48 protein-coding genes and 2 tRNA genes (1 of these 50 running past the window's edge) are annotated in these 57,671 nt (G+C 39.8%); 19 read left to right on the forward strand and 31 right to left on the reverse strand.

The window, feature by feature from the left end:
- Nucleotides 1-86 precede the first annotated feature (86 nt).
- From I6E72_RS04905 to lrp, 8 genes are all read right to left on the reverse strand, one after another.
- The gene (locus I6E72_RS04905) at nucleotides 87-374 is read right to left on the reverse strand and encodes a hypothetical protein (protein ID WP_197111256.1); all 288 of its coding nucleotides are present in this window, start codon (nucleotides 372-374) and stop codon (nucleotides 87-89) included.
- Between the two features lie 107 nt (nucleotides 375-481).
- Complete coding sequence (locus I6E72_RS04910) at nucleotides 482-1,000, reverse strand: SUKH-4 family immunity protein (protein ID WP_197111258.1); 519 nt, start codon at nucleotides 998-1,000, stop codon at nucleotides 482-484.
- Between the two features lie 405 nt (nucleotides 1,001-1,405).
- The gene (gene serS / locus I6E72_RS04915; RefSeq protein WP_182769899.1) at nucleotides 1,406-2,710 is read right to left on the reverse strand and encodes a serine--tRNA ligase; all 1,305 of its coding nucleotides are present in this window, start codon (nucleotides 2,708-2,710) and stop codon (nucleotides 1,406-1,408) included.
- Between the two features lie 9 nt (nucleotides 2,711-2,719).
- Nucleotides 2,720-3,100 (reverse strand): fluoride efflux transporter CrcB, encoded by a 381-nt coding sequence (gene crcB, locus I6E72_RS04920; protein WP_021032117.1) that lies wholly within the window; start codon nucleotides 3,098-3,100, stop codon nucleotides 2,720-2,722.
- Entirely contained in the window at nucleotides 3,093-4,436 is a 1,344-nt protein-coding gene (locus I6E72_RS04925) for a replication-associated recombination protein A (protein ID WP_197111260.1), read from the reverse strand. Before I6E72_RS04925 ends, crcB begins: the two co-directional genes overlap by 8 nt.
- Entirely contained in the window at nucleotides 4,429-5,061 is a 633-nt protein-coding gene (gene lolA, locus I6E72_RS04930; RefSeq protein ID WP_197111262.1) for an outer membrane lipoprotein chaperone LolA, read from the reverse strand. Before lolA ends, I6E72_RS04925 begins: the two co-directional genes overlap by 8 nt.
- Nucleotides 5,061-7,556: a DNA translocase FtsK gene (locus I6E72_RS04935; protein WP_197111269.1), complete on the reverse strand. Its 2,496-nt coding sequence runs from the start codon at nucleotides 7,554-7,556 to the stop codon at nucleotides 5,061-5,063. Before I6E72_RS04935 ends, lolA begins: the two co-directional genes overlap by 1 nt.
- Nucleotides 7,557-7,729: 173 nt before the next feature.
- Nucleotides 7,730-8,209 (reverse strand): leucine-responsive transcriptional regulator Lrp, encoded by a 480-nt coding sequence (lrp, locus tag I6E72_RS04940; RefSeq protein WP_007582985.1) that lies wholly within the window; start codon nucleotides 8,207-8,209, stop codon nucleotides 7,730-7,732.
- 142 nt (nucleotides 8,210-8,351) lie between these two features.
- Between lrp and ald the strand changes: the two genes are divergently transcribed.
- Nucleotides 8,352-9,473: an alanine dehydrogenase gene (gene ald / locus I6E72_RS04945; protein ID WP_010552621.1), complete on the forward strand. Its 1,122-nt coding sequence runs from the start codon at nucleotides 8,352-8,354 to the stop codon at nucleotides 9,471-9,473.
- Between the two features lie 119 nt (nucleotides 9,474-9,592).
- Here the strand turns inward: ald and pssA are convergent, their stop codons facing one another.
- A complete protein-coding gene (pssA, locus tag I6E72_RS04950; RefSeq protein WP_007585102.1) occupies nucleotides 9,593-10,918 on the reverse strand; it encodes a CDP-diacylglycerol--serine O-phosphatidyltransferase in 1,326 nt (441 codons plus the stop codon).
- Nucleotides 10,919-11,205: 287 nt separating this feature from the next.
- Here pssA and trxB point away from each other — a divergent pair, with 287 nt between their 5' ends.
- From trxB to infA, 4 genes are all read left to right on the forward strand, one after another.
- Nucleotides 11,206-12,156: a thioredoxin-disulfide reductase gene (gene trxB / locus I6E72_RS04955; protein WP_197111270.1), complete on the forward strand. Its 951-nt coding sequence runs from the start codon at nucleotides 11,206-11,208 to the stop codon at nucleotides 12,154-12,156.
- Between the two features lie 97 nt (nucleotides 12,157-12,253).
- On the forward strand, nucleotides 12,254-12,970 hold the full coding sequence (gene aat, locus I6E72_RS04960; protein WP_010552619.1) for a leucyl/phenylalanyl-tRNA--protein transferase: 717 nt from the start codon (nucleotides 12,254-12,256) through the stop codon (nucleotides 12,968-12,970).
- A complete protein-coding gene (locus tag I6E72_RS04965) occupies nucleotides 12,963-13,667 on the forward strand; it encodes an arginyltransferase (protein ID WP_010552618.1) in 705 nt (234 codons plus the stop codon). The genes aat and I6E72_RS04965 overlap by 8 nt, the downstream gene beginning before the upstream one ends.
- Nucleotides 13,668-13,757: 90 nt before the next feature.
- A complete protein-coding gene (gene infA, locus I6E72_RS04970; protein ID WP_002962494.1) occupies nucleotides 13,758-13,976 on the forward strand; it encodes a translation initiation factor IF-1 in 219 nt (72 codons plus the stop codon).
- 213 nt (nucleotides 13,977-14,189) lie between these two features.
- Here infA and clpA read toward each other — a convergent pair whose 3' ends face one another.
- Both clpA and clpS read right to left on the reverse strand, forming a co-directional pair.
- Nucleotides 14,190-16,451, reverse strand: coding sequence for an ATP-dependent Clp protease ATP-binding subunit ClpA (gene clpA, locus I6E72_RS04975; RefSeq protein WP_007585108.1), 2,262 nt, complete (start codon nucleotides 16,449-16,451; stop codon nucleotides 14,190-14,192).
- 68 nt (nucleotides 16,452-16,519) lie between these two features.
- Nucleotides 16,520-16,828, reverse strand: a complete 309-nt coding sequence (gene clpS / locus I6E72_RS04980; protein WP_007585109.1) for an ATP-dependent Clp protease adapter ClpS — start codon at nucleotides 16,826-16,828, stop codon at nucleotides 16,520-16,522.
- A gap of 209 nt (nucleotides 16,829-17,037) precedes the next feature.
- Between clpS and cspD the strand changes: the two genes are divergently transcribed.
- Both cspD and I6E72_RS04990 read left to right on the forward strand, forming a co-directional pair.
- Nucleotides 17,038-17,256 carry a cold shock domain-containing protein CspD gene (gene cspD, locus I6E72_RS04985; RefSeq protein ID WP_002962500.1) on the forward strand — a complete coding sequence of 73 codons (219 nt, stop codon included), beginning with the start codon at nucleotides 17,038-17,040 and terminating at the stop codon, nucleotides 17,254-17,256.
- A 526-nt stretch (nucleotides 17,257-17,782) separates the two neighbouring features.
- Nucleotides 17,783-20,005 carry an NADP-dependent isocitrate dehydrogenase gene (locus I6E72_RS04990; protein ID WP_007585113.1) on the forward strand — a complete coding sequence of 741 codons (2,223 nt, stop codon included), beginning with the start codon at nucleotides 17,783-17,785 and terminating at the stop codon, nucleotides 20,003-20,005.
- 289 nt (nucleotides 20,006-20,294) lie between these two features.
- On the opposite strand, the gene I6E72_RS04995 is transcribed toward I6E72_RS04990, so the two are convergent.
- The 3 genes from I6E72_RS04995 to I6E72_RS05005 all read right to left on the reverse strand — a co-directional run bounded on the left by I6E72_RS04995 (nucleotide 20,295) and on the right by I6E72_RS05005 (nucleotide 23,823).
- Complete coding sequence (locus I6E72_RS04995; protein WP_197111272.1) at nucleotides 20,295-21,542, reverse strand: amidohydrolase family protein; 1,248 nt, start codon at nucleotides 21,540-21,542, stop codon at nucleotides 20,295-20,297.
- A 12-nt stretch (nucleotides 21,543-21,554) separates the two neighbouring features.
- Nucleotides 21,555-22,937: an amidohydrolase gene (locus I6E72_RS05000; protein WP_197111273.1), complete on the reverse strand. Its 1,383-nt coding sequence runs from the start codon at nucleotides 22,935-22,937 to the stop codon at nucleotides 21,555-21,557.
- A 100-nt stretch (nucleotides 22,938-23,037) separates the two neighbouring features.
- Entirely contained in the window at nucleotides 23,038-23,823 is a 786-nt protein-coding gene (locus I6E72_RS05005; protein WP_197111274.1) for a hypothetical protein, read from the reverse strand.
- A 267-nt stretch (nucleotides 23,824-24,090) separates the two neighbouring features.
- Here I6E72_RS05005 and I6E72_RS05010 point away from each other — a divergent pair, with 267 nt between their 5' ends.
- Nucleotides 24,091-25,089 carry a hypothetical protein gene (locus tag I6E72_RS05010; protein WP_197111275.1) on the forward strand — a complete coding sequence of 333 codons (999 nt, stop codon included), beginning with the start codon at nucleotides 24,091-24,093 and terminating at the stop codon, nucleotides 25,087-25,089.
- 64 nt (nucleotides 25,090-25,153) lie between these two features.
- Here I6E72_RS05010 and I6E72_RS05015 read toward each other — a convergent pair whose 3' ends face one another.
- Nucleotides 25,154-25,846: a DUF445 domain-containing protein gene (locus I6E72_RS05015; protein ID WP_197111276.1), complete on the reverse strand. Its 693-nt coding sequence runs from the start codon at nucleotides 25,844-25,846 to the stop codon at nucleotides 25,154-25,156.
- 125 nt (nucleotides 25,847-25,971) lie between these two features.
- Between I6E72_RS05015 and I6E72_RS05020 the strand changes: the two genes are divergently transcribed.
- Together I6E72_RS05020 and I6E72_RS05025 are read left to right on the forward strand one after the other, a co-directional pair.
- Entirely contained in the window at nucleotides 25,972-26,844 is an 873-nt protein-coding gene (locus I6E72_RS05020; RefSeq protein WP_101163040.1) for a fructosamine kinase family protein, read from the forward strand.
- A 103-nt stretch (nucleotides 26,845-26,947) separates the two neighbouring features.
- On the forward strand, nucleotides 26,948-27,151 hold the full coding sequence (locus I6E72_RS05025) for a CPXCG motif-containing cysteine-rich protein (RefSeq protein ID WP_008166246.1): 204 nt from the start codon (nucleotides 26,948-26,950) through the stop codon (nucleotides 27,149-27,151).
- Between the two features lies 1 nt (nucleotide 27,152).
- Here I6E72_RS05025 and I6E72_RS05030 read toward each other — a convergent pair whose 3' ends face one another.
- Complete coding sequence (locus I6E72_RS05030; protein WP_007585130.1) at nucleotides 27,153-27,779, reverse strand: riboflavin synthase; 627 nt, start codon at nucleotides 27,777-27,779, stop codon at nucleotides 27,153-27,155.
- Between the two features lie 128 nt (nucleotides 27,780-27,907).
- Here I6E72_RS05030 and I6E72_RS05035 point away from each other — a divergent pair, with 128 nt between their 5' ends.
- The 4 genes from I6E72_RS05035 to I6E72_RS05050 all read left to right on the forward strand — a co-directional run bounded on the left by I6E72_RS05035 (nucleotide 27,908) and on the right by I6E72_RS05050 (nucleotide 31,028).
- Nucleotides 27,908-29,278, forward strand: a complete 1,371-nt coding sequence (locus tag I6E72_RS05035) for an MATE family efflux transporter (RefSeq protein WP_007585131.1) — start codon at nucleotides 27,908-27,910, stop codon at nucleotides 29,276-29,278.
- Entirely contained in the window at nucleotides 29,259-30,305 is a 1,047-nt protein-coding gene (locus I6E72_RS05040; RefSeq protein ID WP_442960303.1) for a DUF3080 family protein, read from the forward strand. Before I6E72_RS05035 ends, I6E72_RS05040 begins: the two co-directional genes overlap by 20 nt.
- A gap of 113 nt (nucleotides 30,306-30,418) precedes the next feature.
- Nucleotides 30,419-30,495, forward strand: a tRNA-Val gene (locus I6E72_RS05045).
- A 456-nt stretch (nucleotides 30,496-30,951) separates the two neighbouring features.
- Nucleotides 30,952-31,028 (forward strand) — tRNA-Val (locus I6E72_RS05050).
- Nucleotides 31,029-31,485: 457 nt separating this feature from the next.
- Here the strand turns inward: I6E72_RS05050 and I6E72_RS05055 are convergent.
- The 12 genes from I6E72_RS05055 to corA form a co-directional block, all read right to left on the reverse strand.
- Nucleotides 31,486-32,373, reverse strand: coding sequence for a F0F1 ATP synthase subunit gamma (locus I6E72_RS05055; protein ID WP_121955318.1), 888 nt, complete (start codon nucleotides 32,371-32,373; stop codon nucleotides 31,486-31,488).
- Nucleotides 32,370-33,950 (reverse strand): alternate F1F0 ATPase, F1 subunit alpha, encoded by a 1,581-nt coding sequence (locus I6E72_RS05060; protein WP_024594208.1) that lies wholly within the window; start codon nucleotides 33,948-33,950, stop codon nucleotides 32,370-32,372. The genes I6E72_RS05055 and I6E72_RS05060 overlap by 4 nt, the downstream gene beginning before the upstream one ends.
- Nucleotides 33,950-34,750, reverse strand: coding sequence for a F0F1 ATP synthase subunit delta (locus tag I6E72_RS05065; RefSeq protein ID WP_024594209.1), 801 nt, complete (start codon nucleotides 34,748-34,750; stop codon nucleotides 33,950-33,952). The genes I6E72_RS05060 and I6E72_RS05065 overlap by 1 nt, the downstream gene beginning before the upstream one ends.
- Before the next feature lie 3 nt (nucleotides 34,751-34,753).
- Entirely contained in the window at nucleotides 34,754-35,035 is a 282-nt protein-coding gene (locus tag I6E72_RS05070; protein ID WP_010552606.1) for a F0F1 ATP synthase subunit C, read from the reverse strand.
- Between the two features lie 34 nt (nucleotides 35,036-35,069).
- On the reverse strand, nucleotides 35,070-35,759 hold the full coding sequence (locus I6E72_RS05075; RefSeq protein ID WP_024590339.1) for a F0F1 ATP synthase subunit A: 690 nt from the start codon (nucleotides 35,757-35,759) through the stop codon (nucleotides 35,070-35,072).
- Nucleotides 35,743-36,072, reverse strand: a complete 330-nt coding sequence (locus I6E72_RS05080; RefSeq protein ID WP_024594210.1) for an ATP synthase subunit I — start codon at nucleotides 36,070-36,072, stop codon at nucleotides 35,743-35,745. Before I6E72_RS05080 ends, I6E72_RS05075 begins: the two co-directional genes overlap by 17 nt.
- A complete protein-coding gene (locus I6E72_RS05085; protein WP_197111278.1) occupies nucleotides 36,065-36,418 on the reverse strand; it encodes an AtpZ/AtpI family protein in 354 nt (117 codons plus the stop codon). The genes I6E72_RS05080 and I6E72_RS05085 overlap by 8 nt, the downstream gene beginning before the upstream one ends.
- 20 nt (nucleotides 36,419-36,438) lie before the next feature.
- Nucleotides 36,439-36,765 carry a F0F1 ATP synthase subunit epsilon gene (locus tag I6E72_RS05090; RefSeq protein ID WP_290293871.1) on the reverse strand — a complete coding sequence of 109 codons (327 nt, stop codon included), beginning with the start codon at nucleotides 36,763-36,765 and terminating at the stop codon, nucleotides 36,439-36,441.
- A 40-nt stretch (nucleotides 36,766-36,805) separates the two neighbouring features.
- Nucleotides 36,806-38,263 carry a F0F1 ATP synthase subunit beta gene (gene atpD / locus I6E72_RS05095; RefSeq protein ID WP_197102249.1) on the reverse strand — a complete coding sequence of 486 codons (1,458 nt, stop codon included), beginning with the start codon at nucleotides 38,261-38,263 and terminating at the stop codon, nucleotides 36,806-36,808.
- Nucleotides 38,260-40,644, reverse strand: a complete 2,385-nt coding sequence (locus I6E72_RS05100; protein WP_197111280.1) for a phosphoketolase family protein — start codon at nucleotides 40,642-40,644, stop codon at nucleotides 38,260-38,262. The genes atpD and I6E72_RS05100 overlap by 4 nt, the downstream gene beginning before the upstream one ends.
- A 70-nt stretch (nucleotides 40,645-40,714) precedes the next feature.
- On the reverse strand, nucleotides 40,715-40,954 hold the full coding sequence (locus I6E72_RS05105; protein WP_008168384.1) for an SHOCT domain-containing protein: 240 nt from the start codon (nucleotides 40,952-40,954) through the stop codon (nucleotides 40,715-40,717).
- A 180-nt stretch (nucleotides 40,955-41,134) separates the two neighbouring features.
- Nucleotides 41,135-42,232, reverse strand: coding sequence for a magnesium/cobalt transporter CorA (gene corA / locus I6E72_RS05110; RefSeq protein WP_225305725.1), 1,098 nt, complete (start codon nucleotides 42,230-42,232; stop codon nucleotides 41,135-41,137).
- Between the two features lie 666 nt (nucleotides 42,233-42,898).
- On the opposite strand from corA, the gene I6E72_RS05115 reads away from it, so the two are divergent.
- On the forward strand, nucleotides 42,899-43,714 hold the full coding sequence (locus I6E72_RS05115; RefSeq protein ID WP_197111282.1) for a PRC-barrel domain-containing protein: 816 nt from the start codon (nucleotides 42,899-42,901) through the stop codon (nucleotides 43,712-43,714).
- 174 nt (nucleotides 43,715-43,888) lie between these two features.
- Here I6E72_RS05115 and I6E72_RS05120 read toward each other — a convergent pair whose 3' ends face one another.
- Nucleotides 43,889-44,614: an HAD family hydrolase gene (locus I6E72_RS05120; RefSeq protein ID WP_197111284.1), complete on the reverse strand. Its 726-nt coding sequence runs from the start codon at nucleotides 44,612-44,614 to the stop codon at nucleotides 43,889-43,891.
- A 511-nt stretch (nucleotides 44,615-45,125) separates the two neighbouring features.
- On the opposite strand from I6E72_RS05120, the gene I6E72_RS05125 reads away from it, so the two are divergent.
- The gene (locus tag I6E72_RS05125) at nucleotides 45,126-45,317 is read left to right on the forward strand and encodes a DUF2934 domain-containing protein (protein ID WP_010552595.1); all 192 of its coding nucleotides are present in this window, start codon (nucleotides 45,126-45,128) and stop codon (nucleotides 45,315-45,317) included.
- Nucleotides 45,318-45,477: 160 nt separating this feature from the next.
- Here I6E72_RS05125 and I6E72_RS05130 read toward each other — a convergent pair whose 3' ends face one another.
- Nucleotides 45,478-46,215: a Crp/Fnr family transcriptional regulator gene (locus I6E72_RS05130; RefSeq protein WP_024590349.1), complete on the reverse strand. Its 738-nt coding sequence runs from the start codon at nucleotides 46,213-46,215 to the stop codon at nucleotides 45,478-45,480.
- A gap of 649 nt (nucleotides 46,216-46,864) precedes the next feature.
- Here I6E72_RS05130 and I6E72_RS05135 point away from each other — a divergent pair.
- The 3 genes from I6E72_RS05135 to I6E72_RS05145 all read left to right on the forward strand — a co-directional run bounded on the left by I6E72_RS05135 (nucleotide 46,865) and on the right by I6E72_RS05145 (nucleotide 57,578).
- Nucleotides 46,865-55,693 carry a GH36-type glycosyl hydrolase domain-containing protein gene (locus I6E72_RS05135; protein WP_197111286.1) on the forward strand — a complete coding sequence of 2,943 codons (8,829 nt, stop codon included), beginning with the start codon at nucleotides 46,865-46,867 and terminating at the stop codon, nucleotides 55,691-55,693.
- A 22-nt stretch (nucleotides 55,694-55,715) separates the two neighbouring features.
- Nucleotides 55,716-57,203, forward strand: coding sequence for a bifunctional 2-methylcitrate dehydratase/aconitate hydratase (locus I6E72_RS05140; RefSeq protein WP_197111295.1), 1,488 nt, complete (start codon nucleotides 55,716-55,718; stop codon nucleotides 57,201-57,203).
- A gap of 171 nt (nucleotides 57,204-57,374) precedes the next feature.
- Nucleotides 57,375-57,578: a hypothetical protein gene (locus I6E72_RS05145; RefSeq protein WP_024590352.1), complete on the forward strand. Its 204-nt coding sequence runs from the start codon at nucleotides 57,375-57,377 to the stop codon at nucleotides 57,576-57,578.
- 76 nt (nucleotides 57,579-57,654) lie between these two features.
- Here I6E72_RS05145 and I6E72_RS05150 read toward each other — a convergent pair whose 3' ends face one another.
- A protein-coding gene (locus tag I6E72_RS05150; protein ID WP_197111297.1) for a putative bifunctional diguanylate cyclase/phosphodiesterase crosses the window boundary here: on the reverse strand, nucleotides 57,655-57,671 show its final stretch. It continues 2,542 nt past the right edge of the window; 17 of the gene's 2,559 nt are visible here — the last part of the coding sequence; its start codon lies beyond the right edge, outside the window; its stop codon occupies nucleotides 57,655-57,657.

The raw sequence follows: 57,671 nt of genomic DNA on the forward strand, positions 1-57,671 counted from the left end.
TTCTATGGTGAGGGATGGTGTCATGTGGGATCCTAAAATGGTTTGAAATTAGGAATTGACACCATAGTCACTTGTTATGTTTAAATTTACTCTAAACGAGTAACTATTTTTGCAACCCACTTATCAAGGTATTTACTTGGAATAAAAGCTAAAAACAAACCCAGAATAGGAAATAAACTACTGAATATTGCCGCTATAATTTTAGAACTCTCATCTTTGGTTGGAACGCCATTTATTTCAATTACAGCATTTGGATCTAATGCTGCTTGAAAGAAAACGTAGACTAATATACTTCCGACAATTATCAGTGTTCCACCGCCAAGACGACTTAAACCTACGATTACATCAACTTTTTTCTTTAATTCAGCGTCCATACTTTCCTTTAAACATAAACGCTTTGCTAAGCGGCAATAAAATAGTTGGCTAAAATTAGCGAGGAACGAGCAAAAGCCAACTGTTTTTTGTCCGTTTGAGCAACTTGTTATACGTTTTTGTGATGCAAACTACAATTGTCTGCAAGCTGTTCCCAAAGCGAATTTTTACCTAGTGCTAAAGGATCTATGTTTTTTAACTGCGTTTTAAATAATGTTACTAATAAAGGATTAACTCGCTGCTCTAGAAAAGCGTTGTTATCTTTTGAGTATACTTTATCTACCATATCTAAAAACGCATCAAGCGTTAAGAATAATTTATCCAAGTTTTCGTTAAGGAATTTTAATGACTTCCCGTCCATATTTACTTGATAAAGACTGCTTTCATTGGGCTTGATTATTATAGGCTCAGATTCTTGTCCAGCACCGATAACTAAACAATCAGGAAACTGTTGCATCGCAACATCTATATTTCCTTCCCACTCACTTGCCCATGACCAATTAGATAATAATGGGAGAAATTGTTCTTCTTCAAAATCGCCGAAGTATAAATGAGGTGAAACAAATCCCGGCAACCCTATTTTGGTAATTACATCAGCATTCTCATCAGTAATGCTTTTACCTTTCAATAAGTGCTTTGGATAAATGTGGAACTCAAAGTCAGGATGCACACTCTACCTCGAAACGTATAACAACTTTGTATCCGACATTTGTCGCTTTACAAACCGACAAATGTCCAAATATTGCGAAGCATCTAATTTAACCAGCTAATAAGGACTTGTAAACAACTAGTTAGCCGATATTTAAGTTTCCTTGATGTAGAAATACCCCAAAATGGTAGAGATCAGTAATATCGGACAAAAAAGTAATGAGCCATAAAAATAGGTGTAAGCGATATTATTAATAAGATAACTTGAATTTTTTCTTTAAGTTTTTACCTTTAACCTAAAACAAAAAAGCCGCTGTTTATTACAAACAGCGGCTTTCGTATTAAGATTTACAAGCTTAAAGCTTGCTTAACTTAAACTTGATTTTTATTGTTTACCAATTACTTCAAGTCCACCCATGTATGGGCGTAATACTTCTGGTACTACTACCGTACCATCGGCTTGTTGGTAGTTTTCTAGTATCGCTACTAGTGTACGGCCAACGGCTAAGCCTGAACCATTTAGTGTATGAAGTAACTCTGGCTTTTTAACACCTTCACGGCGAAAACGTGCTTGCATACGACGCGCCTGAAAGTCAGCCATGTTTGAACATGATGAAATTTCGCGGTATGTGTCTTGCGCAGGTAACCATACTTCTAAATCGTATGTTTTAGCTGAGCCAAAGCCCATGTCGCCCATACATAAAATTACTTTACGGTACGGAAGTTCTAATGCTTGTAGTATTTGCTCTGCGTGACCTGTTAACTCTTCAAGCGTTGCCATTGAGTCTTCAGGTTTTACAAGCTGTACAAGTTCAACTTTATCAAACTGATGCTGACGAATTAAGCCACGTGTATCGCGGCCATAGCTGCCTGCTTCACTTCTGAAACACGGAGTGTGGGCAACTAAGCGAATTGGTAAATCGCTTTCATCGTAAATTTCGTCGCGTGCGCTGTTTGTAAGCGGTACTTCAGCTGTAGGAATTAAGCTAAAGCCAGCTTGTTGTTCGCCGTCGTCGTTTACAAGGCCTAATGTGTGGAATAAATCGCCCGCAAATTTAGGTAGTTGGCTCGTGCCGTAAAGGCTTGCACTATTTACTAAGTACGGTACATACATTTCTGTATAGCCGTTTTTATCAGCATGTGTATCTAGCATAAATTGCGTTAGTGCACGGTGCATACGCGCTACTTGGCCGCGCATTACAGTAAAGCGTGCGCCACTAATTTTAACGCCCATTTCAAAGTCTAAGCCGTTTAGGTCTTGCCCTACATCTACGTGGTCTTTAACTTCAAAATCAAACTTTTTAGGTGTGCCCCACGTTAAAATTTCAACGTTGTCGTCTTCGTCTTTACCTTCAGGTACTGACTCGTCTGGCAAGTTTGGAATTGCTAAAGCAATGTCGTTAATTGCGGCTAATACTTCATCTTGCTCTGTTTTAGCGGCGTCTAGCTCACTGCCTAAGTTAGCCACTGCATCAAGTAATGGCTGTGCGTCTTCGCCTTTAGCTTTGGCTTGACCAATTGCTTTTGCGCTTGCATTACGTTGACTTTGAAGTTCTTGCGTTTTTACTTGTAATGTTTTGCGTTTTTCTTCAAGTGCCGTTACCGTCGCGACATCGAGTTCGTAACCGCGAGCTGCTAAACGTGCTGCAGTTTGTTCGATGTCTTGACGTAAAAATTTAGAATCTAACATGTTAGTTTTTTAACCTTTTTGCATTACTAGCTGAAGGCCCAGCCAAGCCATAAAAATACACACCATCACGTTTAAGATGATATTGAGGGCCATTTTAATAAAGTGACCTTGTTGTAATAACAACAACGAGTCCATTGAGAATGTTGAAAAGGTGGTTAATGCACCTAAAAAGCCAATACCGATAAGGGTTTTAGCGGGGCTTGCGGTGATAATTTCTTTATCTATCAAACCGTACAAAATGCCCATTAACAATGAACCCAGAATATTAACCGTCAACGTGCCAAAAGGGAATCCCCTACCGAGGAGTTTTAGCATGCTTTCGCTAATAAAAAACCGTAAACACGCACCTGAGGCTCCGCCAAGGGCGATCATCATATAAAGTTTAATCATTTTCGTATCGTTTAAGTGGGCTTTGCGCATCGCGCTCTTTTAGGTAATCGAGTTTTTGTTTGATTTTTTGTTCAAGTCCGCGCTCGCTCGGTAAGTAATATTCTTTACCGTCCATTTCTGGTGGTAAATATTTTTCACCTGCGGCAAATGCGCCTTCTTCATTATGCGCATAACGGTACTCAGCGCCATACCCTAAGTCTTTCATTAAATTAGTTGGGGCATTACGTAAATGCTCTGGCACTGGGTAACTTGGTTCGTTTTGAGCGTCTGCTTTGGCTTGATTAAACGCCATATACACCGCATTACTTTTGGGTGCGCTGGCTAAGTACAATGTGGCTTGTGCAATTGCACGTTCTCCTTCGCCAGGGCCTACTCGCTGAAATATATCCCACGCATTTAAGGCCACTTCCATCGCGCGCGGATCGGCGTTACCTATATCCTCTGTTGCAATGGCAAGTAAACGCCTTGCTACATACAAAGGGTCGCCACCACCGGCTAAAATTCGGCAATACCAATACAGTGCGCCGTCGGGGGAGCTACCTCGTACTGATTTATGAAAGGCTGATATTAAATCGTAAAATTCATCGCCGCCTTTATCGTATTTAGCTAAATGCGTTGGTAACACTTGGCTAAGTACGTGCTCGTCTACGTTATATTGACCGTCTTGCTCGGTTGTTAAATCAACCGCTTGTTCAAGTAAATTAAGTACTTTACGCGCATCGCCGCCACTTGCTTGGCATAGTGCCTTTTTAGCGTTGTCGGCAATTGTGATATGCTTTTGGCTTAACTGCTCGTCTTGTTTAAGTGCACGTTCTATTACGGTATATAAGTCGGCATCGGCAAGCGATTTTAAAACATACACGCGTGCACGCGACAATATAGCGTTATTAAGGGCAAACGATGGGTTTTCGGTGGTTGCACCTACAAATATAAAGGTGCCGTCTTCTATGTGCGGTAAAAACGCATCTTGCTGAGACTTATTAAAGCGATGAACCTCGTCAACAAACATAAGGGTGCGTTGGCCACGGCTTTCTAGATTATCGCGCGCTTGCGTTACGCTGTCACGTATATCTTTTACGCCTGCGGTTACCGCCGACATTTGAATAAGTGAGGCATCAGCATGGTTGGCAATTATTTGCGCAAGTGTTGTTTTACCTACACCCGGTGGGCCCCATAAAATTAAACTATGGCATCGCCCCGCGACAATGGCTTGATGCAGTGGTTTATCAGCACTTAATAAGTGTTGCTGACCAATGTACTCGTCAAGCGTTGTGGGGCGCATACGCGCGGCAAGTGGGCGTACATCTGGCCCAAAGTTAAAACCTAAATTACTCACCGTTGCTCTGATCGTCTATTTCAACACCTTCAGGAGGCGTAAATTCAAAAGTACTTTTATCAAGCGGCGTATTAACTTGGGCATTGTTAAACGTAAATGACGATAGCTGCCCTGAGTTGTCGGTAACGACTAGTTTAGCAAGGCCTTGCTCGTTACCCGCACCTGAAAACGCTATATCAAGTTGTTCTACTTGGCTTTCTACACCTTTATTTGGCGTTACACTAAAGCCTGTATTTGTTGCAAGTACGCTGTATTTTTCCCACTGTGCTGGGTCTTTTGATGTAAGTAGCACAAATGGTGTTGAGTCGATTAGGCTGCTGGTTTTCATAATCGTTACTTGCTCAGCAAAGCTATCGAAGTAATATGTTTTATCGCCGTTTGATACAAATAATGTATCGTCTGGGTTTGTTTGCTGCCAGCGAATCATCATAGGCTGTTGAAGCGCTATTGTGCCCTCGCCTTGCATAACCGCTTGGCCTTCTTTGTCTGTTACTTTTTGTGCAAACTGCGCTTTAAAGCTTTTTAAAGTAGCAAGTCTGTCTTGTAATGCTTGGCTGTCATCAGCAAAGCTTGGTGCGGCAAGTACGCTGCCTAACACTAATAATAAGGCGTTAAATTTTTTCATTAATTTGCTCCATTAGGTACTAATACATCGCGAGCGCCGTTATGACCTGGTGAACTCACGATACCCGATGTTTCCATTTGTTCTACTAAACGTGCCGCGCGGTTATAGCCAACACGTAATTTACGTTGCACTGACGATACCGATACCTTGCCGGTTTCAATTACAAACGATACGGCTTCGTCGTATAACGGATCGTTCTCTTCGTCTGCATTTTCGCTTGCTTCACCTGGCAATAAAATATCTTCACTGGCATCACCATTGAGTATTTCATCAACGTAATTTGGCTTAGCACGCGCTTTCCAATCGTTTACGACGGCATGTACTTCATGGTCGTCTACAAACGCGCCATGCACACGCTCTGGTACACTAGTGCCTGGTGGTAAATAAAGCATATCGCCCATACCCAGTAAGTTTTCTGCGCCTTGTTGGTCAAGTATCGTGCGCGAGTCTATTTTACTTGATACCTGAAACGCCATACGCGTTGGTATATTTGCTTTAATTAAACCGGTTATTACATCTACCGAAGGGCGCTGCGTTGCCAGTATTAAATGGATACCTGCCGCACGTGCTTTTTGGGCTATGCGGGCAATCAGCTCTTCTACTTTTTTACCAACAATCATCATCATGTCGGCAAACTCGTCAATTACTACAACAATACTTGGTAACTTACCAAGTTCTTCCGGGCCATCTTTCATGCCATCGGTGTCTTTAAATAATGGATCAAGAATCGGGTAACCCGCTTCATTGGCTTCAAGCACTTTTTGGTTGTAACCTTTTAAGTTACGCACACCCAATGCTGACATTAATTTATAACGACGTTCCATTTCGCCCACACACCAACGCAGTGCGTTAGCGGCTTCTTTCATGTCGGTGACTACTTCACACAATAAATGCGGAATGCCTTCGTATACTGATAGCTCAAGCATTTTAGGGTCAATCATAATCATACGTACATCGTCAGGGCCCGATTTGTAAAGCAAGCTTACTATCATGACATTAACGCCCACTGATTTACCTGAACCGGTTGTACCGGCCACCAGTAAGTGTGGCATTTTACCTAAATCAGCACATACAGGCTGACCGGCGATATCTTTACCTAGAACCATGGTAAGTGGCGATGGGTTTTGCTCGAATTTAGGTGCGTTTATTACTTCCGACAAACGTACTATTTCGCGGTGTTTATTAGGAAGCTCAATACCAACATATGTTTTACCCGGTATAACTTCTACAACACGCACACTAATTGCCGAAAGCGAACGGGCTAAATCTTTTGCTAAACCTGTAATTTTAGACACTTTAATACCTGGCGCTAAATCTAGCTCAAAGCGTGTAACAACAGGGCCTGGGTATACCGCTACAACTTTAGCTTGTACGTTAAAGTCCAGTAGTTTTGTCTCTACTAGGCGCGATACTGTATCGAGCTCTTCTTGCGAAATTGGGTTTTTGGCTTTGTCCGGTCTGTCGAGTAAATCGAGCGACGGTAATGGCCCCGGTGGTGGTTCTTGCGTTAATAATTGCTCAAACTTCTCTTTAGCCGTTGGCGGTGGTTGATATTGCGCTTTTGATTTAGGCATTGGTCTTGCTGGCGATACCACTGTTGTAACTGGTTTTTCTGGCTCTACAACTGGGCTTTGATCAAGCGCGTTTAATGCAGCGGCCGTGTCCATTGGTTCGTCGTCTATGGCGCTAAAGCCAATTTCTTGATCGAGTATGTCGTCAAGCTCGTCAAACGGCATAAAATCGTCACTAATTTGTGGCTCGCTAAATGGCGTTTGCGGTTTATTAATTGCTTTTTGTTTATCTGCTTTTTTAGTTGATGTAGGCAGCTCTATTTGCTCTTTTATATCGTCTTCAAAATGGGCGTCTACTTCATCGTGATTATTTGCTTTGCCCGCAGCGTGTTCTCGGTGCATCCAACCTTTTGCGTACGATACAATAAAGCGGTAAAACCTAACCATTAAATCGCCAAGGTAATCTACAAAATCAACCCACGATACACCCGTTAATAAGGTAAGCCCGGCAAAAAAGAAACACAGCAATAATATAGATGTACCGGTAAAGTTAAACGCAGGCATCATGGCTGATGCAATAACATCGCCCACTACCCCACCAGAGGAAAAGTTATAAATATCGTCAAAATTGATACTACTAATAGCGGTAGCTGAGGTAATAAATAAAGCAAAACCAATAACACGCAGCGCTAAGGTGGTGTAATCAAGCTGTAAAATGCGGTGAGGTTGTTTAAATAGCAAGTAGCCAAATAGCTGAATGGCCGCTGGCACTAAGTAAGCCAACCAACCAAAGGTGAGTAATAAAATGTCGGCTATCCATGCACCGGCTGCTCCTGTGATGTTGCTTACTTCGCTAAAACTAGTTTGCGACCATGCAGCATCTGCTGGATCAAAGCTGATCAAGGCACATAAAATAAATATTGCCGTAAAGGTGCTGATAATCAGCCCTGTTTCTAATAGTCTTTGCACACCGTTTAGGCGCATAGTTCCCTATTCCTCTTTATTATTCTATTTTTATTCACACTTACTTAGCAGTGAAATACCTTAGCAGGAAATGCAATTTGTTGCACTTTATCTTAACCTTGATGGCCTGATTATGAACAAGTTTTTATAATTTGAGCTTATATAAGCAAATGACGCAGCTAATATAAATAACCTTAAGTAATATAAGGACGAATAATTACGCCTTCTTCACCTTTTACTTCTTCCATTACTACATAAGTTCGGCTTTCACTAACGTTAGGCAATTTTAATAATATGTCACCTAATACACCACGGTATTCTGACATATCATTTACGCGCGTTTTAAGTAAAAAATCAAAATTACCCGATACTAAATGACATTCGATAATTTCTTCGTGCTTTTTAACGGCCGCACTAAACTCATCAAATACGTCGGGAGATGTTTTAGTAATTGTTACTTCTACATACACCGATAAACCTTGCCCAAGCTTAGCTGGATCGACCACTGCTTTATAGCCAAGTATGTAGCCTTCTCGTTCTAGCTTTTTCACTCGCTCCAGACAGGGCGTGGCGCTTAGGCCAACTCGTCTGGCCAGTTCAACGTTTGAAAGGCGTCCATCGTGCTGTAATTCCATTAAAATTTTACGGTCAATTCTATCTAATAACTGATGCATAGTGCCAACTAGTTTTTTATGCTGTTTATTTTTGTTATATAGATGATAACACTAGATTTGACTTTAAAAAAGGTGAGACACACGGGCTTATGATGAATATAATAGTGAAAAATGTTAATCCGTTCTTAATAAGGCAAATGATATGATTATTGGTGTTCCTAAAGAAATTAAAAACCATGAATACCGTGTAGGTATGGTTCCTGCGAGTGTTCGTGAATTAGTAAACCACGGTCATCAAGTGATTGTAGAAACTGATGCAGGCATGGGTATTGGTTTTACTAACGAAGATTACACGCTAGCGGGTGCTGAGATTTTAGCAACTGCTGCTGACGTTTTCGCTAAAGCAGACATGATTGTAAAAGTAAAAGAGCCACAAGCTGTTGAACGTGCAATGTTACGTGAAGACCAAATTCTTTTCACTTACTTACACCTTGCACCTGATCTTCCACAAACTGAAGACCTTGTAAAAAGCAAAGCTATTTGTATTGCATACGAAACTGTAACTGACTCTCGCGGTGGTTTACCACTTCTTGCTCCTATGAGCGAAGTTGCTGGTCGTATGTCTATTCAAGCTGGTGCACAAGCGCTAGAAAAATCTAACCACGGTCGTGGCATGCTACTAGGTGGCGTACCAGGCGTTGAAGCAGCTAAAGTTGTTATCATTGGCGGCGGCATGGTTGGTCGTAGTGCAGCGCAAATGGCTGTTGGTCTTGGTGCTGAAGTTGTCGTTCTTGACCGTAACATCGACGTATTACGTGCACTAGACGCGCAATTTGGTAATAAAGTTAAAGCTATTTACTCAACTGCTGATGCTCTAGAAAAACACGTACTAGAAGCTGATTTAGTAATTGGTGGCGTACTAATCCCAGGTGCAGCTGCACCTAAACTAGTAACTGCTGAGCACATTAAAGCAATGAAACCTGGTTCTGCAATTGTTGACGTTGCAATCGACCAAGGTGGCTGTATTGCTACTTCTAAAGCAACTACGCATGCTGATCCTACTTTCATCGTTGATGAAGTTGTTCACTACTGTGTTGCTAACATGCCAGGTGCTGTTCCACGCACATCTACGTTTGCACTTAACAATGCAACATTGCCTTTCATCATTAACCTTGCAAACAAAGGTTATAAAAAGGCGCTACTAGATGACGCTCACTTCTTAAAAGGCTTAAACGTAATTAAAGGCCAAGTAACTTACAAAGAAGTAGCAGAAGCGTTCAACATGGAATATGTTGACCCACGCACAGCGGTAGAAAACGCATAATTTAGCGTTTTATAGTTAGGTTGGTATTAAGTAATGTAGCTACCTAACTACAACCCATAAAAAAAGCAGCTAATTAGCTGCTTTTTTTGTATTTAAATTTCAGATTTATATAAGCTTATTTAGATAAAACGCTTAATTATAAAATCTACTTTTACACGCTTAGCTTGGCCTAGTAGTTTTTTAACTGGCTGCGGGTAATCATCCATTGTTTCTAAATCATCTGGGCCAGTTAAACGGCGGCAGTGTTGTAAAATTTCCTGCTTTTCGTTATCAATAGCATCCATAATTGTTTGCTCTGGATCTTCTATTAAAATACCGTTTTCGATATCAAGACCCCATGCACGCGGATTTAAGTTATGCCCGCTCAGTAAATGCTTTGTTCTATCTGAACAAATACCTTTTAAATGAAACGAATTGCTTTCATCTTTCCACAGGTACACATTTAAATTACCGTTATCGATATGACGCTTTTGCGTTTTTACAAATTTATGCAAAATAGTTTCGTATAAATAAGGTAATGCCCCTATTTTACTAAACGGCTCGCTTGGCGGTAAATAAAAGTCATTTGCTGTTTTATCGCCTACAACAATAGTCACTTGCTTGCCTTGCTTTAATAATCGGCGCAGCGATCGCATAAGCGGTGCCGGAAAATTGAAGTATGGCGTATACAACACAAGCTCTTGCTCTGTTGTATCAAATAACGCTTTTATTAAACGATTTAACTCGTTATTACGACGCCCGAGTCCTAAAAACAAACGAATACCTAATGCTTGCGTATTTAGCTGCTCTGCTGCGTTATAACTTGCGACTTTTAAATCACGCATTAACTGCTTTTGATCAAGCTTAAAGTCGTGCAAACGCTTAAGCGGTCGAGTGTCAATGCGTGGCACGGCCACTGATGAAAGTAGCTTTGTCTCAATAAAATCAACTACTGAGTCACACAGTTCGCTCTGCGTTATCAAAAAGTAACGATCGAGCCTGTAGCGCTCGTTGTATTGCAAGTACACGTTATTTAAGCTTGCGCCGCTGTAAAGTAAGGTGTCGTCAATTACAAAACCTTTTAAATGCAATACGCCAAATAATTCTTTAGCTTTTACAGGTACGCCATAAACTTGTACGCTCGATTTAAACTTTTCTAAATCGTCACAGTATAAACTTGCGTTACCGTCTGATTTATCAGCGCCAATTAATCCACGTTGCGCACGATGAAAATCCACCAGCACTTTTACCTCAAGTGCCGGGTTTGCCAATGACACACGATGCAGCGCTTCTAAAATTTCGCGACCTGCTTCGTCATCTTGTAAATACAACGCAGTAATATAAATTCGTTTTTTTGCGTTCGCTATCAAGCGTAGCAATTGCGTTCGGTAATCTTGCGCATTGGTTAAGACGTTAACGTCTTTTGAAGTCAACCCGAATGCGGGTTTTTCCTGCCAAAATAACATAGTTGCCTATTTGCTTAGGTCACATAATCTATCAGTGACAAATAAAATTAGGTAAAACATAACAAAAAAAATCAAAGGGGTCATGAAATAACGCTGTTTTGTTGCCTGTTAGTCTATTTATTGAGCTACTTAGGCATTTTAACTGTAAAAGCACAGAGCTCTAGTACACAATACTGCACAGCTTTTCGATTTGATAAAAAAAATAATCGCGGATTTTGTTTACATCTGCCTTGTTTTTCTTAGAATCGAGCGCATTAAAGACCGTATTAAACGTTTAGGAAAAAATAATGACTGAAGCAAAACATTGTAAGCTACTAATTTTAGGCTCTGGCCCAGCTGGTTATACTGCCGCAGTATATGCAGCACGTGCAAATTTAAACCCTGTTTTAATTACAGGCATTCAACAAGGTGGCCAATTAACAACCACAACTGAAGTTGAAAACTGGCCTGGTGATGCACACGGTTTAACAGGTCCTGCGTTAATGGATCGTATGAAAGAGCACGCTGAGCGCTTTGAAACTGAAATCATATTCGATCACATCAATAAAGTAGATGTATCTAAGCGCCCTTTCACACTAACTGGCGACCAAGGTACTTACACATGTGATGCATTAATCATTGCAACAGGTGCGTCTGCTAAATACTTAGGCCTAGAGTCTGAAACTAATTTCCAAGGCCGTGGTGTTTCGGCATGTGCTACGTGTGACGGTTTTTTCTATAAAGGTCAAAAAGTAGCGGTTGTTGGTGGTGGTAATACAGCGGTTGAAGAAGCGCTTTACTTATCTAACATTGCTGACGAAGTACATGTTATTCATCGTCGTGATAGTTTCCGCAGTGAGAAAATACTTGCTGACCGCCTTGCTGAAAAAGCAGCAAACGGTAACGTTGTAATGCATTACAACCGCACGCTTGACGAAGTATTAGGCGACCAAATGGGCGTAACCGGCGTTCGTATTAAAGATGCATACTCTGATGCAACTGAAGAGCTAGATTTAGCAGGTGTATTTATTGCTATTGGCCACAAGCCAAATACTGATATGTTTGTTGGTCAACTAGAAATGAAAGATGGCTACTTAGTTGTAGAGTCTGGCCTTCACGGTAACGCGACTCAAACAAGCGTAGAAGGCGTTTTTGCTGCAGGTGATGTGTCAGACCACATTTACCGTCAAGCAATCACATCTGCGGGTACAGGCTGTATGGCTGCCCTTGATGCTGAACGTTTTTTAGATAATTTATAAGCAATTAAATAAATTATTATAGGGCTGATTATTCAGCCCTTTTTTTATGCCTAAAATATAGTTACACTTTTACGATCAATTATAAAATAAGTACTGTATGAGAAATCAGCTATACCAATTAAGCGAAAACGATATAGCATTCCCCAATCCGGAATACGCATTAGAATCCCCTGATGGCTTGTTAGCAATTGGCGGAGATTTGAGTTTACCTCGCCTAAGTAATGCCTACAAAAGCGGAGTATTCCCTTGGTTTAGTGAAGATGAGCCTATTATGTGGTGGTCTCCCAGCGAGCGAGGCATTTTTGAGCTTAATGATTTTCATATAAGTAAGAGCCTGCGTAAGCATTTAAAAAAGCACCCTGTAAGAGTAACCATTAATAATGCCTTTGAAGAGGTGATAGAAGCCTGTCGCGATCAACGCCTTGATACCGATGGCACTTGGATCACCTCTGACATGCTCGACGCTTACGTTAATGCACACAATGCTGGCATTGCACATAGTTTAGAGGTGTGGAGTAACGGAGAGCTTGCAGGTGGCTTATACGGCATTATGCAAAATGGTGTTTTTTGTGGCGAGTCTATGTTTCATCATCAAACCAATTGTTCTAAGCTTGCTATGTGGGCACTGGTAAATTGGCTTAAACGCCATAATGCACATTTTATTGATTGCCAGTTAGAAAACCCTTATTTAATGACCCTAGGTGCACAAGTAATCCCCCGTTCCACATTTTTGACTAAACTAAAAGCGGCACATAACTATACTGTTAACCCTATTATGTGGGAGCCACAAGAACTTGACGCAATCTATGAATGAGCAACTTCCTGCACGTGTTGGTTTAACCCAAGAGTTTGACTGTAGTTATTTACCCAACAGACAAGAACAACTTTTAGTTATTCTTGATCCCAGTTGCTACAGCACCGATAAATTTGAGTCATTATTAGGCTTGGGATTTCGTCGCAGTGGTAACCAAATATACCGTCCACACTGCCCAATATGCAGCGCATGTAGTTCTGTACGTGTATTAGCACAAGACTTTATGCCCTCAAAATCGCAAAAACGTAAACTAAACAAAGCAAAAACACAGTTTGAGGTAAAATATTCAACGCAAGAGCGACCTGAATACTATCCACTTTATAGCAAGTACATAACGATGCGTCATCAGGATGGAAGTATGTATCCTCCTGAAAAAGAACAGTTTCAAAGTTTTTTGCTTTGTAGTTGGCTCAAGATCACATTTATTGAACTATGGCACCAAGATACTTTAGTCGCAGTTGCCGTAACTGATTGTATGAATAGCGCTATTTCTGCAATTTATACCTTTTTTGACCCCGACTTTGAACACTATAGTTTAGGCTCTGTGATGATATTAGAGCAGCTAAAGTTTGCTAAAGAGCAAAATAAGCAATACGTGTACTTGGGCTATCAAATTGATGAATGCGACAAAATGAAGTACAAAACTCAGTTTTTACCTGCTCAAAAACAGCTCAATGATGAGTGGGTGGCTATTTAATTTGCAAATATAGCCCCTGCGCCTTTACTTATTGGAGTATTTTGGGCAAAATCTGCAGCGTTTAACTATTAAAGAGGTGTTACGCTAAACATGGCGAAAGAAGACGTAATCGAAATGCAAGGGACAGTCCTTGATACTTTACCAAATACAATGTTCCGAGTTGAGCTAGAAAATGGTCACGTAGTTGTGGCTCATATTTCAGGCAAAATGCGCAAAAACTATATCCGTATTTTAACCGGCGATAAAGTAACGGTAGAAATGACTCCTTACGATTTATCAAAGGGTCGTATCGTATTCCGTGCTCGCTAAGTAAGTGCGTAAACGAGATTTAGTTTTTGGCTAGTGTTTTACTAGCTTTAAGCGTTTATTAAATGTAATTGATAGACATTGACTAGCAATTACATTTAATAAACAAAAAGCCCAGTTTTTGCTGGGTTTTTTGTTGCCTATAAAAAGGGCAAAAAAATGGCCCGCTATTATGTAGCGGGCCATTTTATTTAACTAAATTATTTAATTAACGTTTTACGCTGGTGTTAAATTACTCTCGTAATCAAAGCGAATCTTCTTGTCTTTAACTGATACTTTAACCGTACCGCCATCAACAAGTTCACCAAACAGTATTTCGTTAGCTAATTGCTTTTTAAGCTCTTCTTGAATAACACGTGCCATTGGACGTGCACCCATTGCTTTATCGTAGCCTTTATCTGCCAACCACTCACGTGCTTTAGACGTAAGCTCAAGGTTAACTGATTTTTTATCAAGCTGCGCTTGCAGTTCCACAATAAACTTATCAACCACCAGTAAAATAACTTCACGTTCAAGGTGATTAAACCAAATGATGTTATCTAAACGGTTTCTAAATTCTGGTGAAAATACTTTATTAATTGCACCCATTGCATCGTGCGTATGATCTTGCTCTGTAAAACCAATCGACTTACGCGTAGTTTCTTGTACGCCCGCATTGGTAGTCATTACAACCACTACATTTCTAAAGTCAGCTTTACGGCCGTTATTATCGGTCAACGTACCGTGATCCATAACCTGTAGCAAAATGTTGTAAATGTCTGGATGCGCTTTTTCAATCTCATCTAAAAGTACAACAGCATGTGGATTTTTAATAACTGCTTCTGTTAATAAACCACCTTGCTCAAAACCAACATACCCTGGTGGAGCACCAATTAATCGACTAATTGCATGGCGTTCTACATATTCCGACATATCAAAACGAATAAACTCAACACCCATACATTTAGCAAGTTGCTTAGTTACTTCTGTTTTACCCACACCGGTAGGCCCTGCAAACAAAAACGAACCTACTGGCTTTTCTTCGCTCGATAAACCAGAGCGAGATAAACGAATAGCTGATGTAAGTGCGTCAATAGATTGATCTTGCCCAAACACGAGCATTTTAAGGTTACGGTCTAAGTTTTTAAGCGTTTCTTTATCTGTTGACGAGACGCTTTGCGCTGGGATACGTGCCATTTTAGATATAATTAGCTCTATATCAGCCACGCCAATGGTTTTTTTACGTTTAGAGCTAGGTTGCAGGCGCTGACTTGCACCGGCTTCATCAATTACATCAATGGCTTTATCTGGCAAGTGGCGCTCATTAATGTATTTAGCACTGAGTTCTGCAGCTGCTTTTAGTGCTTTTTGAGTGTAACGAATACCATGGTGCTCTTCGTAACGCTCTTTTAAGCCGTTTAATATTTTAGTGGTATCGGCAACACTTGGCTCAAGTACATCAATTTTTTGAAAGCGACGTACTAATGCACGGTCTTTCTCAAAAATATTTTTATACTCGTTGTAAGTTGTTGAACCCATACAACGTAGCTTACCACTTGAAAGGAGTGGTTTAAGCAAGTTTGATGCGTCCATAACACCACCAGACGCCGCGCCGGCACCGATTATGGTATGTATTTCATCAATAAATAAAATAGAGCCTGGTTCGGCTTGTAGCTCTTTTAGTAAGCTTTTAAAGCGCTTTTCAAAGTCGCCACGGTATTTAGTACCCGCAAGCAATGCACCCATATCTAGCGAGTACACAACAGCATCTGCAATTACTTCTGGTACTTGCTTATTAACAATGCGATACGCAAGGCCTTCAGCAATTGCTGTTTTACCAACGCCCGCTTCACCAACAAGTAATGGGTTATTCTTTTTACGACGACACAATACTTGTACCGTGCGCTCTACTTCGCTGTCGCGTCCGATCAGTGGATCAATGTTACCTTCACGAGCTTGAACGTTTAAGTTAGTTGTAAAGCTGTCTAGCTTGCTTGCTTCTTCATTTTGAACTTCTTGCACTTCATCATGAATATCGTCGCTGTCGTTGCCTAATTCATCATCTGCTTTAGAAATACCATGCGAAATAAAGTTAACGATGTCTAAACGCGATACATCATGCTTTTTAAGTAAATATACAGCTTGGCTTTCTTGCTCAGAAAAAATAGCAACTAGCACATTCACGCCAGTGACTTCATTTTTACCTGACGATTGCACATGGAACACAGCGCGTTGTAATACACGTTGAAAGCCAAGTGTTGGCTGAGTTTCACGCTCTTCTTCTAAATCTGGAATGACGGGTGTTGTTTCGTCAATAAATTCTAATAATTCGGTTTTTAAACCAGAAATATTAACACCACACGCGTTTAGGGCTTCTCCTGCAGAAGGATTATCTAACAGCGCAAGTAAAAGGTGCTCTACGGTCATAAACTCATGACGGCGAGTGCGCGCTTCACGAAACGCGGCATTTAATGTGAGTTCTAAGTCTTTGTTTAGCATTGGCAACCCCTTACTGAGATAATAATTTATACCACAACAATCGGATGTTTGATCACCCTAATTGGTATTTATTCCTGCTCACAACTACAAAGCAGTGGATGCTCGTTATCACGCGCGTAGCGGTTAACTTGTTCAGCTTTGGTGTGGGCTACGTCGGCGCTGTAAACACCACATATACCCTTACCTTTTTCATGAACCTGAAGCATCACGTCGGTTGCTCTATCGCTATCCATATTAAAAAACGTCGTTAAAACTTCTATTACAAAGTCCATCGGCGTGTAGTCGTCGTTATTTAAAACAACTTTATATTTTCGCGGCGGCTGTAGCTTTTGCTTTTCGCTGTCGCGAACTGTATCGATAACACCTGAATCTTTCATACCACTCATAATTAAATATAGTCTTGTCTTTGTAACTCAAGCAAACTTGAATAAAAAATAAATAAAATGTTAAAAAAATAACTCAAAACACTTGACTGGTTGGCTAAATAAACTACAGTCAAACGTAGATTGATTAAACCTTAGTCAGTCTAGCAAATAATACAATTTAGAATAACTAAATTAGTCAACTTATTGAAGGATGTAGAAGTATGGCTTGCGGTAAAGTTAAATGGTTCAACAACGCTAAAGGTTTTGGTTTCATCGTAGAAGACGGCTGCGAGAATGATATTTTCGCTCATTACTCAACAATTGTAATGGACGGTTATAAAACGCTTAAAGCTGGTCAAGATGTAACATTCGAATTAGAACAAGGACCTAAAGGTCTACACGCTAAAAATATAGCCCCAGATGGTGACATTATTGAGTGACTATTGTTTTGTTCGACTAAAGCGAGTGACCTTTTAAGATCCTCGCTTAATTCCTTAAGCATACTAACTTATCTCTTCTCCCCCTATTTATTGCCTCTTTTCATTCAAATTCAACCCTTTTCCTTGAATTTATTTTATATACCCCAATGTTCTAAGAGTTGATTGTTTAACTGCTTATTGGGCATGCTCAACCTCTAGCCCTTTTTATTTAAGCTTGTTACACTCTTGGTGCTAAAAATTGCGTATTAACGCAGCAACTAATCCAACTTGTCGCCTCTTTTATATGTACTAGGCTAAAGGCTGATTTATTTTTGTTAATTTTTTAGCTATAAATACAATTCCAGTTCGTCAGGTGTGACTATTCTGCTTTTATAAAAGAGCAACGCTGAGTACCAACACCTAACAAACTATTCATTACGAGCGTATGTATTCATTAACTTGTTTAATAATATGTACTCACTCATTAGTAATGATTTTCTTTGCATTGTTGAATAAGACCTTTTCGGTCTACTATCTAGGAATGATGATGACATCAAAAATTATCTATACAAAAACGGACGAAGCTCCGGCACTAGCAACTTACTCGTTGCTACCGATCATCCAAGCATATACAAATGCGGCCGGTGTTGAAGTTGAAACTCGCGATATCTCATTAGCAGGTCGTGTAATTGCTAGCTTCCCTGATTATTTAACACAAGAACAACGCATTGGTGATGCACTTGCTGAACTTGGCGAGCTTGCTAAAACACCAGAAGCAAACATCATCAAATTACCAAACATCAGTGCATCTGTACCACAGCTTCGCGCTGTAATTAAAGAGCTTCAAGCAAAAGGTTACGCTCTTCCAGAATACCCTGTTGAACCTAAAAATGATGAAGAAAAAGCAATTCAAGCTGCTTACGACAAAATCAAAGGCAGTGCAGTAAACCCAGTACTACGTGAAGGTAACTCTGATCGTCGCGCACCAGGTTCTGTAAAAGAATATGCACGTAACAACCCGCATTCAATGGGTGCGTGGAGCAAAGATTCAGAGTCTTATGTTGCAAGCATGAGCGAAGGCGACTTCTTTGGTTCAGAAAAGTCTGTAACTGTTGATACAGCTACTGATGTACGTATTGAACATGTTGCAACTAACGGCGACGTTTCTGTACTTAAACAAAGCACGCCTCTTTTAGCTGGCGAAGTTATTGATGCATCAAGCATCAGCGCTTCTAAGCTTCAAGCTTTCTTAGCTGCTGAAATTGATGCTGCTAAAGAAAAAGGTGTTTTATTCTCGCTTCACATGAAAGCGACAATGATGAAAGTATCTGATCCAATTATCTTTGGTCACGCTGTAAAAGTATTCTACAAAGATGTATTTGCTAAACACGGTGAGCTTTTTGAAGAGCTAGGTGTTGATGTAAATAATGGTTTAGGCGATGTATATTCTAAAATTCAAACATTAGACGATGCTAAGCGCGAAGAAATTGAAGCAGACATTCAAGCTGTTTACGCTAGCCGCCCTGCTATTGCTATGGTTGATTCTGACCGCGGCATTACAAACCTACACGTACCAAGTGACGTGATCATCGATGCTTCTATGCCTGCTGCAATCCGTTCAAGCGGTCAAATGTGGAATAACGATGGTAAATTACAAGACACTAGCTTTGTAATTCCAGATCGTTGTTACTCAGGTATTTACCAAGCAACTATTGATTTTTGTAAAGTGAATGGCGCGTTTGATCCAACAACTATGGGTAGCGTACCTAACGTTGGCCTTATGGCTCAAAAAGCTGAAGAATACGGTTCACACGATAAAACGTTTGAAGCTAAAGCAGATGGTTCTATCCGTGTTGTTGATGCAAATGGTAATACATTACTTGAGCACAGTGTTGAGCAAGGCGATATTTGGCGCATGTGTCAGGTTAAAGACGCACCAATCCAAGATTGGGTTAAGCTTGCAGTAAATCGTGCACGCGCAACAGGCGTTCCAGCTATTTTCTGGTTAGACGAAAACCGTGCACATGATGCAGAGCTAATCAAAAAAGTAAATAAATACCTACCAGATCACGATACAGCTGGCCTAGATATTCAAATTTTAGCACCGCTTGAAGCAACATTGTTCTCACTAGCGCGTATTAAAGAAGGTAAAGACACTATTTCTGTAACAGGTAACGTTTTACGTGATTACCTTACAGATTTATTCCCAATTTTAGAGCTAGGTACGAGTGCTAAAATGCTTTCAATTGTTCCACTTATGAACGGTGGTGGATTATTTGAAACTGGCGCAGGTGGTTCTGCACCTAAGCATGTTCAACAATTCGAAAAAGAAAACCACTTACGTTGGGATTCTTTAGGTGAATTTTTAGCACTTGCTGCATCTCTTGAGCACCTAAGCGTAACTACGGGTAACAACAAGGCACAAGTTCTTGCTGATACGCTAGATAAAGCGACTGGTACTTTCTTAGCAGAAAACAAGTCTCCTTCACGTAAAGTGAAAGAAATTGATAACCGTGGTTCTCATTTCTTCCTATCTTTATTCTGGGCACAAGAACTTGCTAAGCAAAATGATGACAGTGAACTTAAAGCACAGTTTACTCAAATTGCTAGCGACCTTGAGTCTAATAAAGAACAAATCGTAAGTGAACTTAACGATGCGCAAGGCCCTGCAGTTGATTTAGGCGGTTACTTCCAGCCTAACGATGATGCAGCCTTTAAAGCGATGCGTCCAAGCACTACATTTAACGATATTCTTGCTAAATTAGTATAAATATTGGTTTAAATTTAAAAGCCGCTTACTTGTAAAAGTAAGCGGCTTTTTTATGTCTAAATTTTACAAACAAAAAGGCCGCTATTTATAAAATAGCGGCCTTTGAATAATTAAATTTATTTATTTAATTAATTATTTAGTATCATACCAATTCGCTTAATTAAGTGATCAACTTTGAGGCAAGAAAATCTTGTCGATAACAAGGCAAAAATTTCGTTATTTAGTTGCTCTATATCAGAAATTTTTAACGCAGTTACCGTCAGATTTAATCCCTCAAATTGATTAAGTATTATTGCGGGTTGGTATAAGCACGTGGCATTTTTGAATCAGTCGTATAACGGTCACGCAGTTTATCTTGGCGAGATTGTGTAGATACCTCAACCCCATTAATAAACATTTTGCTCACGTGGCTGCTTAGTTCAAACGGGTCATTACTCCACATTACTACATCAGCAGCTTTACCTACTTCAAGACTACCTGCATTAATGCCAAATACATCAGCAACGTTTGATGTAACCGCTTTTAACGCACCTTCTTGGCTCATACCATACGATACTGCATTACCAGCATCAAAACGCAGCTGATAAATGTTGTGACTTGCATCACCACCTACCGTTAATAATACTTTAACGCCTGCTTTTTCTAGCACACCTGCATTATCTAAACTCGCATGAAGCGAATCAAAACTTGCTGGTAAGCTGTCCATTGCACTAATAATTACTGGGATATTTGCTTTAGCAACGCGCTCTTTTACTACAACAGCGTCTTGTGCGCCGTTAAGTACTAAATTAATGCCAAATTGCTCTTTTACTTTAATGAGCTCAATAATATCTGCAGCACGCGAAACGCCAACAACTAATGGCATTTCGCCACTAAGGACTTTCACCATTACTTTGTCTTCAGCACTTGGTTTGTCGTCATCTTTTTTAGCTTTTTTACCGGCTTTCGTTTTGTGCTCATCAAGTTTATTAATAAGTGTTTGCAAAGTAAAAGCACGAGAGCCTTTACTACGCTCACCTAAATAAACAACTAGAGCCGCTTGTTTTTGCATTTCGCTATCAAAACTACCACTTAAATCAACAACACTAGCAAGGCCTGAAAAAATGCTATCGCCACCATGAGGGGTAATTACATCGCGTGTTACGCCGCCTTTACGAGCGTAAGGAATTAAGCTCGAATGCGCGTTGTAAGCAAGACTTACGTCAAAATCAATACCGGCTTTTTCCTCGCCTGCATCGCGAGAGCCCGCAACTGCACTAACTTCAACTAAACCAAGTTGATTTACACTGGCAATAAAACCGGGTGTTACAATTTGACCTTTTGCATCAATAACTTTATCGGCTATAACTTCAGCTGGGTTAATTGCTGTAATTTTTCCATCTGTCATTACAATGCTTGCCGCTTCTAAAACACCTTGATCAGAAGACGTATGTAATGTTGCATTAATAATTGCTAGCGATTGTGCGCTTACAGCACCAGATGCTAATAATCCTGCAGCAACCAGAGAAAGCGAAAACGAACGTGATAAATTTTTCATTCTGGATGCTCCTTATTGTTGACCTAACATAAAATCACTTGTTGCTTGATACGCGCTGTCGTTTCTATCGTAAACTTTTGCACCATCAACAAACACTTGTTCAGCTTTAGCATAAACACTAAATGGGCTTTGATTCCAAATAACCACATCGCCCTGCTTACCCGCTTCTAGTGAACCTGTTTTGTCATCAATACCTAACGACTTAGCTGCGTTAGCCGTGATCCATTTAATAGCGTGTTGCTCAGAAATATCAAAACCGTTTTCGTTAGCACGGTACATAACCTTGCCCGCTTCTTGGTTTAAGCGCTGAATAGTAGTATCTGAATCTGAGTGAACAACTGCACATGAATTTTTAACTGCATCAACAATAGCTACGTTTTCTTGAACCATGTCGTAGGCTTCCATTTTAAAGCCCCACCAGTCTGGCCAAAGTGCAGCACACGAACCATTTTCGGCAAGTAAATCAGCAATTTTATATGCTTCCACACCGTGATGGAATGTACCCGCGTCGTAATTAAACTCTTTTGACAGGTCAATCATCATTGCCATTTCTTCAGCTTTATAACAATGATTATGAATACGTACTTCGCCTTCAAGCACACCACGAAGCGTATCGTGTTTAATATCACGCACTGGTGCTTCTGGGTTTAAACCTGCTTCATAATCGGCATCGTATTTATCCCATGCACGTTTGTATTCAGCGGCTTCAGCCCATGCCATACGGTAACCTGCCATATTACCCATACGAGTAGAAGGTAATACCCCTTGACGACCATAAACACGTTTAGGGTTTTCACCACACGCCATTTTTAAACCATACGGTGCCTCTGGAAATTTCATGCCTTGCATCGTGTGTGCAGGTACGTTTTTAAGCGTAACGCCGCGGCCACCAAATAAGTTAGCTGAGCCTGGTAAAATTTGTAGAGAAGTAATGCCGCCTTCGCGTGCACGATTAAAGCCTGGATCTTGTGGCCAAACAGAATGCTCAACCCACACTTCTGCAGTATTAGGGCTGGTCATTTCGTTACCATCTTGATGCGACTCAACCGATGGGCTTGGGTAAGCACCTAAATGTGAATGTACGTCAATAATACCTGGTGTAACCCATTTGCCCTGTGCATCAATTGTAACATCAGCAGTAGCAGTTAAGTCTTTACCTACTTGTTGTACTTTACCGTCAACAAGTAATACATCAGCATCATCTAAACGCTCACCAGTACCTGTTAATACAGTGGCGTTGGTAATTAATGTGCTTGATGTAGCAACTGGCTGATAAGTGCTTGGGTAAGGATTTTTGTTGATTGTTATTTTATCGTCTTGCGGGCCGTTTTCTTGGCAACCTACAAGTGCAGCAGCTAAGCCAACCGCTAATAAAGAAGGTGCAAATTTTTGCATGTTGTTTGGATCTCCTGTTTTTTTGCTACTTTAGCGAAAGCTAAGTGATAAAGCTAAAAAAACAGGTGAAAACGCAGTTAATTAAGATGAATTTCTGTAATTATTTCTTTATATAATTGTTATACAACTTTTCAAGCGCACCTTCGGTTGTAAGCGATGGATCTTTACTAATAAAGTGCTTAACCGTACGCGTTACAAAATCAGAGTTTTGCTTATGTAACTTAGAAAAATCTTTAATAATTGTATTACCATCTTTAGCTGCAGTTACTTTATCATGACGATGACGATACTGGCTCAATGCTTTATTAAAATCCCCTTGGTAGTCTTCAACCAAAATTTTATAAAAGTCACTTTTTTGTACGTTTAAATCATTAATGCAGTAATTTAGCGCCTCTTTAAAGTCGGTAAATATCATGCCTTCTACATCAAACTCTTTTGTTTTTTCACGTACTGCTACTTTGGCATCTTCTGTGGCATAACTAAAACCCGTAAACGCTAAACGCTCAGCGGCTTCTTTTCCTAATTTCATACCCGCTGCAATACTATGCGCAAACTCATCGCTCATATCGCCAAGTTCGTTTTCTTCCCACATGTTATAAACACGCAGTGGTTTTGCGTATTTAGTGGCAAGCTTTTTTTTCATTTTAGTGAAACGCTCATCAATCGTCATCAGCCTTTCGTTATGTAAAAGTGCATGGCACTCATAACAAGCCGCAATAGATATAAAGTCAGCCTCTTCACCTAAATCAACAATGCTTTGTAGCATATGCAGCGGCGGACAATGGTCGCGCTCTGTCGCTTCACAGCCACAATAAAAACACTGGTTAAAATGCTGCTGATCGCAAGCGTATGCTTGCTGATAATAACTGGCTAACGTTTTGCTCACCGTTGCTCCTAAAAAACACGACTAAATTATGGGGGCGATAATAACAGCCTGAAAAAATATGTCAGCCGCAAAAAAGCATTTAATTTATTTAAGGCTGTTTATTCTCAGTTTAATTAAAATAATTACATAAGCGCTAATTTAACGTTTACAATTAACTTGCTACATTAGAGAGAAACTTGCTATAAAACGCAAATGCTACGATTACATATAATTTAAAAATATTTTTACTCTCACAATTAAGGTTCGTACATTACAAAAGGTATAAAATTGATTTTAGAAACTAAAACGATAGATGAGTATGAATTTATAGTTAATACTTTAAATACATATTTTGCTGTTTCACTAGAGCTTAGAGACTTACCCGATTTACCCTCTAACGATTTGGTAATAGTTGAACAAGACCTTCAAATTGTTGCAGAATTGCTTCAACAAATAGAGGCCTATCACAAAGCTTACCCTCAGACTAAAAATAAATTTTTTTATACAAAACTAAATAACAGCGAGGTCGAGCAACTGCTCAAAGCACTTCACGTTTTTCACAAAGTAAATAATGGCAAACTCACAGAGCAACAAAATTTATTTTTAAAACACTATACTGACGAAGCAAATATATTTATGCGTGACTTTTGTAACGTTGTGTATGACGAATCTTTAGTAAGAGGTTTGTTTAATAAATATAAAATAGCGTTAAAAAATCACTGTGAAGATGCTGTTTTAAAACATATTGAACAAGGTAATAAGCAAGTTTATGTTTTTGCACTTCAAGCATTTCCAGGTCACGCTTATCAATTAGCAACAATGAATACGGTAACCTCACAGCAGTTAATGTTAAATCAAAGTGAGCCAGACGACGATTTCGATAGTGAATTATATAACCCTGCGTGCTTTGATATTGAATGTGAGTGTTCTGAAGAATATAAATATGCTGAATCACAAATTAAAGCGCTTTTTGATCAACTTTATGAGCTAAACGAAACTCACTGTGAAGATGGAACAAAAGAATTTGAAGAAATAGATGCACTGTATGACCTTGCTTATGTACTCTTTATTGAAAGCAGTCTTTACGCATTAAAAACGACTGATTTTGATACGCTCAATAAAACAGATATGTTTTGCGCCATTGTAGCTTTACATGAGTTTTCTGAATATGAATTTTACGCATTAGCAAAACACACAATACATGCAAAATTTGATCAAATATTTCCTGATGCCGATAAATATGAACATGAAGATAGCGTTTTTGAACAGTTACTTTATAAATATTAATTAAAAGTATCTAAAATTCATGCCTTAAGTGAAATTACTTTAGAGCAGATCTAAAGTAATTTAATTATATTACTGCTGCTACTAAACCAAATAAACCACCAAACACACCGCCCCACACTACAAGCCAGCCTAAGTGCTCGCGGATCATGGTTTGAATAATCTCTTTAACCATTTTAGGGGTAAGCTCATCTAGGCGCTCATCAACTAATTTAAGTACTGTTTTATGTAGGCTCTCTGCACTATTACCTTGTGAAAGCGTTTGGGTTACTAATGCTTTAAAGTCGTCAGTTTGAGAAATCTCACTAAGCGACAATTGCATTTTTTCAATAAACTTTTCACGCATAGGCTCTATTGCTGCAGTGCCGCCAAACATACCTAACATGCTACCAAACTGAGATTCTTCAATAACGACAAGTAAATTGTCGAATGCAGGGTTTAGATCAACATTGCTAATTATTGGCTCAAAATCGATGTTGGGCTGCGCTTTATTGAGTAAATTATTAATTTTTTGCTCTGAAAAAAACTCCGTTAATATTAGGTTTCGTATAGCTACTTTAAAGCTTTCAAACTTAAGCGCAATAACACCCGAGCCATATAAAAACGGTACCTTTTCGAACAACATATGAATCGCTAATAAATTAGTTACCGCGCCAGAAAGTGCAAATAAACCAACTGATAACACAATTGCTTGGTTAAACATAAAACCGACAACAACACATAAACCCGCTAGCAAATTGGTTATTAAACTTTTGTTCATTTTTACTCCATTACAGTAAGTGTAATTTTTATGCAATATAGTCGTTAATTTTACAACGTTTAGATTGTTAAATTAATACCTTTTTGCCATAGTTTAAGTATCTGTTTAAAAGGCGAGCAATTGTTATGTGGAAAACAGTAAATGAGCACATCAGCCAAGCCATTAATTTTGACTTTAAACACACCTATAAACGCCAATTACAAAGTACAAATACCGACAAACTATTTCATATTACCAATGGTACGCATAACTTCTTCGTTAAAATAGCATTAAAAAGCGAACTCGAGCGTTTAGAAAGTGAATTTATTGGCTTAAAGCTTTTAGCGCAAAATAGTAATTTTAAAGTCCCTGAATGTATTACAACCGGTGCAAATATAGAGTTTTCGTTTATTGTTTTACAGTGGCTTGTTTTAGATAAACAACCCCACAACACGTGGGCAACTATGGGAAGCAGCCTCGCTAAAATGCATCAAAAACACGACCAAGCCATGTTTGGTTTTGATGTAGACAACTACATAGCCACTACCATACAACCTAATCGCTGGCATAAAAAATGGGATGTATTTTACGCCGAAGAACGTATAGGGTGGCAATTACAGTTACTCGCTGAAAAAGGCATTAACTTTATTGAACCCGAGCGCTTAATTAATGCCGTTAAAGAACAGCTGCATAGTCATCAAGTTGAGCCCTCATTACTGCATGGCGATTTTTGGCGAGGAAATATGGGCTTTTTAAAAGCAGAGCCAACGGTATTTAACCCCGCTTGTTATTATGGTGATCGGGAAGTGGATATTGCAATGAGCGAACTATTTGCGCCACTGCCAAAAGACTTTTATAGCGCCTATAACCAGCACTACCCGCTTTCTCAAAATTACGAAAAACGTAAGTTAATATACCAGCTATACCCTATTTTAAATCACGCTAACATCTTTGCCGGTCACTATCTTACTGAAGCTAAACAACATATAGAAAAGCTGGTATTTGAAGGTATAAAATAAGTGTCATAAGCTGCATTTCAGCACTATATTTAATGAGTAAGTAGGCGTTCATCTGTAAGCGATTAAGTTGAATCTAACTTAATTATTTATAACTGGAGTGATTATGAAAGATTTTTTATCACAACGAATAACGTGCCCACACTGCGGACACCACATACATTTAGACTTAGACGCAAGCATGGGCGATCAAGACTACATAGAAGATTGCACTGCCTGCTGTAACCCAATTCATTTAAATATGCATATAGATCATGCTAACAATAAGTTAGAGCTACACGTAGACAGTGACGACGAACAAATATTTTAACTTAAGCCTGATGGCGTAAGTAGTTTTCTACCGTATTTACAATAGTGTAAGTTTGCTGATCAACTTCAATATTAAACTTGTCACCCACTTGCGCTGCACCAATGTTTGTAATGGCGAGCGTTTCCGGAATTAGGTGTAACCAAAAACCTTGTTCATCAACTTCGCCCACGGTTAAGCTTGCGCCATTTATCGCAACAAACCCTTTATATAACACATACTTTTGCCACTCTTTTGGCAGGCTTAATTGAATTTTACAGTTATTCTCAAGCTTCACTATTTGAGAAATTTGTGACGTACAATGAATATGCCCAGACACTATATGCCCACCTAGCTCAGTACCAAACGTAACAGAGCGTTCGTAATTAACTAAACTACCTAACTCAAGCAGTCCTAAATTAGTTAACTTTAGGGTTTCGTCAATCACATCAAAATGCACTTGCGCTACCACATCGTGATTACTTAGCTCAACTTGCACAACTGTTAAACAACAGCCATTAATAGCAATACTTGCGCCTAAATCTAAATGCTTAACGTACTCATCGCTCACCGATACAACTAAGCGTAAAACACCGTCTGTTTGAGTCTTAGAGACCACCGTAGCTTGCGTTTGCACTATTCCTGTAAACATAAAATCACTTTAAATTATTACAAAGTGCTAGTTTAACGTATCAACTCATAAAATCATTCACTACTGTGATTTTTATTTAAACCCCAATAGATTACAATTACGCCCTATTTTATCAACTAGCTGTTTTTATGACCTTTTGCAATTGGGAAGCCAAGCGTTTACTTTCCCTCGCTTTACCTGTTTTTTTAGCGCAAGTTACACTTATTTTAATGTCGGTCGTCGACACAATTATGGCAGGTCAAGTTAGCCCTACTGACTTAGCTGCACTGTCTATTGCAACAGGAATATGGAACCCTTTATTACTTGGCCTTCAAGGTATTTTATTAGCGCTTACTGGTATTATTGCGCAGTTTTCGGGCAGTGATGACCGCAAAGGCATTAGCCACTATTTTCAACAAGCGCTTTATTTAACCGCTATTTTGAGCTTTACAGGCTTTGGAATTGCCCATTTAGCAGATGCTATTATTTTTAAGCTCGATACAACGCCTGCAATTGCAAACCTTGCCATTGACTACATTCACTTTGTGAAATGGGGTGTATTTGGATTTTTAATTTTTACGGTATACAGAAACGTTACCGAAGGTATGGGAATGACCAAGCCCGCGTTTTACATAAGCCTATTAGGTTTAGCTGTTAATATTCCGGTAAATTATATTTTCATAAATGGCTTATTTGGTTTTCCTGCTTATGGCGGCGCGGGCTGTGGCATTGCCACTGCAATTGTTTTAACTGTTATGGCAATAGCACAAGTCACTTACTGCCAAATGAGTAAAAAAGTAGATGCTAAAGGCCTGCTTTCATCATTCGAAAAACCTAATTTCACTACCATTGGTATTATTACTAAGTTAGGTATACCAATTTCACTCGCCACCTTTTTTGAAGTCACTTTATTTGCGTGTATACCGCTATTTATAGCGCATTTAGGTGCAGTAGCTATATCGGGGCATCAAATAGCAGCCAGTGTAACTACATTGCTATTTATGATGCCGCTGAGCCTATCAATCGCTATCAGCATTCGTATAGGTAACTTATACGGCCAAAAGAACATGACTCAATTAAAAGTTGCGGTTTCTACCAGCTATATTTTAGCCATTGCTGTGGCGTTATTTTTAGCGCTTATTACGTTTGCCGGTCGTGATTTAATTAGCCAACTGTATACCGACAGCCCTGCTGTTATGGCATTGGCTTCATCAATTATGATTTTAGCGTGTATTTACCAATTACCTGATGCACTTCAAGTTGCAGCAAATGGCATACTCCGTGGGTTAAAATACACCACGCCTATATCGTATATTACGTTTATATCGTATTGGTTAATCGGCTTTTGTTTAGGTTACGTATTGGCAAGAACAGACATAATTGTGCCAGCTATGGGGCCACACGGTTTCTGGACTGGGATAATAGTGGGACTTAGTGTCGCTGCTATTTTATTAATGCTAACGGTAAAAAAACGTCTAAAATATGAATTTCTTAAAATTGATGCACTCAATCAAAACTAATAAACTCAGCCTTAAAACATTACCAGCTACTTTGCTGGTAATGTGTTTTTTAACGCTTACTGGCTGCAACAAACCACAAAGTAGTATAAACGTTACTTATATTGAACGCTTAAGTAGCACAGTTGATACAAGCCCAACACAGCCTGCGCCACTCAAGCAACTCCCCTTACTGCAGCCTACCCCAATAGCACAAAGTGACTTAACACTGAGCATTGTTGAGCTTGCAGGCATTAGCCAATGTAAGCTTAACGTGCTTATAAGTGAGCACAATAACCAATTAGGAAAAACCGCCAGCGCTGCTGGGCAATTAAAATATCAAATAAACTTTATTAAAAGTGCACAGGTTTGCTTAAACACGCTTGATAAAAATAGTCCTAGTTACACAAAAATACTCGCAGCCAAAAACTACAAAGAAACACACCTAATGCACTTTTTTAACACCATGTTATTTAAAGAGCCTGAGCTAAATCGTACTTGGCAACTCACTTCAAACGAGCTTACTACTGAACCTGCTGGTTTTAGTGATACCGTACTTGCGCTAAAGCAACTTGTACTCATTAAGCAACAAATTAAGGCTAAAGAATTTAGTGAAATTAATAGCAATTCTATTTTTAGTGCACTCGAGCAGCTTAATAAATTTCAATTTAACCAGGCACTCATTCAATCGGTCCGCAAGCAGGTAGTGTTAAATAACAACGCCACGCAGTTTGTAAAAACATTAAACTTTAATACGCTGTGCCCTCAAGGTAAAAATAATAAAAACGCAAAAATCATAAGCAACGTATTTCAAAAGTTTTACCTAAAAGAAATTCAGCCCTATCAAGCGCAGTTAACTGGTTATCTAGAGGCACTACAACCGCTTTATAATGAGCTTTGGTTTAACGAAAGTATCTCAAGCCCTCAAATTAATAACTTAGTAAAAACGGGCTCAGCAAGTAACTTACTGAACTTACTAAAAAGCTCAGCTAAAAAACATGTGGTTTGGTGGCAAGTATTTTATAAAACGTGTGAAATAAGCCCAATATGAATAAAAAAACGGCAAATAAACTCAAAAACAACAAACTTGCTTGATTCACCAACCGCCACGCTATATATTAGCCGCCGTTGTTAAGCAATTAACACCTACTTAAATAAAGTAATACGACTGTAGCTCAGTTGGTTAGAGCACTACCTTGACATGGTAGGGGTCGGTGGTTCGAATCCACTCAGTCGTACCAACATTAATGAAACGTATAATTGAAGGAAAGAGCGCTACCTACTCTTGACCACCCGGTCCAAAGGTCAGTAGTTCGAATCCACTCAGTCGTACCAAAATTTAAGTAAAATAAATAAAAGTACATCTGAAGGAAAAAGCACTACCTACTCTTGACCACCCGGTCCAAAGGTCAGTAGTTCGAATCCACTCAGTCGTACCAAAATTTAAGTAAAATAAATAAAAGTACATCTGAAGGAAAAAGCACTACCTACTCTTGACCACCCGGTCCAAAGGTCAGTAGTTCGAATCCACTCAGTCGTACCAAAATTTAAGTAAAATAAATAAAAGTACATCTGAAGGAAAAAGCACTACCTACTCTTGATCACCCGGTCCAAAGGTCAGTAGTTCGAATCCACTCAGTCGTACCAAATTTATTCTAATATCACAGAATAAATTTATTTAAGAATTCAAAAATTGTACGACTGTAGCTCAGTTGGTTAGAGCACTACCTTGACATGGTAGGGGTCGGTGGTTCGAATCCACTCAGTCGTACCACTTCAAAGTAATGAAAAAAACCTAAGTAAAAGCACTACCCACTCTTGATCACCCGGTCCAATGGCCAGCAGTTCGAATCCACTCAGTCGTACCACTTCAAAGTAATGAAAAAAACCTAAGTAAAAGCACTACCCACTCTTGAACACTCAACTTCAACAGTTAATCATTAATTAACAATCACTTACAATCAGGTTGTAGCTTTATTTCTTGTAAATTATCCTTGTGAGTTTTGTTGACATTTCATGATTAAAATTCATTCAATTTACAGGGGGGTAATCGTGCGCGATTTGTAACCTATTGGGCTCGGTAGCGGCTTCTGCGTTACTCTAATGGCTTACATTTTTGTAAGAATAAGTAAAAATCGAGTTACAAAGAGTCAATAACCGCACTGTATAGGCGATGTTTTGATTAAAAAAACACATAGAGCTTCAAATTCAACCTCTAAGATCAACAGCCCCTAGTCTATTTTATTTAGTAATTCATAACCTGCAAGTACATCACTCAACTCCTCGTCAATGGTACTTTGACGCAGAGTATTAAACTCACTCGAAAGCTTATCAAGTAGCTCTTCAATATTTTTTTCAGCGCGTTGCATTGCGCCAAGACGGCTGCTATTTTCGCTGACCAACGACTCGGCACATGCACGATAGAGAGAAATAAAAATATACTCGCGGATCAATGCTCTTATTGTTGTAGAGTGCTTGCAGAGTACTTCTGGCAAAGCTTTAGTTGGCCATAAAATATTTTTAAAATTATCTCGCCATTGCTCGTCAAGTGGGAGTAATCGCTGAGACACACATTCATAAAGCGCGCCTTGTTTAGGTTGATTATAAAACACCAATACACGGCAACCAGGATTAAGAACTAAGCTTGATTCACTGTCTATTTGAATTTGCCTAACTAAGGTATCTATATCGTGAACACTCACTGGCACTGTGTATACTTTTACTAAATTAAAGCCGGCATCGGTAAGTCGAGATGCAGCACGTGCGCCTACCACCCAAATTAGAGGTGGCTGGGTCTCGTTACTTAGCGCTTTAATTGTAAAGTCGGTAATACTTTCATTAAATTGCCCTACCAACCCTTGATCTGAGCCGAATATGATCACACCCGCTCTGCTTTCATTTAAATTTTTGGGTTGTGGTGAAAATTGAAATGACATGTCATCACGCAAACTCGCACTTAATCCTAACTCAACTGCCCGGTAGTAATCGGTCAATGAGCTAATCGATTTTTCATATTGCCCAATACTCGAGGCAGCAAGTGCCTTCATCGTTTTTACCACGCCTTGTAAATCACTTGCACTGGCTATTTTATGGCGTAAATTAGCGGCACTATTGCTCATGTTGTTATTGCCTTCTTTTCAGGCTCAAAATCAACAAGTGCGCGCTTAGCCAACTCAACAATTGTTTGTCGATCGTCATCACTTAAGCTTTTAGCGGTATCAAATCTATCACATAAAGTATCGTCTAACTGCGCAACTGCTTTTTTAAGAATATTTTTTGCGTCGTTTATTTTTAGCAGTTCAATCGAATCTAAAAAGCCATTACTGAGTGCGAGTAATAGCATAATTTGCTCAGGTACTGGCATAGGTGATGATTCAGATTGATGTAAGCTCGCTCGAATACGCCGTCCATGTTCAATTATACGCCGTGTATCATCATCAAGTCGGGCACCAAAACGAGCAAAGGTTTCTAGCTCTTCAAATTGAGCATATGCAAGCTTTAAATCGCCAGCAACTGCACGAAACGCAGCACGCTGTGCTTTACCGCCCACACGAGAAACCGACTTACCAACGTCAACGGCTGGTAATACACCTAGAGCAAATAATGAGGGTGATAAATAAATTTGTCCGTCGGTAATCGAAATTAAATTAGTTGGAATATAGGCTGAAATATTTTGAGCTTCGGTCTCTATAATGGGGAGTGCGGTCAAGGAACCACCGCCACGTTCTTTATTTAAATGGGTCGCACGCTCTAGTAATCGTGAATGAATATAAAAAATATCCCCAGGAAATGCTTCTCGTCCGGGTGGTCGTCGTAACAACAAAGACAACTCGCGGTAAGCTCTTGCGTGCTTAGTTAAATCGTCATATACAATAAGTACATCACGTCCTTGCTCCATAAAATATTCTGCGATACTGGTTGCAGCGTAAGGCGCTATATACTGTAAGCCCGGTGGCTCATTACCCTCTGTTGCAACAACAACCGTATAAGCCATTGCATTTTGCGCGCGTAATATTGCTATTGATTTAGCGACCGTTGATGCCCGCTGACCAATAGCGCAATAAATACAAATTACATTTTGTTCTCGCTGATTTAAAATCGTGTCTATGGCTATAGCTGTTTTACCTGTTTGCCTGTCACCTAAAATAAGCTCTCGTTGTCCTCGCCCTATTGGGATCATCGCATCGATTACAATAAGTCCGGTTTGCAAAGGCGTAGTAACAGGAGAGCGGTCCATAATTGGTGCAGCTGGACGCTCTATTGGTAAACGCTGCTCGGTTTGTATAACGCTTCCACCGTCTAGTGCCTCGCCAAGTGGGTTTATCACTCGCCCTAATAGCGCATTGCCAACCGCTACATCCATTACACGACCACTGCGGCGCACTTCATCCCCAGCTTGTAAGTGGGCGTATTCACCTAAAAGCACAACACCGACTTCTTTTTCATCAATATTAAACGCAATTCCAAGCACATTACCGGGAAATATAATTAGTTCCTCAAAGCCAACGCCAGGTAATCCCGACACCTTCGCAATACCCGTTGATACACTGGTAATGATACCAACTTCATGTAAGTTCAATTTTGAGTTAACTGTTTTTAGCCCTTGCTGAATGTGCTTAAACACATCACCAAACGCGTTTCTTAAACTGTGTATTTTTGTGTTTTTATTTTGAGTGTTTTCACTAAGGTCACTCATCACTTATCAACAGGTTGAGAAGTTGTAGGCTGAGCTGTTTTTTGTTTTAGTAACATATCAACTTCCTGCTCGATTGATTGTAAGTAATCGTCAATACTCCACACCAGCTTTTGTCCATTAACACATAACTCAATCCCGCTAATAAGGCTCTCATCGGTGGTGAATTTAATGGTAATATCTTTTGAAAACACAGTATTAATAGCATTCTTAAGTGCTAAACGCTGAGATTCAGTTAGCTCAAACGCACTTTGAATTAAGGCAGGTACAAATTCACTATTTGTATTTAGCGCCTGCGCTAAAGTGGTTTTTTTGTCGTCATCAAGCTTATATAAGCGGGCTGTAAACACCTCACATATTTGTTGTTCTAAAGTTGTTGATGCCAGTTCAGTTAAGGTTTTGCGACTAATAGCAAATACCTCTTGCTTAACTTTTCGACTTAAAGACTCCTTTAAATTATCAGTCTCTTTTACTATATTTTGTTGATATTTAGTGCCCCAGCTTTGGACTCTTTTTTGCGCCTCTAACATAAGTGTTTGCTCTGCTTGCTTAGCACTCACGCTTACTTGTTGCATCTTTTGTGTACGTTGTTGTTCAAACTCTTCATTTTTCAGAAAAAACTTTTCACGCTCCGCCAGTGCTTCATTTTGGTTTGTTTCAGCATCGTCTAACTCAGCGGCTATACGCTCTTCTCGCTTATCAATAGCGTGCAAAATTGGTTTATATAAATAGCGTTTTAGTAACCACACCAAAATTAAAAAATTAACCACTTGGGCTGCAACTGTAAACCAATCAATTAGCATGGTTTAACTTCCTGCAGCTTGTGCGATAGCGTAGTTCCAAAACGGATTGGCAAAAATAAGAATCATCGACACGACAAAACAGTATATTGCGGTCGATTCAATCATCGCAAGCCCTACAAAGAGCGTGCGCGTAATAGTTGCTGATGCATCAGGTTGCTGTGCTAATGCACTCAATGCCGTTGCTACTGCTTTACCTTCGCCAAGCGATGGACCTAAACAACCAAAACTAATTGTAATTCCTGAAATAACGATTGATGCCATTGCTATCATTGTCATGCTATCCATGTTCTCTCCAAGTATGATGTGTAGAAATACGTGATTAATTAACTCGTTGTTTGGCTGGTTTTACTGAGCGCGTAGCCGCAGCAATATAAACGGCGGCTAAAATAGTAAAAATATAAGCCTGTACTAAGCCTGTAAGCAAACCCAGTGCCGTCATTACGATTGGGAATATAAAGGGTGTAATGGTTAACAAAATGCCAATGATCATTGCCCCGCTCATCATGTTGCCAAATAACCGCACAGCCAGAGCAAGTGTCCGTGATAATTCGCTAATAATATTAAATGGCAACATAATAAAAGTAGGAGCCATATAAGATTTTAAGTAATTGCCAAGCCCTTGTTCACTGATACCAAATAAAGGCACTGCAATAAATACAGTGAGCGCCAGTGCTGCTGTAGTCGATAACGACGCCGTGGGTGGCTCATAACCCGGAGCAATGGTGAACATGCTCGCGGTTACTAAAAATAAAAACAGTGTGCCTAAAAAACCAAGGTATTTTTTAGCGTCATTCAAGCCTACGTCTTCAATTTGTTGTGTGATCCCCGTTACTATAATTTCTAAAAAATTTTGCCAACGAGAACGCTTTAACGTGGTTGAAAGCTTACGGGTTATCAATATCGAACTAATCACCAAAACCAACATTAAAACCCAAGTGAAAACGATGGTTGCATTGAGTTTTAAAAAACCATTTTGCCAATAAATAACCGTATCAGGACTCAGGTGCATGATGTGTCACCTTTGCTAAATGAGAGGTTGATGCAGTACGGGTAACATAAGTGGTAATAAAACGGGCTATCAAAAAGCTAAATAAACACAGTGGTAATTGCAACCAAGATTTTGATAATAAGTCACTCGTCATCACACTATAAAAGCCACTTAAAGTAATTGCCATGCGTATAAATAAACTCAGCACAACCCATAGGGCTGGGTGAGTCGATACCATACTTTTTTGCACCGTCCACCACAGGCCACCAAAAAATAAGGCACCAAGCATTAGACCTACACTAACAATAATTAATACGCCAACTAGCTCATGCATCTTCGTCATCCTTTTGCTCTTGATGTATCGCGCTGTCTTCTTTGCTCATCCAGTGCCACGCGTTAAAGCACCCAAGCGCCAAACCCGCCACCAATAAAGCCAATGTCCATGACCGCTCAGTGGCATAATGCGAGTCGATATACACACCTAAACTTGCACCAAGTATGGTAGGCACTGCAACCGACCAACCAATAAGGCCCATCATTCCTAAACCAAACCATATTTTTTGATGAGAGTTAAGCCTTGCTTTTAGCTTACGCTGGGCTTTTATTTCTACTTGTTCTGCAAGTGTTGATGAACTGCTTTGTGAGTCTTTTGAACCTGGGTCGTCTTTTTTGTTTGTCATAAATAAATAGCTTTTAGTGGTTAAAGTCGAAAACGATTTAAAAAGCTACTTTCTAATTTAGCCATCACTGTTCTTACTTGTTGTGCTTGTTCATTGAGTGCCAAAAACTCTTTATCTACAGCGCTGCGAAGTGTCGCCAGATCAGTACCTAATATGGCACTTCGCACCGATACCAGCACAGTGTTTCCTGTTTTAATTAATACGCCCTCATCTACGGCTACAAATATCTCACCGTCTTTTTCGCAATTAAATGTCAAAATACCTGGGGTTAGTGGCGCAACACAGTCAAGGCGATTGGGTAAAAATCCGTACGATCCTTCGCTTGTTTCGGCAACAACATGAGTCACATCATGCCTGTCGAAAAATATCTCATATGGCAGCAATAATTTAAGGTGTATCTGAGTTTGCGGCACCGCTTGTATCCTCATTATTATTTACTGTGGATTTTATTTTGACCTCACTTATGGCACCTATCATATAAAGTGCACTCTCTGGCACGTTTTTAAATTCATCATTTAAAATGCGTTCACACCCATCTAGCGCATCATCAAGGCTAACAAGTTTGCCTTTATAACTAGTAAATTGCTCTGTTGTAAAAAATGGCTGAGTAAGAAAACGCTCTAAACGCCTTGCGCGTCCAACAATGTTGCGGTCCTCAACTGATAACTGTTCAAGCCCTAACATAGCAATAATATCTTTGAGTTCATTGTATTGCGCTAAGGTGCTACGTACCTTTTGTGCAAGTAAGTAGTGGCGCTCTCCCACAACCCCGGGGCTCGCCATTTTTGAATTAGATTGCAGGGGATCTATAGCCGGAAATAATCCTTCGCTAGCGCGTTTGCGAGAGAGCACAATAGAAGCCGATAAATGCGAAAATGTATGAACTGCGGCCGGATCGGTAAAATCATCGGCAGGTACATACACCGCTTGAATAGAAGTAATAGCACCATTTTGTGTATTGGCAATTCGCTCTTCTAAGCCGGCAAGCTCTGTGCCCATAGTAGGCTGATAACCAAGCCTTGAAGGCATTTGCCCCATTAAGCCCGATACCTCAGAGCCTGCCTGAATAAAACGAAATATATTGTCGATTAGCAACAGCACATCTCGCTGCTCATCATCACGAAAATACTCAGCCATAGTTAAAGCTGCATGCCCCACCCTAAAACGACTCCCTGGTGGCTCGTTCATTTGCCCAAAAATCATCGCCATGTTTGGCAAAACGCCCGCGTCTTTCATTTCGCGATAAAGCTCTTCGCCTTCACGGCAACGCTCACCTATGCCACAAAATAGGCTAACACCTTTGTGCTTGCCCACCATATTGTGAATCATTTCAGTCAATAACACTGTTTTGCCAACACCTGCACCGCCAAACAATCCCGCTTTGCCACCACGTTCTAACGGCACCAGCAGATCAATTACTTTTATACCGGTTTCAAAAATCTCTGATTGGGTTGACCGTTCGGTTAATGGCACTGGCTTATTATGTACAGAGCGCCACTGAACATCTTTAAGCTCACCACCGCCATCAAGCGTGTTACCAAACACATCAAACATTCTCGATAAGGTTCCTTTACCAACAGGGGTAAGTAACGGTCCGCCACTGTCAACAACTTCCATGCCACGCGCAAGTCCTTGTGTAGGCGTGAGCGCAATTGCTCTTACATGATGCTCATTGCGCTGCTCTAGCACTTCAAAAATACACTGTTTATTTTCGCCAGCACTAAGCATTGAATTAATCGCAGGTAGCTTCTTGTCAAAACGCACGTCAATTACGCTGCCGCGTATAGCGGTAATTGTACCGAGATTTTCAAATTTACTAATCGTGGATTGAGCTACAAAATTCATTGATGCGCCTGCCACTGCCAATTACGAATTTCAGGGAGATCTTGCCCATGCTTATTAATATATTTTTTATGCTCAACAAGCTTTTCTTCAAGCTGTTTTTTTAGTGCGTCTCTTTTTGTACCCAAGTTTGGCAGGCGTTCCAGTGTGTCTAACACTAAATGAAAACGATCAATCTCGTTTAATACCGTCATATCAAAAGCAGTTGTAATAGTGCCTTCTTCTTTATACCCGCGAACATGAATATTATGATGATTATTACGCTTGTACGTAAGCCTATGAATAAGCGTTGGGTAGCCATGAAATGCAAAAATAACCGGCTTATTAATAGTAAACAGAGTGTCAAAATCCTCTGCGATTAACCCGTGAGGATGTTCGGTATTAGGCTGTAAACGCATCAAATCAACCACGTTAACAACCCGGATTCTAAGATTACTAAAATGCTCGAGTAAAATCATAACGGCTGCCATCGTTTCCAATGTAGGCACATCACCACAACAAGCCATCACCACATCAGGTGTTGCATCTACGCTATTACCCGCCCATTGCCAAATGCCAATCCCTGCCTCGCAATGTTTAACAGCTGCCACCATATCTAACCATTGCGGCGCAGGATGCTTGCCTGCAATAACTACATTAACGTAATGACGACTTCGCAAACAATGATCCATTACCGACAGCAAGCAGTTAGCATCAGGCGGTAAATAAACGCGCACAATTTCAGCTTTTTTATTAATAACATGATCGATAAAACCCGGATCTTGATGGGTAAAACCGTTGTGATCTTGTCGCCATACATGCGATGCCAGTAAATAATTAAGTGAAGCGATTTTTTTACGCCATGGTAAACCTGCCGCCACTTTTAACCATTTAGCATGTTGATTAAACATCGAGTCAATAATATGAATAAACGCTTCATAACTATTAAACAAACCATGGCGGCCGGTTAATAAATATCCTTCAAGCCAACCTTCGCATTGATGTTCACTCAGCATTTCCATTACTCTGCCACTAGGCGAAAGCTGCTCATCGTTGCTATGGGTTGCTGCATTCCACTGTCTATCGGTTACTTCTAGCAGTGCACCTAAACCATTGGATACTGTTTCGTCGGGTCCAAATACTCTAAAATTACGTTGCTCGTCATTAAGCTCAACTATATCTCTCAAAAATGGACCTAAAACTCTGGTATCACCAATTCCGCGTATACCGGGAGAGATTACTTCGCATGCATAATCGCGAAAATCAGGCATATGCAAATCTTCTAGTAGCAACCCACCATTCGCATGAGGATTTGCCCCCATACGGCGATTCCCCGTTGGGGCCAATTCAGCAAGCTCTGGTAATAAACGCCCTTGTGAATCGAAAAGTGTTTCTGGATGATAGCTACGCAGCCAGCTTTCTAATAATTGCAAATGATCTGGATGAGCTGATGGGCTAGAAATAGGAACCTGATGCGCACGCGATGTTCCCTCTATCTGAAAACCATCTACGAGCTTTGGACCCGTCCACCCTTTAGGTGAAATGAGGATAATCATTGGCCAACGTGGACGAGTTGGATCGTTATTATCGAGAGCATCTTTTTTTATTTTTTTTATTTGATGTATTGCGACATCAAGTGCTTTAGCCATAGCCTGATGCATTAGCTCAGGCTCATGTCCTTCAACAAAAATAGGGCTCCAGCCATAACCGAACATTAATTGCTCTAATTCTTCACGGGTAATACGCGCTAAAACGGTAGGATTCGCAATTTTATACCCATTCAAATGCAATATAGGGAGAACAGCACCGTCACTGATAGGATTAAGAAACTTATTAGAATGCCATGCAGTTGCAATAGGCCCTGTTTCTGCCTCACCATCACCCACCACACAAGCAACTATTAAGTCTGGATTATCAAATACAGCTCCAAATGAATGACTCAAAGAATAGCCCAGCTCGCCACCTTCATGAATCGAGCCCGGACACTCGGGCGACACATGACTAGGAATGCCACCGGGAAACGAAAACTGCAAAAACAGTTTTTGCATACCTGCTTTATCTTGGCTTATATCAGGGTAAATTTCACTGTAGGTGCCCTCAAGATAGGTATTAGCAACCATAGCTTGCCCGCCATGCCCTGGGCCAGATACATAAATCATATTTAGATCGTGTATTTTAATAACGCGATTTAAATGCGCATAAATAAAATTTTGCCCGGGTGTTGTTCCCCAGTGCCCAAGCAACATATTTTTAATATCACTTAGTATCAGTGGGCGCTCTAAAAGTGGGTTATCGCATAAATAAATTTGACCTACCGACAGGTAATTCGTGGCACGCCAATATGCGTCAATTAACTCTAATTCTTTTGATGTTAATGAAGGAAGAATCATATGCAGGGTTTCCATCTTGTCGCATCCAAAAATGCTTAAGCCATGCTCTATATAAGAGCATGGCGAGGATTAGCCAGCGCACTAACTACGCAGTGGTAGTTATGTCCTGTTTTTTTTGCTCGAATTCTTTTTTGTCAATATCGCCGCTGGCGTATCTTTCATTAAGAATATCAATTGCTGTTTTATTAGACTCTAACCCATAGCGTCTATGGGTTCGGTAGCTATAACCCCAATGGCTTAAACTCGATATGAGCAATAACCACATACCAAACCATAAAAACCAACCCCAACCTGAGTACCACTCACTCCAAAATTCATGACCCATTTTAATCTCCACTTAAAATATGGAGCGCAAAACACTTACACCCCAATTAATACAATGAGTGTAAGTGAGTGATATTATTGGTTCTGTTCGCTAGCGTACGCATTTATTATTGTTAATCATAAGTAGTTGTTTTATTGAGCATTTACTTGCTGTTTCTATTAAATTTTGTTTCTATTAAAGTTAATTTCTATTAAGCCAACCTTTACGCCAAAAAATAAATATCATTGCTGCCGTTATCAAAATAAAAACACACCACAAAACGGGATATGCCCAAGTCCAGTTTAGCTCTGGCATGTATTTAAAGTTCATTCCATAAATTCCAGCTATAAATGTTAACGGTATAAAAACAGAAGATATAATAGTAAGCACTTTCATAATTTCATTCATACGATTTGAAATAGCTGACATGTATAGCTCACTTAAACCGCTTACCATTTCACGGTATGACTCAATAATTTCAACAATTTGAATATTATGCTCATACACATCTCTAAGGTAAGGGCGCGTAGAGTCATCTATTCTGCCTCCTTCCTCGCGATACAAATGATCGATAACCTCTCGCATAGGCCAAACAATTCTTCTTAATAATGCCAATTCTCGTTTAATACTATGGATATGATGCAGTACGTGGGGAGTTGGATTTTCAAGTGTTGTTACTTCAAGTTCCTCAAGGATATCGCCATATTGTTCAAGTACCGGAAAACATTTATCGACCAGTTCATCAAGTAATGCATAAAGTAAATAACCAGTACCATTTTTGCGAATACGACGATTTTCTGTATGCAAACGACCGCGAACGGATTGCCACACGTCTCCTGGTTTTTCTTGAAAACTCAGTAAAACATTGTCATATAAAAGTAAGCTAACTTGCTCAATATCAAGGATTGTATTATTGGGCTCATGCGTCTCTAGCTTCAACATGCTTAATACAACAAATAAATGATCGTCAAAAAATTCGATACGAGGTCGCTGAGGTACATGTAAAATATCTTCTGCGGTGAGCGTATGAAATGCGAAATGATGTTGAAGTAAACCAACAATATAAGAGTCTGTATTACTCACGTGGATCCACCTCACTGTTGCCCACTCGGGTTGAGGAGTTTTTAAAAACTCATCAATATCACTAACCTCTTTGGCTTCTATACGGCTAGCTGAATAATCTATATAACGTATAACAGCATTGTTTGATCTTGTTGGCGCTAAAACACCAGCAACGTATTCAACTTTGGGTGACGGCCCAGAAATAGTGTTATATTTATGTTTTCTCGACTTGCGCACATTATATAGCCCCAATGCTGGAGTACCCAACTTTCTCTTTTTATTATGTATTAACATTATATGCTCGATTACTTTATTTAAAGTTAGCTGAATAAAGTGAGTATTATCAACACTTACAGCGCGAATAAAAGTCAGTCACAAAGCCACGCTACTCAAAAATAAGCATAGAGTCCGTGCGCTAACACTCAAATATAATGTCAGTTTTAAAAATACACTTCGCACGTTCTAATTATTCTTGTTATAGCGTTACCTAAAAATCAATGAAAAATAACATTGCTTGTTCGTCAGCGCACAGACCTTTGTTTTTCAAAAGCCGAAACTGGAAATATTAATCTACTTATCGTTTGTACTTTACAGCTTATAAAAGCATGGTTTTTTATAGATAAGCATTAGGGTCTGTTGACCTTTTAAGATAGAAATTTGTTCTATCTAGGGGCTATTTAATCGCGGCGCAAGGTTGGCAACCTAGCGGGCTCGGTAAAAACCGAGCAAAGCTTCCGCATCCAGCTCACGCTCTAGAATTAACCCAAAGGGCTGCGCATGTTTAACCTCAAAAGATAAACGTGCCCTAAATAAGAAGAAAGCACTTGATAAGCAAAAGCGCGTTAAAAACTGCAAAAATAATGCATTACAAATGCAAATAACCCACTAAAAAGGATCGTTATTATGTTACGTAGTATGAAAGACTTAGAAGGTTGTGCAATCGCTGCTAGTGACGGTATTGTAGGCAAAGAAAAAGATTTTTTGTTTGATGACCTAGCATGGGTGATACGTTATTTTGTTGTAGAAACAGGCACGTGGCTATCGAGTCGCAAAGTTTTAATTTCCCCTATTGCGGTGCAAAACCCAAATTGGGATGAAAAGATTTTCCCTGTTTTAATCAGTAAAGACCAAGTTAAAAATAGTCCTGGTATTGATACTAATAAACCCGTTTCACGACAACATGAAATGGATTACCTAAACTACTATGGATACCCGTATTACTGGATCGGTACTAATTTTTGGGGAAGCGGGATATATCCCTACTCCTTATATCCTGGCAATGACATTTTTGAACATAGTGTCGAAGGTGCCCGCAGCGCAAATCTAATTCATAAAAGTATAAAAAGTCAGCATGATCAAAAAGGGGATCCTAATCTTCGTAGTTGCAAAGCTATTATTGGCTATAACATACACGCTAAAGACGGAGACATTGGCCATGTATCAGGATTTTTAGTTGAAGAAAATACATGGGCGGTTCGTTACCTAATTGTTGAGACGAGCAATTGGTGGGGAGGACATCAAGCACTTATCCCGTCAGCATGGATTTACGAAGTACAATGGCTCGACAACTCAATTTCAACTGATTTAGTTCGTAAAGCGATAAAAGATGCGCCGGTATATGAGCCAAATAAAGAGATAACTCAGGACTTTGAAGCAGCTGTTTTTCATCACTATGAACTTGCTGCATACTGGGAAAAAATTGCTAAAACAGTAAGATAAACAAAGTTAAAACAGGCACAAATCCCAAAACAAGCGTGTCTTAATCTGCCTTTTATAACACTCTTACCAAGCAAATATTCAAGGACGATATTTGCTTTTATACTTAAAAATATTTCCTCCAAATGTTACTTGTAAAACTCAGGTAAAATTCGAATAAAATAAGAGCAATACGCATCAATACACATCAATATAAAACAATTTTTGATTAGAGTTTAAATTGTATTCAATTATATCCACTTTATAAGAAAAACCGTAGTTGAGTAAATCACTTATACTATCAATACTCGTATCCGCCTTTCGATAGGTAAGTAGCTGCTTAATATCGTGGGCATAATGTCCTTGACGTGGAAATATAGTTGTTAAATCATTTTTCCACTGCGCTTTCATAGCAGCTAAAATACGTAACTTATCATCTACCATTACATAATGTTTAGCGGGGTACTGCTCTTTTATTGCTGCAAGCATTTGCTCTTTGTGAACATATATCAACACCCTTCCCTCCACTGCATCCCATAAACCGGAGCGTAAAATTTTAAGTGGTTGTAATACAATATCGCCATCAGACAAAATAACGGTGGGGCCAAATTGTTGTAAATGTTCAATCACAGCAAGTGCGTTAGGATAAAGCCTTTCTTTATATGGATAATTAATTAAAAAAGAAGAAATCAGATGCAGTCTCGGATCATCAGAATGTTCCATTCGATAACACTGTAGTGCGCCCAAATAGTCGGCATAACCGAGTTCTTTACGAAGTTTTTCAAAAATAGACCAGTAATGGTCACTATTTTCACAACCAAATTCACCTTCTAAAAAATCTTTCAAATGGCTTAAAATAGTATCGCTATCGAGCAATGTATTATCAACATCCAGTAAAAATACGATATCGGGAACTGTTTGCACGCGCTGTCCTTAAAATAATTTAAGTACTTTATATTTTATTATATGAGTTTATTAATATTGACTCTGTACGGTATCGCGCCAAACAGCATATTATAAAAGTAAATATGTTTACCACTTATCACCTTCTCAAAATTACTATAAATACAGATAATGGGTAATTTATGTTCGCTGTGGCACAGACTCAAAATTACAAAGGCATTAGGATAAAGCGGTCATACAAATTGTAGAATAGTCTTTTAAGCTATACGTAGTACTGCTTTTATACCAATCTGCTTAATTAAGTGAGCTATTTTGAGGTAAGAAAATCGTGTCGATAACAAGGCAGAAATTTTTAACACAGTTAGCGTCAGGTTTAAGCCCTCAAATTGATCAAGTATTATTGCACATTGGTATTACTATGATAAATCGAGCTTACATTCCACTTAAGATTGAGAATAATGTAACTACACTCAATGTTTTAATTTGGTATTAAGTTTTTTATTTTATCGAGTAATATTTTAGGAATAATCACATGAGTAATAACATCTCAAGTAATTCAGTATCAAAAACTAAATCTAATTTGAATAAAGAAGGTCTCAGCCGACATGACATGATTGAAGCTAAAGCTTACTCATTAGCCAGTGATCGTGACTTTACCGGTGACAATCACTTAAATGATTGGCTTGAGGCTGAAAAGGAAGTAGACGGACAACTACCAAAGTAGGTTAAATGTAAAAAGCCCAGTAACAGCAGAACATACACAAATTTTAAACCGAATATATTTATATTCGGTTTATAAATTTATTTTAGAGCCCAGGCTCAATGAACAACTTGCTAGGCTGTTCTTTTGACGCTCTTAAACATTTATTTGATTCCAAAATATATTAACTGATAATAGATAGTTTTCTAACGTTAGGTTTTTTTTCCATATAAGACTCCAACCTGTCTGTTTCTCTTTTTACAACCTCATAGCACTCGCATGACTGAGATTCTAATTGAGGTCGGTCTATCACACTAATATGACCACGTTTATAAGTGATAATACCCAGCTTTTGTAGTTTACCAGCGGCCTCAGTTACTCCCTCACGTCTTACGCCTAACATATTTGCTATTAGCTCTTGAGTCATTATTAAATTGTTACTCGGTAAACGGTCAATCGATAGTAAAAGCCAGCGGCTTAGTTGTTGCACTATACTATGATGACGATTACAAACTGCGGTTTGCGCTGTTTGGGTAATTAATGATTGCGTGTAACGTAACATGAGCATACGCATATCAGGCTCGCTATTAAATTGCCTGCGTAATTCACAAGCGGGTAAGCGATAAGCAGTACCAGCACTTTGCACAATAGCCCGGTTAGGAGTGCTTTCTCCCCCCATAAATACAGCTATACCTACCACCCCTTCATTACCGATAACTGATATTTCAGCAGATGAGCCATCAATCATCACATACAATAATGAAACAATACTATCTATTGGAAAATAAACGTAATCGAGCTTTTCACTTGTTTCATAAATAACTTCTCCAAGGGATAAATTGACTCGCTTTAAAAGCGGAAACATGCGGTGTTGTGCGTCAGTAGATAAAGCATTAAGCAGTTTGTTCTTCAATTGACCCATCTAATGTGAATTTCCTTTTTATATGCCCAACTTATAACTAATAAAACCTAAAAGTAATGGCTTTGAAAGTATGTAAGTCAGGATATTTTAATAATAAACTCGGATTTGTTTATACAGTTATTAGGCGCTAGAAATGAAAGGTCGTTGCTTTTTGATAATAAAAATTGTTCTATTTTTATTAAAGAATTTTAAGGTGCCTTTAATTATTTTATATACGTTTATTCACTTTAAATATAAGCCGACACTCCCAGCTGTACTTCACTGAAATAATAAAATACTCAATACAACAAGGCGAATATGTACGCTAACACACATAGTCTAAATTTATCTGCCTTTAGTTGATATATATGCATAATGGTTGATGAAATTTAGAGATAATCCACACCATAACATGGCGACAACTCACTGTTATAAAACACAAAATAGAACTCTACTATTAGACTATGTGTGTTGACGAACCGACCCTTAACGAAGCTTGTTATATGTTGATGTATGTATTCAACAATAAGATAAACTTTATGAATATTTTTAATGATTACTTGCTCACCTCTAATAACCAAAATAATTTAAAACATCTTTTTTTAAATCCAGTGATAAATTTAACCGTCAATATCTTCACTACGACGTTTAGTCTCAAGTATTTACCACGATGAATAAAAATAAGCTTATCAACATCCTTTCGCCATTTTTCCCTTGGCTTAAATCAGCTCCCCCAAAAGAACAAATCCACATTCGATCAGAGCTCTTAAGTGCTGAACAAATGGAAAAACATGCAAAATTACTAGCAAAAAGTCATATTTTAGATGCTAAAAACACTCAAGATCAGCTACTTGAGCGCCTAGACGAAAACGAAAAAGTACTGATTAAAGCCAATAGTTTATTAACCATTGCCGTTAAAGCAAAGCAGCCTATAGTGCCCTCTGGTGAGTGGTTACTCGATAATTTTTATCTTATTGAAGAGCAAATTCGTACCGCTCGGCTTCATTTACCTAAGCACTATAGTCAGGAACTGCCACGTTTAGAGCAAGATGCCTCTTTAGGTATGCCCCGAGTTTATGATATTGCGTTAAATGTAATTTCCCATGGCGACGGGCGTGTAGATAGCGAAATTCTAGCGCAATTTTTAGCCGCGTATCAAACAGTAACAACGCTTAACCTTGGTGAACTCTGGGCCATTCCAATTATGCTAAGGTTAGCCTTAATTGAAAACCTACAACGCGTAAGTACACGTATCATAATCGCACGCCAGCACCTAAATCTAGCCCAACAGTGGGCTAATCAAATGTTAGAAATTGCTGAGCAAGACCCTAATAGTTTAATTTTAGTTATTGCCGACATGGCACGCTCAAAGCCTCCTATGGAAAGCGCTTTTGTAGCAGAGCTAACTCGTTTATTACAAGGGCATGGTTCGGCATTAGCACTTCCCCTTACTTGGATTGAACAACAACTAGCTGATTCGAGTTTAACCATAGAGCAACTAGTACAAAAAGAGAATCAGCAACAAGCCGCTGATCAAGTCTCAATTAGCAATAACATTAGTAGCTTACGCTGGTTGACCGCGATGAACTGGGCGGATTTTGTAGAAGATCATAGCGCTGTAGAACACATTTTGCGCCAAGATATAGAGGGTGTGTATGGTTATATGGACTTTATCACGCGAGATAGTTACAGAAAAATCATAGATCAACTCGCTAAGCAAAGCTCATTTTCAGAAGTCGATATAGCTAAAAAAGCAATAAAATTAGCCCAGCAGGCTGATCAAGCCCAAACAGTATCAAACACAACGCTTGCGCCTAACCATGTAGGCTACTATTTAATTGATAAAGGTATTACGCAATTAAAGCAGCGCATAACAGTAAAAACGCCTATTTTGAAAACGTTATTTTCGCAAGCCAAGCGTATAACATTAGTACTTTATTTAGGGGCAATTATATCCTTAACAGCCCTAATTAGTGCCTCTTTTATGGCTATGGGCGTTCCTAATAACTTACCTCACTGGCAGTTTATTCTTTTAATAATTTTAACTTTATTCGGAGCAAGTCAATTAGCCTCAGCACTTGTAAACTGGATAGTTACCTTGCTAGTCGATCCACAACGATTACCAAGAATGGACTATTCAAAAGGGTTACCAGCGCAAAATAAAACATTCGTAGTAATCCCCACAATGCTTACCAGCTCTATAAGTATTGAGCAGCTATTAGAAGTACTCGAAGTTAGATTTTTAGGTAATCGCGATCAACATATACACTTTGCTCTACTGACCGACTTTACTGATGCAGAGCAACAAACACTCCCCACAGATGAAGCATTGTTATCGCAAGTACGCCTTGGTATAGAAAACCTTAATGCCAAATATGCAGAGCCTTCTCTTTTACAGCAAGAAAGTCGCTTTTTTTTACTGCATCGCCCACGAACCTGGAATCCAAAAGAGCAAATTTGGATGGGGTTTGAACGTAAACGCGGAAAATTATCAGATCTAAACGCACTACTTCGAAACCCAATAGAACATGCATTTGAACTTATCGTCGGTGATATTAACGCTATACAAAAAGTTAAATATGTCATTACTTTAGATACCGATACACAACTTCCACGAGATTGTGCCCGTCAGTTAGTTGCGACCATGGCGCACCCTTTAAATCAACCAAGATTTGATGAAAAAAGACAATGTATTTTAGGCGGCTACGGCATTTTACAACCACGTATGGCAGCAAGTCTATCGGGACATAACCCTTCTCGTTACTCGCAATTATTTGGTGAAGAACCGGGTATCGACCCATATACGCGTTCAATATCCGATGTATACCAAGACCTCTTTTCACAAGGCTCATTTATCGGTAAAGGTATATACGATATAGATGCATTTGAACAAACACTTGGTAACCGTTTACCACAAAACCAAATACTCAGCCATGATTTACTCGAAGGTTGCTATGCTCGCTCGGGGTTGATTAGTGATGTGCACTTGTACGAAGAATACCCTACACGTTACAACACTGATATGTGTCGGCGTGAGCGCTGGATCAGAGGAGATTGGCAAATTGTGCGCTGGTTACTTCCTCGTGTTTTAAACACTCGAAGCGATAAATGTCAAAATCCTTTGTCACCTTTATCACGTTGGAAAATTCTTGATAATTTACGTCGAAGTGTCGAACCACTCGCAATCTTTTTATTACTTACGGTAGGTTGGTTTACAGCAGCTAATCCATTGAAATGGACCCTTGCCATAAGTGCTATTTATTTATTACCGCCATTGCTGAGCGCGCTAATTTCGTCGATGCGCAAACCCTCAGAAATGCTGATGTCCCATCATTTGCATGATGTTTTACAGTGCTTTGTTCGTCAACTTATTCAAATCGGTTTTCGTTTAGCATGTTTACCTTTTGAGGCTGTGTTTAACTTAACCGCAATATTACGTAGTGCGGGTCGAATGCTGTTTACTCAACGTCGTTTATTAGAGTGGCATGTCACAGATCATAAATCTAATCATGTAGTAAATGCCTTAATAAATAGTTATTACACTATGTGGACTGCGCCATTTATTGCGATTACTTTAATCGCTTCGCTACTTTACTTTGCCCCTTTACACTTAACTTTTACAAATATATTAGCTGTATTTCCTCTACTTTTATTATGGCTTTTATCACCGGCTATAACATGGTGGTTTAGTGAGCCTAAACTCGATAATTTAGCGCCACTGAGCGACAAGCAACAATTATTTTTACAAACTATTGCCCGTAAAACATGGGCTTTTTTCGACCACTTTAACACTGCAGACGATCATTGGTTAATTCCCGATAACTATCAAGAGGAAGCCGGTCCTGTTATTGCGCACCGTACATCGCCTACTAATATTGGTCTGTCTTTACTGGCTAACGTTAGCGCCTATGATTTTGGTTTTATTGTACAAAGTGATTTAATTCAACGTACGCAAGATTGCTTTAATACCCTCGATAAACTCGAGCGCCACGAAGGGCATTTTTATAACTGGTACGACACACAAACATTGCAACCTTTGCCACCGCGCTATATTTCATCAGTAGATAGCGGTAACTTAGCCGGTCATCTTTTAACTTTACAAATAGCATTAAAAGAACTCCCTTCTAAACCTATTGTTCACCCACAAATGTTTGAAGGCATAAGTATCACTTTGGCTATTGTGGCAAACTTGTTTAAAACATTGCAATTAGACTCAGAGCAAAATAAAAACAATATTATCGATACCGCTATTAATGCCATGAACTCAATACTTAACGCTGTTCGTATCACTGCGCCTACAAATCTATATGACGTTGAACAGCACTTAATTACACTCAATAATAATGCGCGAATATTGTTAGAGAATATAAAGCAAGACGCTACTAATGATTTAGATACAGAGTCGAAAGAGCATAAAGTATGGACTCAAGACTTACAAAGGCAATGCCAGCGTACCCTAAACGAACTCTATTTATTTTCGCCATGGCTCAAACTAACTAATCCGCCAGTTAGCTTAAAACTGCTATTTCTTGATTCTAATATTTTGACAATGCAGCAATTAGTTAAACGTTGCCCCGACACTATTAACGCAATTGATGCGCTTTTATCATCGGTATTACCATCCGACGAAACTCAGTGGCTTTCTTCATTACGTATTCATACTTTAGCCAGTACACAGCTTGCCAAAGATTGCATTTCGCAATGTGACAAATTAGCCAACAGAGCGATTGAATTTGCACAAATGGAATATGCATTTTTATATGATGAGTCTCGCCATTTATTGGCTATTGGTTATAACGTAGATGAGCATCGACGTGACACCAGTTTTTACGATTTACTGGCATCTGAAGCACGTTTAGCCAGTTTTATTGCTATAGCACAAGGTAAATTGCCACAGCAAACCTGGTTCGCTCTAAGTCGCCTACTAACCAGCGCTGGCGCCGAGCCTGTGCTGGTGTCGTGGAGTGGCTCTATGTTTGAGTACCTTATGCCCATGTTAGTTATGCCTAGCTACGACGGTACATTGCTCGAACAGACTTGCCGCGCAGCGGTTACCCGACAAATTGATTATGGAAAAAGACAAAACGTACCGTGGGGCATATCTGAGTCGGCATACAATACGGTAGATGCTTCTCTTAATTTTCAATATCATGCCTTTGGCGTACCGGGTTTAGGGCTAAAACGAGGCTTATCAGAAGACCTCGTCATCGCTCCCTACGCGTCTGCATTGGCATTAATGGTTAACCCACAAGCCGCGTGCGAAAATCTTCAACTGTTAGCTGATAGTGGACTTGAGGGACATTACGGATTGTATGAGGCAATAGATTACACCCCTGCCCGTTTATCCAGAGATCAAAAAAGCGCAGTCATTCGCTCCTTTATGGCTCACCATCAAGGTATGAGCTTACTTGCATTGGCATATCATTTACTTGACCAGCCTATGCAAAAACGCTTTGAATCAGACCCTTTACTGCAATCAGCTTTGCTATTACTACAAGAGCGCGTGCCTAAAACATCTATATTCCAACCTCATATAGACCAATACGCAGAGAGCGGGGCTTTATTTGAACATGCAAAAATAAAGGTTAATCCACCTATTCCAGCCATTACCCCAACACCCCAAGTACAGCTACTTTCAAATGGTCGTTACCATGTAATGCTTACAAATGCAGGAGGTGGCTACAGCCGCTGGACCGACTTAGCCGTTACACGGTGGCGTGAGGATCCTACTTGCGACAATTGGGGAACATTTGTCTATATTAGAGATACAGCCACAGGCGACTTTTGGTCGGCAGCCCACCAGCCAACGCTAAAACCAGCCCAGTCGTATAGCGCATCATTTTCTGAAGGTCGCGCTGAGTTTCGCCGAAGCGATCAACATATAGAAACTTACACTGAAATCGTTGTCTCTCCGGAGGACGATATTGAACTTCGTCGTATACGCTTAAGTAATCACTCACCCGATACCCGTACAATTGATATAACCACTTATGCAGAAGTTGTAATGGCAAACCCTGCAGCCGACCTTATGCAACCGTCATTTAGTAATTTGTTTGTACAAACTGAAATACTTCCATGTGGCAATGCCATTTTATGTACTCGTCGTGCACGCTCTGCTGATGAAAAAACACCTTGGATGTTTCATTTACTTTCAACACGCGTCAATAGCAGTACAACAAAAGTCGGACCCCTGTCTTGTACAACTGATCGCATGCAATTTATTGGTAGAGGTCGCTCTTTGGTTTCACCACAAGCAATGCTAGAAATGGGCGAACTTGACGCTAAACAAGGGTCTGTGCTTGATCCCATTGTTGCTATTCGCGCCCCTGTGACTTTACTTGCTGGCAGTGTAGTAACACTCGATGTAATAACGGGTATGGCACAAAGTAGACAGGCTTGCCTTGCGCTAATTGCTAAATATCAAGATCATCACATTACCGATCGAGCACTTGATTTAGCATGGACTCATAGCGATGTGACCTTACGCCAAATTAACGCCAATGAAGCAGATGCTCAACTCTACCGGCAGTTGGCTGGGTATATTTTGTATGCCAATGCAACTCTTCGGGCTAACGCATCTGTATTAATACAAAATCGTCGAGGACAATCTGGACTATGGGGCTACTCAATTTCTGGCGACTTACCTATCATATTATTAAAAGTAGCCAGCGGTAATAATATTGAAATTGCCCGCCAACTTATTCAATGCCATGCATATTGGCGCTTAAAAGGGCTTGTCGCTGATTTAGTCATTTGGAATGAAGAACAAGTTGGTTACCGACAAGGTTTGCAAGACCAAATTATGGGGCTAATCGCAACGGGTACTGAGTCTCATTATATTGATCGCCCTGGCGGGATATTCGTTCGCTCAGCAGAACAAATTTCGAATGAAGACCGCATACTGTTACAAGCCGTTTCGCGGATTATTATTGATCAAAGTGGCACATTGGCAGAGCAAGTAAACCGTCGAACGCTTGCAGAGAAAAACGTAAAGGGACTAATCCCAACTCAAGCATTACATCCCAAAATCAATCAAGCGCTTGGCAATACTCAAGAAAACTTACTTTTAAATAATGGACTGGGTGGGTTTAGTGAAGATGGTCGCGAATATATTATTACCAACACCGAAGCGAATCCAACTCCTCTGCCTTGGGTTAATGTGCTAGCAAACGCACATTTTGGCAGCGTTATTGACGAAAATGGTTTTGCTTATACGTGGAGCGAAAACGCCCATGAGTTTCGTTTAACGCCGTGGAGTGCAGACACTACAGGCTCATCTGGTGGCGAAGCCTTTTATTTACGTGATGAAGATACAGGTAAATTTTGGTCACCTTGTGCGATGCCAAAACGTGGGGCTAATCCCTATATAACCCGCCATGGCTTTGGTTATAGTACCTTTGAGCACAGTGAAACCGGCATCGAATCCTCTCTTTGTGTGTATGTAGATACACTCGACGCCGTAAAATACTCGGTATTAAAAATTAAAAACAACTCATTAACTACCAGGCGCCTAAGTGCAACAGGTTATGTTGAATGGGTACTTGGCGATCTTCGTTCTAAAACAGCGCTACACCTTGTAACAGAAATTGATGCTAAGAGCGGTGCATTGGTTGCCTCTAATGCCTATAACTCAGAGTTTGGTGGCAGAGTTGCTTTTTTTGACGTTGATGATATGTCACGAACACTAACAGGAGACCGTAGCGAGTTTATTGGTCGCAATAAAACATTACACGACCCCCAGGCAATGACTCGTACTCATTTATCTGGCAACTTAGGAGCGGCACTCGATCCGTGCGGTGCAATTCAAGTCCCTTTTGAACTGCAAAGTGAACAAGAGCGCACAATTATTTTTAGGCTCGGTGCTGCGCAAAATAAAGAGCAAGCAAGTACCCTTGCTTTAAAACTCAGAAAACCCGGTACAGCACGCATTGCACTCGAAAAAGTCACTGATTTTTGGCAGCAAACACTGGGCAGTGTGCAGGTTAATACCCCCGACCCTGCATTGAATGTATTAGCAAATGGCTGGCTTGTGTACCAAACTTTAGCATGTCGCTTTTGGGCTCGCAGTGGGTTTTATCAAAGTGGTGGCGCGTTTGGCTTTCGCGATCAGTTACAAGATGCCATGGCATTAATACATGCTTCGCCTGCATTATTAAGGGATCACATACTGTACTGCGCCACACGTCAGTATAGCGAAGGTGATGTGCAACATTGGTGGCACCCACCATCAGGGCGCGGTGTAAGAACACGCTGTTCAGACGATTATTTATGGCTACCATTAGCTACGTGTCGTTACATTAAAGGCACTGATGACATAACTATTTTAGATGAGCTAATGCCCTTTATTGAAGGTCGCCCCCTTAAAGACGACGAAGAATCCTATTACGACTTACCTTCTGTGAGTGCAGCAAGGTCGAGCCTTTATCAGCATTGCGTCTTGGCAATTGAGCATGGTTTACACTTTGGAGAAAAAGGTTTACCGTTAATGGGCTCTGGAGATTGGAATGACGGTATGAGCCTTGTTGGAATACACGGCAAAGGCGAAAGCGTTTGGCTGGGGTTCTTTTTATATAAAATACTACAAGAATTTTCACCTATTGCTGCATTACATGGCGATATAGAGTTTGCTACTCGTTGTGACGATGAAGCACAAAAACTACAAGATAACCTAGCTAAACACGCATGGGACGGCGCTTGGTATCGTCGCGCATGGTTTGACGACGGAACCGCGCTGGGCTCATCACAAAGCCCAGAGTGCACTATTGACTCAATAGCGCAAAGTTGGTCAGTGCTCTCTGGTGCAGCTAATAATGAGCGCTCTACGCAAGCAATGTCGTCTTTGTATCAGCATTTGGTCAATAGCGATGATAAATTAATCCAATTACTCAATCCGCCTTTTGATAAATCAAAAATGAACCCTGGTTATATAAAAGGTTACGTCCCGGGCGTGCGCGAAAATGGCGGGCAGTATACGCATGCCGCTATTTGGGCAAGCATGGCATTTGCTCAACAAGGCGACAAAAAAAGAGCGTGGGAATTGATGAATATAATCAATCCATTAAATCATGCTAAAAACACCGAACAAGTTGAAACCTATAAAGGCGAACCTTATGTCGTAGCCGCCGATGTTTATGCCGTTGCTCCGCATATTGGACGAGGCGGTTGGACTTGGTATACCGGATCAGCGGGTTGGTTATACCGACTAATAATAGAATCTTTATTAGGTGTAACACGAACAGGAAATAAGCTAACCATTTCACCGTGTATTCCAGAGAATTGGAGCACCTACTCAATCGACTATCGCTTCGAGAACACCTATTACCATATTACAATTAAGCAAATTATAGGGGATGAAAAACATAATAAAAGTAAGCTAATACTTGACGGTATAGCGCTTGAATCAACTTATATTCCACTTGAAAACGATAATCAAAAGCATGAAGTTCACCTAAGCGTTTACTCAGTAACTTCTAATAAATTGAAACCAAGTAAAATATAAACAAACGAATTAAGGATACAAAATGAGTAGTAATACAGATAATAACACTCGCCCAGATTACGACAGTGTTATCCAGGATATCGCTGATTATGTATTAACGTTTGAAGTATCAAGCGCAGAAGCACTAAACACTGCACGTAATTGTTTAATGGATACCTTAGGCTGTGGGCTGCTCGCTTTAAAGTTTACACAATGTACCAAACTTCTTGGTCCAATTGTCAAAGGGACCGTTGTTCCTAATGGTGCACGAGTACCAGGGACCTCGCTCATACTCGACCCTGTTAAAGCAGCGTGGGACATTGGTTGTACCATCCGCTGGCTCGATTACAACGATACGTGGTTAGCTGCTGAATGGGGGCACCCTTCTGATAACTTAGGTGCTATTTTAGCTGTAGCCGATCACTTGTCTCAAGTCAGAATCGCAAATTCACAGCCTCCCCTGACTATGCGAGACGTACTTGAAGCCATGATTATGGCGCATGAAATTCAAGGCGTTATCGCATTAGAAAATTCTTTTAATCGTGTTGGCTTATGCCATGTATTATTGGTGCGTGTAGCCTCAACGGCTGTTGTCACAAAAATGATGGGTGGCAGCAGAGAGCAAATAATGGCAGCCATATCTCAAGCATGGGTTGATGGTTCTGCACTGCGTACTTATCGTCATGCGCCAAACACTGGGTCTCGTAAATCTTGGGCTGCGGGCGATGCAACTTCCAGAGCAGTTTATTTAGCTGATATGGCAATGCGCGGTGAAATGGGTATACCCAGTGCATTAACAGCTGCGCAATGGGGGTTTTATGATGTCTCTTTCTCCAAAACTAATAAAGACCAAGCACTAAAGCCTGAAGCGGAGCGCACGTTTTCGTTCTCCCAAGGTTACGGTTCATATGTAATGGAAAACATTTTGTTTAAAATTTCTTTTCCAGCAGAGTTTCATGCGCAAACAGCAGCAGAAGCCTCCGTTATTTTGCACCCTCAAGTAAAGTCGCGTTTAGACGATATTGAGAAAATAGTGATCCGCACCCACGAGTCAGCCATACGCATTATTTCTAAAACAGGACCGCTTGCCAACGCAGCTGACCGCGACCATTGCTTACAATATATGATTGCCGTTCCCTTGGCATTTGGGAACTTAACTAGCGATCATTATGAGGACGACTTTCACAACACGCACCCTATCATCGATAAACTACGCGACAAAATGGAGGTGTTAGAAGATAAACGCTTTACAGCTGAATATTTAGAGGCGGACAAACGCTCTATTGCCAATGCAATTCAAGTTTTCTTTAACGATGGTAGTAAAACAGAAGAAGTGGTTGTGCAGTACCCTTTGGGTCATCGCCGTCGTCGTGAGGAAGGCATTCCATTATTAGAGCTTAAATTCAAATCTAATTTAGCAACACGCCTTGCAACCCAACAATGCCAAACCATATTTACCCTTTGTAAAGATCAAGCCAAGCTTGAAAATACGCCAGTAAACAGCTTTATGGACTTATTTGTTATTCAATAAGTTAAATTGCAGTATGTACGGTGATACTGTAATACCAATTCGCTTAATTAAGTGAGCTATTTTTAGGTAATAAAATAGCTCACTAACAAAGCGAGCTTATAATATACAATTGTTTTATATAAATATTTTTTAAAACGAAGCTTTAACAAAACACAGCAAACGGGACTTATTATGACTAATGAAATTAAACACTCAATTGCAAACTTTGCAGCCTTAGAAACTTCAATAGCAAATGGGGAAGAACAATCGGTAAAAGAATTATTAGCAGATCAGTCAATGCAAGAGCTAGAAAAAAGCTACCTGTTAGACTTAGCTAAACTCGGTAATAACAGCGCTATCATAAAGCTATTAAATGATATCCCCGTAAAAAAATAGACGCTCGTGGCTATGTTATTACTCCATAGCTGGCGAGTTAATCCATGTTGTAAGGTAATAATTGATTGTTCTCGTTTTACTTATGATGACTTG

It is taken from the genome of Pseudoalteromonas sp. NSLLW24 (genome assembly GCF_015864725.1).
Lineage (GTDB): Bacteria > Pseudomonadota > Gammaproteobacteria > Enterobacterales > Alteromonadaceae > Pseudoalteromonas > Pseudoalteromonas arctica.

Bases quoted from the DNA above. Each gene is read 5' to 3' on its own strand.
- I6E72_RS05070 (WP_010552606.1), bottom strand. From the start codon at position 35,035: ATGGATAGCATGACAATGATAGCAATGGCATCAATCGTTATTTCAGGA.
- I6E72_RS05125 (WP_010552595.1), top strand. From the start codon at position 45,126: ATGAGTAATAACATCTCAAGTAATTCAGTATCAAAAACTAAATCTAAT.
- I6E72_RS04990 (WP_007585113.1), top strand. From the start codon at position 17,783: ATGACATCAAAAATTATCTATACAAAAACGGACGAAGCTCCGGCACTA.
- pssA (WP_007585102.1), bottom strand. From the start codon at position 10,918: ATGTTATTTTGGCAGGAAAAACCCGCATTCGGGTTGACTTCAAAAGAC.
- atpD (WP_197102249.1), bottom strand. From the start codon at position 38,263: ATGAATTTTGTAGCTCAATCCACGATTAGTAAATTTGAAAATCTCGGT.
- clpS (WP_007585109.1), bottom strand. From the start codon at position 16,828: ATGAAAGATTCAGGTGTTATCGATACAGTTCGCGACAGCGAAAAGCAA.
- I6E72_RS04935 (WP_197111269.1), bottom strand. From the start codon at position 7,556: ATGCGCCTAAACGGTGTGCAAAGACTATTAGAAACAGGGCTGATTATC.
- I6E72_RS05060 (WP_024594208.1), bottom strand. From the start codon at position 33,950: ATGAGTGACCTTAGTGAAAACACTCAAAATAAAAACACAAAAATACAC.
- I6E72_RS04965 (WP_010552618.1), top strand. From the start codon at position 12,963: ATGAATGAGCAACTTCCTGCACGTGTTGGTTTAACCCAAGAGTTTGAC.
- I6E72_RS05105 (WP_008168384.1), bottom strand. From the start codon at position 40,954: ATGGGTCATGAATTTTGGAGTGAGTGGTACTCAGGTTGGGGTTGGTTT.
- I6E72_RS05065 (WP_024594209.1), bottom strand. From the start codon at position 34,750: ATGCTAATTGATTGGTTTACAGTTGCAGCCCAAGTGGTTAATTTTTTA.
- ald (WP_010552621.1), top strand. From the start codon at position 8,352: ATGATTATTGGTGTTCCTAAAGAAATTAAAAACCATGAATACCGTGTA.
- I6E72_RS05100 (WP_197111280.1), bottom strand. From the start codon at position 40,644: ATGGAAACCCTGCATATGATTCTTCCTTCATTAACATCAAAAGAATTA.
- clpA (WP_007585108.1), bottom strand. From the start codon at position 16,451: ATGCTAAACAAAGACTTAGAACTCACATTAAATGCCGCGTTTCGTGAA.
- I6E72_RS05115 (WP_197111282.1), top strand. From the start codon at position 42,899: ATGTTACGTAGTATGAAAGACTTAGAAGGTTGTGCAATCGCTGCTAGT.
- I6E72_RS05135 (WP_197111286.1), top strand. From the start codon at position 46,865: ATGAATAAAAATAAGCTTATCAACATCCTTTCGCCATTTTTCCCTTGG.
- cspD (WP_002962500.1), top strand. From the start codon at position 17,038: ATGGCTTGCGGTAAAGTTAAATGGTTCAACAACGCTAAAGGTTTTGGT.
- I6E72_RS05020 (WP_101163040.1), top strand. From the start codon at position 25,972: ATGTGGAAAACAGTAAATGAGCACATCAGCCAAGCCATTAATTTTGAC.
- I6E72_RS05040 (WP_442960303.1), top strand. From the start codon at position 29,259: ATGCACTCAATCAAAACTAATAAACTCAGCCTTAAAACATTACCAGCT.
- I6E72_RS05080 (WP_024594210.1), bottom strand. From the start codon at position 36,072: ATGCATGAGCTAGTTGGCGTATTAATTATTGTTAGTGTAGGTCTAATG.
- crcB (WP_021032117.1), bottom strand. From the start codon at position 3,100: ATGATTAAACTTTATATGATGATCGCCCTTGGCGGAGCCTCAGGTGCG.
- I6E72_RS05025 (WP_008166246.1), top strand. From the start codon at position 26,948: ATGAAAGATTTTTTATCACAACGAATAACGTGCCCACACTGCGGACAC.
- I6E72_RS05000 (WP_197111273.1), bottom strand. From the start codon at position 22,937: ATGCAAAAATTTGCACCTTCTTTATTAGCGGTTGGCTTAGCTGCTGCA.
- lrp (WP_007582985.1), bottom strand. From the start codon at position 8,209: ATGCATCAGTTATTAGATAGAATTGACCGTAAAATTTTAATGGAATTA.
- serS (WP_182769899.1), bottom strand. From the start codon at position 2,710: ATGTTAGATTCTAAATTTTTACGTCAAGACATCGAACAAACTGCAGCA.
- I6E72_RS05075 (WP_024590339.1), bottom strand. From the start codon at position 35,759: ATGCACCTGAGTCCTGATACGGTTATTTATTGGCAAAATGGTTTTTTA.
- I6E72_RS05035 (WP_007585131.1), top strand. From the start codon at position 27,908: ATGACCTTTTGCAATTGGGAAGCCAAGCGTTTACTTTCCCTCGCTTTA.
- lolA (WP_197111262.1), bottom strand. From the start codon at position 5,061: ATGAAAAAATTTAACGCCTTATTATTAGTGTTAGGCAGCGTACTTGCC.
- I6E72_RS05145 (WP_024590352.1), top strand. From the start codon at position 57,375: ATGACTAATGAAATTAAACACTCAATTGCAAACTTTGCAGCCTTAGAA.
- I6E72_RS05015 (WP_197111276.1), bottom strand. From the start codon at position 25,846: ATGAACAAAAGTTTAATAACCAATTTGCTAGCGGGTTTATGTGTTGTT.
- I6E72_RS05140 (WP_197111295.1), top strand. From the start codon at position 55,716: ATGAGTAGTAATACAGATAATAACACTCGCCCAGATTACGACAGTGTT.
- trxB (WP_197111270.1), top strand. From the start codon at position 11,206: ATGACTGAAGCAAAACATTGTAAGCTACTAATTTTAGGCTCTGGCCCA.
- I6E72_RS05085 (WP_197111278.1), bottom strand. From the start codon at position 36,418: ATGACAAACAAAAAAGACGACCCAGGTTCAAAAGACTCACAAAGCAGT.
- I6E72_RS04995 (WP_197111272.1), bottom strand. From the start codon at position 21,542: ATGAAAAATTTATCACGTTCGTTTTCGCTTTCTCTGGTTGCTGCAGGA.
- I6E72_RS04905 (WP_197111256.1), bottom strand. From the start codon at position 374: ATGGACGCTGAATTAAAGAAAAAAGTTGATGTAATCGTAGGTTTAAGT.
- I6E72_RS05055 (WP_121955318.1), bottom strand. From the start codon at position 32,373: ATGAGCAATAGTGCCGCTAATTTACGCCATAAAATAGCCAGTGCAAGT.
- I6E72_RS05130 (WP_024590349.1), bottom strand. From the start codon at position 46,215: ATGGGTCAATTGAAGAACAAACTGCTTAATGCTTTATCTACTGACGCA.
- aat (WP_010552619.1), top strand. From the start codon at position 12,254: ATGAGAAATCAGCTATACCAATTAAGCGAAAACGATATAGCATTCCCC.
- infA (WP_002962494.1), top strand. From the start codon at position 13,758: ATGGCGAAAGAAGACGTAATCGAAATGCAAGGGACAGTCCTTGATACT.
- I6E72_RS05030 (WP_007585130.1), bottom strand. From the start codon at position 27,779: ATGTTTACAGGAATAGTGCAAACGCAAGCTACGGTGGTCTCTAAGACT.